The sequence below is a fragment of the Bradyrhizobium valentinum genome (assembly GCF_001440405.1).
In the GTDB taxonomy this organism is placed as follows: domain Bacteria; phylum Pseudomonadota; class Alphaproteobacteria; order Rhizobiales; family Xanthobacteraceae; genus Bradyrhizobium; species Bradyrhizobium valentinum.
In genome coordinates, this window is record NZ_LLXX01000118.1 from 110,590 (window position 1) to 166,199 (window position 55,610).

Annotated in this window: 57 protein-coding genes (1 of these 57 running past the window's edge); 23 read left to right on the forward strand and 34 right to left on the reverse strand. The window is 62.4% G+C overall.

Features of this window, described 5'->3' with window-relative positions; translation table 11 throughout:
* Positions 1-88: 88 nt before the first annotated feature.
* The 8 genes from mltG to CP49_RS17610 all read right to left on the reverse strand — a co-directional run bounded on the left by mltG (position 89) and on the right by CP49_RS17610 (position 7,661).
* Positions 89-1,360: an endolytic transglycosylase MltG gene (mltG, locus tag CP49_RS17575; protein WP_057851453.1), complete on the reverse strand. Its 1,272-nt coding sequence runs from the start codon at positions 1,358-1,360 to the stop codon at positions 89-91.
* A 127-nt stretch (positions 1,361-1,487) separates the two neighbouring features.
* Positions 1,488-2,753 (reverse strand): beta-ketoacyl-ACP synthase II, encoded by a 1,266-nt coding sequence (gene fabF, locus CP49_RS17580; protein ID WP_057851454.1) that lies wholly within the window; start codon positions 2,751-2,753, stop codon positions 1,488-1,490.
* A gap of 96 nt (positions 2,754-2,849) precedes the next feature.
* Positions 2,850-3,089, reverse strand: coding sequence for an acyl carrier protein (locus CP49_RS17585; RefSeq protein ID WP_008969609.1), 240 nt, complete (start codon positions 3,087-3,089; stop codon positions 2,850-2,852).
* Between the two features lie 305 nt (positions 3,090-3,394).
* Positions 3,395-4,132, reverse strand: coding sequence for a 3-oxoacyl-[acyl-carrier-protein] reductase (gene fabG, locus CP49_RS17590; RefSeq protein ID WP_057851455.1), 738 nt, complete (start codon positions 4,130-4,132; stop codon positions 3,395-3,397).
* 21 nt (positions 4,133-4,153) lie between these two features.
* Complete coding sequence (gene fabD / locus CP49_RS17595) at positions 4,154-5,107, reverse strand: ACP S-malonyltransferase (RefSeq protein ID WP_057851456.1); 954 nt, start codon at positions 5,105-5,107, stop codon at positions 4,154-4,156.
* A 112-nt stretch (positions 5,108-5,219) separates the two neighbouring features.
* Complete coding sequence (locus CP49_RS17600) at positions 5,220-5,846, reverse strand: LysE family translocator (protein ID WP_057851457.1); 627 nt, start codon at positions 5,844-5,846, stop codon at positions 5,220-5,222.
* Positions 5,847-5,913: 67 nt separating this feature from the next.
* Positions 5,914-6,939 carry a fatty acid desaturase family protein gene (locus CP49_RS17605; protein WP_057851458.1) on the reverse strand — a complete coding sequence of 342 codons (1,026 nt, stop codon included), beginning with the start codon at positions 6,937-6,939 and terminating at the stop codon, positions 5,914-5,916.
* A complete protein-coding gene (locus tag CP49_RS17610; RefSeq protein ID WP_057851459.1) occupies positions 6,936-7,661 on the reverse strand; it encodes a TetR/AcrR family transcriptional regulator C-terminal domain-containing protein in 726 nt (241 codons plus the stop codon). Before CP49_RS17610 ends, CP49_RS17605 begins: the two co-directional genes overlap by 4 nt.
* A 327-nt stretch (positions 7,662-7,988) precedes the next feature.
* Here CP49_RS17610 and rpsF point away from each other — a divergent pair, with 327 nt between their 5' ends.
* From rpsF to rplI, 6 genes are all read left to right on the forward strand, one after another.
* Complete coding sequence (rpsF, locus tag CP49_RS17615; protein WP_057851460.1) at positions 7,989-8,465, forward strand: 30S ribosomal protein S6; 477 nt, start codon at positions 7,989-7,991, stop codon at positions 8,463-8,465.
* Between the two features lie 5 nt (positions 8,466-8,470).
* Positions 8,471-8,710, forward strand: a complete 240-nt coding sequence (gene rpsR / locus CP49_RS17620; RefSeq protein ID WP_002711478.1) for a 30S ribosomal protein S18 — start codon at positions 8,471-8,473, stop codon at positions 8,708-8,710.
* A 399-nt stretch (positions 8,711-9,109) separates the two neighbouring features.
* On the forward strand, positions 9,110-10,099 hold the full coding sequence (locus tag CP49_RS17625; protein ID WP_082646074.1) for a TAXI family TRAP transporter solute-binding subunit: 990 nt from the start codon (positions 9,110-9,112) through the stop codon (positions 10,097-10,099).
* A gap of 10 nt (positions 10,100-10,109) precedes the next feature.
* Positions 10,110-11,996, forward strand: coding sequence for a TRAP transporter permease (locus CP49_RS17630; protein ID WP_082646075.1), 1,887 nt, complete (start codon positions 10,110-10,112; stop codon positions 11,994-11,996).
* A gap of 366 nt (positions 11,997-12,362) precedes the next feature.
* Positions 12,363-13,331 (forward strand): DUF2232 domain-containing protein, encoded by a 969-nt coding sequence (locus CP49_RS17635; protein ID WP_057851462.1) that lies wholly within the window; start codon positions 12,363-12,365, stop codon positions 13,329-13,331.
* A 52-nt stretch (positions 13,332-13,383) separates the two neighbouring features.
* Positions 13,384-13,983: a 50S ribosomal protein L9 gene (gene rplI, locus CP49_RS17640; protein ID WP_057851463.1), complete on the forward strand. Its 600-nt coding sequence runs from the start codon at positions 13,384-13,386 to the stop codon at positions 13,981-13,983.
* A gap of 47 nt (positions 13,984-14,030) precedes the next feature.
* Here rplI and CP49_RS17645 read toward each other — a convergent pair whose 3' ends face one another.
* The 3 genes from CP49_RS17645 to CP49_RS17655 all read right to left on the reverse strand — a co-directional run bounded on the left by CP49_RS17645 (position 14,031) and on the right by CP49_RS17655 (position 16,267).
* Positions 14,031-14,495 carry a PaaI family thioesterase gene (locus CP49_RS17645; protein ID WP_057851464.1) on the reverse strand — a complete coding sequence of 155 codons (465 nt, stop codon included), beginning with the start codon at positions 14,493-14,495 and terminating at the stop codon, positions 14,031-14,033.
* Positions 14,492-15,097 carry a TetR/AcrR family transcriptional regulator gene (locus CP49_RS17650; RefSeq protein WP_057851465.1) on the reverse strand — a complete coding sequence of 202 codons (606 nt, stop codon included), beginning with the start codon at positions 15,095-15,097 and terminating at the stop codon, positions 14,492-14,494. The genes CP49_RS17645 and CP49_RS17650 overlap by 4 nt, the downstream gene beginning before the upstream one ends.
* A gap of 117 nt (positions 15,098-15,214) precedes the next feature.
* The gene (locus tag CP49_RS17655; RefSeq protein ID WP_057851466.1) at positions 15,215-16,267 is read right to left on the reverse strand and encodes a hypothetical protein; all 1,053 of its coding nucleotides are present in this window, start codon (positions 16,265-16,267) and stop codon (positions 15,215-15,217) included.
* 249 nt (positions 16,268-16,516) lie between these two features.
* Here CP49_RS17655 and CP49_RS17660 point away from each other — a divergent pair, with 249 nt between their 5' ends.
* The gene (locus CP49_RS17660) at positions 16,517-17,767 is read left to right on the forward strand and encodes an SAM-dependent methyltransferase (RefSeq protein ID WP_057851467.1); all 1,251 of its coding nucleotides are present in this window, start codon (positions 16,517-16,519) and stop codon (positions 17,765-17,767) included.
* A 15-nt stretch (positions 17,768-17,782) separates the two neighbouring features.
* Here the strand turns inward: CP49_RS17660 and CP49_RS44740 are convergent, their stop codons facing one another.
* The gene (locus CP49_RS44740) at positions 17,783-17,989 is read right to left on the reverse strand and encodes a transcriptional regulator (RefSeq protein WP_156438496.1); all 207 of its coding nucleotides are present in this window, start codon (positions 17,987-17,989) and stop codon (positions 17,783-17,785) included.
* A gap of 101 nt (positions 17,990-18,090) precedes the next feature.
* Between CP49_RS44740 and CP49_RS44745 the strand changes: the two genes are divergently transcribed.
* From CP49_RS44745 to alr, 3 genes are all read left to right on the forward strand, one after another.
* A complete protein-coding gene (locus CP49_RS44745) occupies positions 18,091-18,255 on the forward strand; it encodes a hypothetical protein (RefSeq protein WP_156438497.1) in 165 nt (54 codons plus the stop codon).
* Positions 18,256-18,576: 321 nt separating this feature from the next.
* Positions 18,577-20,076, forward strand: coding sequence for a replicative DNA helicase (locus tag CP49_RS17665; protein WP_057851468.1), 1,500 nt, complete (start codon positions 18,577-18,579; stop codon positions 20,074-20,076).
* Positions 20,077-20,117: 41 nt separating this feature from the next.
* Positions 20,118-21,353 carry an alanine racemase gene (gene alr, locus CP49_RS17670; RefSeq protein WP_156438498.1) on the forward strand — a complete coding sequence of 412 codons (1,236 nt, stop codon included), beginning with the start codon at positions 20,118-20,120 and terminating at the stop codon, positions 21,351-21,353.
* Positions 21,354-21,401: 48 nt separating this feature from the next.
* On the opposite strand, the gene CP49_RS17675 is transcribed toward alr, so the two are convergent.
* The gene (locus tag CP49_RS17675; RefSeq protein WP_057851469.1) at positions 21,402-21,623 is read right to left on the reverse strand and encodes a cysteine rich repeat-containing protein; all 222 of its coding nucleotides are present in this window, start codon (positions 21,621-21,623) and stop codon (positions 21,402-21,404) included.
* A 48-nt stretch (positions 21,624-21,671) separates the two neighbouring features.
* Between CP49_RS17675 and CP49_RS17680 the strand changes: the two genes are divergently transcribed.
* Complete coding sequence (locus CP49_RS17680; RefSeq protein WP_057851470.1) at positions 21,672-22,442, forward strand: exodeoxyribonuclease III; 771 nt, start codon at positions 21,672-21,674, stop codon at positions 22,440-22,442.
* Positions 22,443-22,657: 215 nt separating this feature from the next.
* Here the strand turns inward: CP49_RS17680 and CP49_RS17685 are convergent, their stop codons facing one another.
* Positions 22,658-23,107 (reverse strand): cupin domain-containing protein, encoded by a 450-nt coding sequence (locus tag CP49_RS17685; RefSeq protein WP_057851471.1) that lies wholly within the window; start codon positions 23,105-23,107, stop codon positions 22,658-22,660.
* Positions 23,108-23,271: 164 nt separating this feature from the next.
* Here CP49_RS17685 and CP49_RS17690 point away from each other — a divergent pair, with 164 nt between their 5' ends.
* The 3 genes from CP49_RS17690 (at position 23,272) to CP49_RS17700 (ending at position 26,397) form a co-directional block, all read left to right on the forward strand.
* Positions 23,272-24,000: an adenylate/guanylate cyclase domain-containing protein gene (locus CP49_RS17690; protein WP_197423151.1), complete on the forward strand. Its 729-nt coding sequence runs from the start codon at positions 23,272-23,274 to the stop codon at positions 23,998-24,000.
* A gap of 123 nt (positions 24,001-24,123) precedes the next feature.
* The gene (locus tag CP49_RS17695; RefSeq protein WP_057851473.1) at positions 24,124-24,846 is read left to right on the forward strand and encodes a sulfite exporter TauE/SafE family protein; all 723 of its coding nucleotides are present in this window, start codon (positions 24,124-24,126) and stop codon (positions 24,844-24,846) included.
* 156 nt (positions 24,847-25,002) lie between these two features.
* The gene (locus CP49_RS17700) at positions 25,003-26,397 is read left to right on the forward strand and encodes an adenylate/guanylate cyclase domain-containing protein (protein WP_057851474.1); all 1,395 of its coding nucleotides are present in this window, start codon (positions 25,003-25,005) and stop codon (positions 26,395-26,397) included.
* 40 nt (positions 26,398-26,437) lie between these two features.
* Here CP49_RS17700 and CP49_RS17705 read toward each other — a convergent pair whose 3' ends face one another.
* The gene (locus tag CP49_RS17705) at positions 26,438-27,694 is read right to left on the reverse strand and encodes a three-Cys-motif partner protein TcmP (RefSeq protein ID WP_057851475.1); all 1,257 of its coding nucleotides are present in this window, start codon (positions 27,692-27,694) and stop codon (positions 26,438-26,440) included.
* 40 nt (positions 27,695-27,734) lie between these two features.
* Complete coding sequence (locus CP49_RS17710; protein WP_057851476.1) at positions 27,735-28,514, reverse strand: DUF5131 family protein; 780 nt, start codon at positions 28,512-28,514, stop codon at positions 27,735-27,737.
* Between the two features lie 216 nt (positions 28,515-28,730).
* Between CP49_RS17710 and radA the strand changes: the two genes are divergently transcribed.
* The 5 genes from radA (at position 28,731) to CP49_RS17735 (ending at position 35,004) form a co-directional block, all read left to right on the forward strand.
* Entirely contained in the window at positions 28,731-30,194 is a 1,464-nt protein-coding gene (radA, locus tag CP49_RS17715) for a DNA repair protein RadA (RefSeq protein WP_057851477.1), read from the forward strand.
* A gap of 165 nt (positions 30,195-30,359) precedes the next feature.
* Positions 30,360-30,989, forward strand: coding sequence for a CvpA family protein (locus CP49_RS17720; RefSeq protein ID WP_057851478.1), 630 nt, complete (start codon positions 30,360-30,362; stop codon positions 30,987-30,989).
* A gap of 31 nt (positions 30,990-31,020) precedes the next feature.
* Complete coding sequence (gene purF, locus CP49_RS17725) at positions 31,021-32,526, forward strand: amidophosphoribosyltransferase (protein ID WP_057851562.1); 1,506 nt, start codon at positions 31,021-31,023, stop codon at positions 32,524-32,526.
* A 157-nt stretch (positions 32,527-32,683) separates the two neighbouring features.
* Positions 32,684-33,424, forward strand: coding sequence for an SDR family NAD(P)-dependent oxidoreductase (locus CP49_RS17730; protein ID WP_057851479.1), 741 nt, complete (start codon positions 32,684-32,686; stop codon positions 33,422-33,424).
* A gap of 341 nt (positions 33,425-33,765) precedes the next feature.
* Positions 33,766-35,004: an ABC transporter substrate-binding protein gene (locus CP49_RS17735; protein WP_057851480.1), complete on the forward strand. Its 1,239-nt coding sequence runs from the start codon at positions 33,766-33,768 to the stop codon at positions 35,002-35,004.
* 77 nt (positions 35,005-35,081) lie between these two features.
* Here the strand turns inward: CP49_RS17735 and CP49_RS17740 are convergent, their stop codons facing one another.
* From CP49_RS17740 to CP49_RS17755, 4 genes are all read right to left on the reverse strand, one after another.
* Positions 35,082-36,323: a TCR/Tet family MFS transporter gene (locus CP49_RS17740; protein ID WP_057851481.1), complete on the reverse strand. Its 1,242-nt coding sequence runs from the start codon at positions 36,321-36,323 to the stop codon at positions 35,082-35,084.
* On the reverse strand, positions 36,320-37,705 hold the full coding sequence (der, locus tag CP49_RS17745; protein WP_057851482.1) for a ribosome biogenesis GTPase Der: 1,386 nt from the start codon (positions 37,703-37,705) through the stop codon (positions 36,320-36,322). The genes CP49_RS17740 and der overlap by 4 nt, the downstream gene beginning before the upstream one ends.
* 161 nt (positions 37,706-37,866) lie before the next feature.
* Entirely contained in the window at positions 37,867-38,388 is a 522-nt protein-coding gene (locus tag CP49_RS17750) for a hypothetical protein (protein WP_057851483.1), read from the reverse strand.
* 29 nt (positions 38,389-38,417) lie between these two features.
* Positions 38,418-39,071, reverse strand: a complete 654-nt coding sequence (locus tag CP49_RS17755; RefSeq protein WP_057851484.1) for a tetratricopeptide repeat protein — start codon at positions 39,069-39,071, stop codon at positions 38,418-38,420.
* A gap of 276 nt (positions 39,072-39,347) precedes the next feature.
* Between CP49_RS17755 and CP49_RS17760 the strand changes: the two genes are divergently transcribed.
* Complete coding sequence (locus CP49_RS17760) at positions 39,348-40,178, forward strand: hypothetical protein (protein ID WP_156438500.1); 831 nt, start codon at positions 39,348-39,350, stop codon at positions 40,176-40,178.
* 30 nt (positions 40,179-40,208) lie between these two features.
* On the opposite strand, the gene CP49_RS17765 is transcribed toward CP49_RS17760, so the two are convergent.
* From CP49_RS17765 to CP49_RS17795, 7 genes are all read right to left on the reverse strand, one after another.
* A complete protein-coding gene (locus CP49_RS17765; RefSeq protein ID WP_057851486.1) occupies positions 40,209-41,804 on the reverse strand; it encodes a class I adenylate-forming enzyme family protein in 1,596 nt (531 codons plus the stop codon).
* A gap of 11 nt (positions 41,805-41,815) precedes the next feature.
* On the reverse strand, positions 41,816-42,637 hold the full coding sequence (panB, locus tag CP49_RS17770; RefSeq protein WP_057851487.1) for a 3-methyl-2-oxobutanoate hydroxymethyltransferase: 822 nt from the start codon (positions 42,635-42,637) through the stop codon (positions 41,816-41,818).
* A gap of 1 nt (position 42,638) precedes the next feature.
* Complete coding sequence (locus CP49_RS17775) at positions 42,639-43,223, reverse strand: NnrU family protein (protein WP_057851488.1); 585 nt, start codon at positions 43,221-43,223, stop codon at positions 42,639-42,641.
* A gap of 86 nt (positions 43,224-43,309) precedes the next feature.
* Entirely contained in the window at positions 43,310-43,912 is a 603-nt protein-coding gene (locus CP49_RS17780; protein WP_057851489.1) for a hypothetical protein, read from the reverse strand.
* A 70-nt stretch (positions 43,913-43,982) separates the two neighbouring features.
* Entirely contained in the window at positions 43,983-44,540 is a 558-nt protein-coding gene (locus CP49_RS17785) for a TetR/AcrR family transcriptional regulator (protein ID WP_197423146.1), read from the reverse strand.
* A 58-nt stretch (positions 44,541-44,598) separates the two neighbouring features.
* Entirely contained in the window at positions 44,599-45,324 is a 726-nt protein-coding gene (locus CP49_RS17790; RefSeq protein ID WP_057851491.1) for a crotonase/enoyl-CoA hydratase family protein, read from the reverse strand.
* A gap of 273 nt (positions 45,325-45,597) precedes the next feature.
* Complete coding sequence (locus CP49_RS17795) at positions 45,598-47,214, reverse strand: peptide chain release factor 3 (protein WP_057851492.1); 1,617 nt, start codon at positions 47,212-47,214, stop codon at positions 45,598-45,600.
* 154 nt (positions 47,215-47,368) lie between these two features.
* Here CP49_RS17795 and sugE point away from each other — a divergent pair, with 154 nt between their 5' ends.
* Positions 47,369-47,692 carry a quaternary ammonium compound efflux SMR transporter SugE gene (gene sugE / locus CP49_RS17800; RefSeq protein WP_057851493.1) on the forward strand — a complete coding sequence of 108 codons (324 nt, stop codon included), beginning with the start codon at positions 47,369-47,371 and terminating at the stop codon, positions 47,690-47,692.
* Here the strand turns inward: sugE and CP49_RS17805 are convergent.
* The 7 genes from CP49_RS17805 to CP49_RS17835 form a co-directional block, all read right to left on the reverse strand.
* Complete coding sequence (locus CP49_RS17805) at positions 47,684-48,688, reverse strand: inorganic phosphate transporter (RefSeq protein WP_057851494.1); 1,005 nt, start codon at positions 48,686-48,688, stop codon at positions 47,684-47,686. The genes sugE and CP49_RS17805 overlap by 9 nt on opposite strands.
* A 15-nt stretch (positions 48,689-48,703) precedes the next feature.
* Positions 48,704-49,348 (reverse strand): DUF47 domain-containing protein, encoded by a 645-nt coding sequence (locus CP49_RS17810; protein WP_057851495.1) that lies wholly within the window; start codon positions 49,346-49,348, stop codon positions 48,704-48,706.
* 151 nt (positions 49,349-49,499) lie between these two features.
* A complete protein-coding gene (locus CP49_RS17815) occupies positions 49,500-50,468 on the reverse strand; it encodes a branched-chain amino acid ABC transporter permease (RefSeq protein ID WP_057851496.1) in 969 nt (322 codons plus the stop codon).
* Position 50,469: 1 nt separating this feature from the next.
* On the reverse strand, positions 50,470-51,357 hold the full coding sequence (locus CP49_RS17820) for a branched-chain amino acid ABC transporter permease (RefSeq protein WP_057851497.1): 888 nt from the start codon (positions 51,355-51,357) through the stop codon (positions 50,470-50,472).
* A gap of 70 nt (positions 51,358-51,427) precedes the next feature.
* A complete protein-coding gene (locus CP49_RS17825; RefSeq protein WP_057851498.1) occupies positions 51,428-52,645 on the reverse strand; it encodes an ABC transporter substrate-binding protein in 1,218 nt (405 codons plus the stop codon).
* A gap of 38 nt (positions 52,646-52,683) precedes the next feature.
* Positions 52,684-53,427 (reverse strand): ABC transporter ATP-binding protein, encoded by a 744-nt coding sequence (locus CP49_RS17830; RefSeq protein ID WP_057851499.1) that lies wholly within the window; start codon positions 53,425-53,427, stop codon positions 52,684-52,686.
* Positions 53,420-54,175, reverse strand: coding sequence for an ABC transporter ATP-binding protein (locus tag CP49_RS17835; RefSeq protein ID WP_057851500.1), 756 nt, complete (start codon positions 54,173-54,175; stop codon positions 53,420-53,422). Before CP49_RS17835 ends, CP49_RS17830 begins: the two co-directional genes overlap by 8 nt.
* Positions 54,176-54,548: 373 nt before the next feature.
* Here CP49_RS17835 and CP49_RS17840 point away from each other — a divergent pair, with 373 nt between their 5' ends.
* Together CP49_RS17840 and CP49_RS17845 are read left to right on the forward strand one after the other, a co-directional pair.
* Positions 54,549-55,151 carry a PAS domain-containing protein gene (locus CP49_RS17840; protein ID WP_057851563.1) on the forward strand — a complete coding sequence of 201 codons (603 nt, stop codon included), beginning with the start codon at positions 54,549-54,551 and terminating at the stop codon, positions 55,149-55,151.
* A 6-nt stretch (positions 55,152-55,157) separates the two neighbouring features.
* Positions 55,158-55,610: the 5' portion of a PAS domain-containing protein gene (locus CP49_RS17845; RefSeq protein ID WP_057851501.1), read on the forward strand. It continues 177 nt past the right edge of the window; the window shows 453 of its 630 coding nt (coding positions 1-453); its start codon is at positions 55,158-55,160; its stop codon lies beyond the right edge, outside the window.

Here is a 55,610-nt window from a genome sequence, read left to right on the forward strand (position 1 = left end):
AAAGGAACGGCGAGACCTTAAGCCGATTTCCGCCAAAGTGGAATTACGTTCCGGCGATGGCGGGAACGCCGACTGAGCCGGCCGGGGGTCAGCGCTGAACCACCGGCGGCGTCGTGGTCGACTGCTCAGCACCCTGGCGGGCCGGTGCCGCCGCAGGACGGGGCGGCTTTTTCGCTGGCGCCGCTGGCCGTGGCGTCGTCGCGGTTGGATTGGTGTCGGCCGGTGCTCCCCCCGCAGTTGGCGGCGGTGCATCCTCTGATGGTTCGACGGTATCGTTCTGAATCTGTTTTTCGAGCGCCCGCAGCTTGACGACGTTCTTCTGGTGCTGGTCGTAGGTTTCGGTGAAGGCGTGCCCGCCGGTCCCGTCGGCCACGAAGAACAGGTCGCGCGTGCGCGCCGGGTTGGCCGCCGCTTCGAGCGAGGCGCGGCCCGGATTGGCGATCGGCCCAGGCGGTAGACCCTCGATCACATAGGTGTTGTAGGGCGATGGCTGCGTGATCTCGGAGCGCTTGATCGGCCGGCCCAGCGTCCCCTTGCCGCCGACCAGCCCGTAGATGATGGTCGGGTCGGACTGCAGCTTGATCCTCTGCCGCAGGCGATTGGTGAATACGGCGGCCACGCGGCTGCGCTCGTCGGCCCGGCCGGTTTCCTTCTCGATGATCGAGGCCAGCGTGATGAGCTGCTCTGGCGACCTGACCGGAACGTCCGGATTACGGCGCTCCCAGATTTCGGCGAGCACCCGCTTCTGGGTCTGCTGCATGCGCTGGATCACCTGCTCGCGCATAGTGCCGCGCGGGAATTTGTAGGTTTCCGGCAGCAGCGTGCCTTCGCGCGGCAATTCCCGCACCGAGCCAGCGAAGATGTCGTTGTCGGTGAGTCGCGCCACGATCTGCTCGGACGTCAGGCCTTCGGGAATGGTGACGGCGTGCTGCACCACCTTGCCCTCGACGATGGTGGCGATGACTTCGCGCAGACTTGCATTCTTCTGGAAGGAATATTCGCCCGGCTTGAGGTCGGAACTCGCCTTCAGCGCAAACACGCCGCCGATGAATACCCAGGGATTGACGTTGATCACGCCTTCGCGCAGCAGCGCATCGGCGATATCGCGCTTGCCGGCGCGCGAGGGAATGTTGACGATCTTGTCTTCCTGAAGCGGGCCCGGCGTTTCCAGAATTTGTCTGCCGTAATAGTACACTGTTCCCGCCCCGATCATCAGAATGATCAGGATGGTGAAGATGGCATTGCCAACCACGACGAACGGATTGCGGGCGCGCTCCGACCGTTTCGGCGGCGGCGGCACCTGCTCGGGCTCCAGCGCAGCGCGCGGGCTTCGTGGTGAAATGGGCGGCCTCTCACTCATCGATGCAACCTGAATCCTGTCGGTTCAATCGCGGCCGGGCAATCCTCTGCCCAGCCGATAGCATACGCCCGCAATGTAGAAGTCATCGCCGAATACGGCAAAACGGTGGAGTAGTTCTAAACACTTGTTAGTCAGCCACGCGCTGCAGGATCACGGACGCGTTGGTCCCCCCGAAACCGAAGGAATTCGACAGCGCGACGTCAATGTCGCGCTTGCGCGCCGTCTGCGGCACCAGGTCGATCGCCGTTACCACCGACGGATTTTCCAGATTGATGGTGGGCGGAGCGATGTTGTCGCGAATCGCAAGGATGCTGAAAATGGCCTCGATCGCACCGGCAGCACCGAGCAGGTGCCCGGTCGACGATTTCGTCGACGACATCGACACTTTGGAGGCGGCGTTGCCGAGCAGCCGCTCGACGGCGCCGAGTTCGATTTCGTCGCCGATCTGCGTCGAGGTTCCGTGCGCATTGATGTAGTCGATGTCGGACGCTGAGATTCCGGCACGCTTCAGCGCGGCGGTCATGCTGCGGAAGCCGCCATCGCCATCCGGCGCTGGCGAAGTGATGTGATAGGCATCGCCCGACAGGCCATAGCCCAGCACTTCCGCATAGATCTTCGCACCGCGCTTTTTCGCGTGCTCATATTCCTCGAGCACCACGATGCCGGCGCCCTCGCCCATCACGAATCCATCGCGATCCTTGTCATAGGGTCGCGAGGCTTTTTGCGGTGCGTCGTTGTAGCCGGTCGAGAGCGCGCGCGCGGCGCAAAAACCCGCCATCGCCAGCCGGCAGATCGGCGATTCCGTTCCGCCCGCGACCATCACGTCGGCGTCGCCGAGTGCAATGAGGCGGGCACCGTCGCCGATCGCATGCGCGCCGGTCGAACACGCCGTCACGACGGAATGATTGGGACCCTTGAGGCCGTGCTCGATCGAGACATAGCCGGAAGCGAGATTGATCAGTCGCCCCGGAATGAAGAATGGCGAAACCCTGCGCGGCCCGCGCTCCTTCAGCAGCAGCGAGGTTTCGGCGATGCCGGACAGGCCGCCGATCCCCGAGCCGATCAGGGTGCCGCTGGCGCATTTGTCTTCCTCGGTCGAGGGATGCCAGTCGGCGTCGTCGAGCGCCTGGCGCGCCGCAGCCATCGCATAGATGATGAAGTCATCGACCTTGCGCTGTTCCTTCGGCTCCATCCACTGGTCGGGATTGAAGGTGCCATTGCTGCCGTCGCCGCGCGGAATCACACAGGCGATCTGGCTGGCGAGATCGGCGACTTCGAACGTATCGATCTTCTTGGCGCCGCTCTGGCCGCTCAGGATACGCGTCCACGTTGCGTCAACGCCGCAGCCGAGTGGCGTAACCATGCCCAGCCCCGTGACGACAACCCGCCTCATATCAAAACTCCAACCCGAAAACGGCGGCCCAAAACAAGAAACCGGGGGACCGTTCGACAACGGCCCGTCCGGCTCTGTCTCTACCCGCCCGGGACGTCAGCTCTTCGCGTTCTTCTCGAGAAACTTCGTGGCGTCGCCGACAGTCAAAATCGTCTCGGCGGCGTCATCGGGAATTTCGCAACCGAACTCTTCTTCAAATGCCATCACAAGCTCGACGGTGTCGAGGCTGTCGGCGCCGAGGTCGTCGATGAAACTTGCGTTGTCGACAACCTTATCGGGTTCAACACCGAGGTGTTCGACCACAATCTTCTTAACCCGCTCGCCAATCTCACTCATCGTTCAACCTCGTGCTTGTTCCAATGGACCCGACCCCAAGACGCTACAGAGACGCTACGAGCTATCGTGGTCGTTAAACTTCCTTCGCTATCGCGCATAGTCTTGATTCGGCCCGGTGGTAGCCGACAAAGCCCCGGCGAACGGCAGGCGTCGCCACGCCAATATACAGGGTTTCAAAATCCTGCAATGGCCTTGTTTGCCCATCCGTCGAGGGTTCGGTTATCATACTTCCCAAGCCTTGACTACAAGCCTCGCCCGCCCCGGAAAACGGCCTTTTGGCCGCATCGATCGGGGCAATAACTCGCTCAAATCATGGCCATTCCGCCGTTGACGTGAATCGTCTGGCCGGTGACATAGGCCGCTTCGTTCGAGGCGAGATAGACCGCTGCCGCCGCGATGTCCTCCGGCGTCCCCAGCCGCGCCGCAGGAACCTTCGTCAGGATCGTCTCGCGCTGCTTGTCATTGAGCGCGTCGGTCATCGGCGTCTTGATAAATCCCGGCGCGATGCAATTGGCGGTCACGTTGCGCTTGGCGTATTCCGCGCCCAGTGTCTTGATCAGGCCGATGATTCCGGCCTTCGACGCGGTGTAGTTGGCCTGGCCGGGGTTGCCGGTCACGCCGACGATCGAGGTGATCGCAATGATCCGGCCGAAGCGTTTGCGCATCATCAGCTTGGTTGCCGCGCGGGCGAGACGGAAGGTCGCGGTCAAATTGACCTGGATGACGTCGTCCCAGTCCTCGTCACGCAATTGCACGAAAAGATTGTCGCGCGTGATGCCGGCATTGGCGATCAGAATATCGACCTGCCCCATCGCGGCTTCCGCCGCCGGCACCAGCGCCTCGACATCTGCGCTGTCGGAGAGGTTGCACGGCAGCACGTGGACGCGATCGCCAAGCTTGCCGGCAAACGAATCCAGCACCTCGCGGCGCGTTCCGGAAATCGCCACCGTCGCGCCCTGCCCATGCAGCGCTTGCGCGATCGCCCCGCCAATGCCGCCCGTCGCGCCGGTCACCAGCGCCGTTCTACCCGTCAAATCGAACATCAATGTCTCCTTCCGGGAGCTTTAGGCTGAAGCCGCCAATGCGTCCTTGGCGGCGGCAATGTCGTTGGGTCCCCCGACCGGCACGCCGACCGCGCCGTCGGCGATGCGTTTGACCAGACCGCTCAGCACCTTGCCGGCGCCGATTTCGAAGAACCGCGTGACACCATGCGCGGCCATGTAGGCCACCGACTCGCGCCAGCGGACGGTGCCGGTGACCTGCTCGATCAGGCGGCGGCGAATCTCGTCGGGATCAGTGATCGGCGCAGCCAACACGTTCGACACCAGCGGCGAGGCCGGCGCCTTGATCGTCACCCCGGCCAGCGCCTCCGCCATCGCATCGGCCGCGGGCTGCATCAGCTTGCAATGAAACGGCGCGGACACCGGCAGCAACATCGCGCGCTTGGCGCCCTTGGCCTTGGCGATTTCCACCGCACGGTCGACGGCCGCCTTGTCACCGGATACCACCACCTGCCCGCCGCCATTGTCGTTGGCGGCCTGGCAGACTTGCCCCTGCGCGGCTTCGTCGGCAACCGCCATCGCCGCCTCATAGTCGAGCCCGAGAAGTGCCGCCATGGCGCCGACGCCAACCGGCACCGCCTTTTGCATCGCAAGGCCGCGGGTACGCAGCAGGCGCGCGGTATCGCTGACGCTGAGGCTGCCGGCCGCAGCCAGCGCGGAATATTCGCCAAGCGAATGGCCGGCGACGAAGGCCGCATCCCGCCCGACGGAAAAGCCCGCCTCGGTCTCCAGCACCCGCAGTGTGGCGATCGAGACGGCCATCAGGGCCGGCTGGGCATTTTCGGTGAGCTGGAGGGTTTCGGCCGGGCCGTCCCAGATAATGGCGGTCAGCTTCTCGCCGAGCGCCGAATCAACCTCGTCGAACACCGCCCGCGCGGCCGGAAAGGCTTCCGCCAGGGCCGTGCCCATACCGACCGCCTGGGAACCCTGCCCCGGAAAAGTAAATGCAGCCGTCATCGGCGCTCCCTCATTCGAATGGGGCCGTAAGACACTGACCAAGGCGGGGATGTCAAGCCGCGGTGCGGGATGACATGCCGTGGGGAAGGTTGGGAATCGGGGGCGGCCAGGTTTAGCGTTCTTGCAGCGCTAATCGGACGCCTAGAGCGCAATAGATGCCGCCAACTACCTTGCCCTGCCATTTTAGCACGGCGGGATTTCGACGGAGAAAATTTCCCAGTCCTCCCGCGCACACCGCAAACACCACAGTACTGCCGAGCCCCAACAGGACAAAAAGGATCCCCAGCATCGTCAATTGAAGCATGACCGATCCGTTTTCGGGCACCACAAACTGGGGGAGGAACGCGAGAAAAAAGAGCGCGGTTTTTGGGTTTAGCACCTCTGCCAGAATAGCCTGCCTGAATGCCTTGCCGGCCGAGATTGGTAGCGCGCCGGCCGTCAGATTTGCCGGCGTTCTCTCAAGGATTGCGCGAATGCCGAGGTAAACGAGATACGCTGCGCCAATGTATTTGATGATGCTGAACAGCAAAGCCGACGTGGCAATGATCGCCGAGATGCCGACGATCGCCATAAAGGTATGAATCACGTCGCCAGCGGCGATCCCGACGCCGGTAGCTATGCCCACCTTGGTGCCCGAACTCGTTGCCCGTGCAATGGTGAGGAGCGTGGCGGGACCCGGAATGAATACAAAGCCGAGCACAACCGCCGCATAAGCAGCCAAGGTGGTCAGATCGATCATACGCTCGCTCCTTCACGGCTATTGTCGCCCAGGGAAGCACCCTATGGGCGAAAGGAGATGTCCACCTCTAGAAGCCACCTGCGGCCTGATCACCGCCGACCTCCTTCCCGGCTCGTGCGCGGCGTGCACCGCTCACCAGCTTGCCCGGGCGGTCCTCGTGGTCTGGCTTGGCGGTCGCGAGCCGCAGCACGGCGGCGTAGTTCGGCTGCACCTCCATGCTAACAGCATACCGGCTTTCACTGAGTATGCGGTGGACGCGTGGCAGGTTGTAGCAGGGCACGTAGAACAACAGATGATGTTCGAGGTGATAGTTGACGTAATAGGGTGCGATGAACAGCCGCTCGAGGAAATTCGCGCGCGTAGTGCGGGTGTTGCGCAAGGGATCGCTGGAATCCGGAACAACCGCATGCTCGGCAATGTTGCGGATGCGCGTGATCACCATCTGCCAGGTGAGCAACGGCAACAGCCATAGCAGCGGATAGGCCCACCACACGCCGGCGGCGGCGAGACCTGCAAACAGCAGGCCGTTGACGACAAGCTGCGGGCCAAGTTTTTCCCAGAAATGCGCGGCGCGCTGCGCGTGTGGCCATTCCTTAGGACCGAGCGCATTCAAGAATTGCGCCTTGCGCTGCTGATAGCCGGTCTGGCCGGTAATATCGCGCACGAACTTGCGGCGATAGCTCATTCCTGTGATCGGAAACGGCGCCGACAGCACCAGATCGGGATCGTCTTCCTGCTGCGTGCGCGCGTGATGCTGCAGGTGATAGCGCCGATAGGCGCGGGTCTCGGCGAAGATCGGATAGGCGCAGAACCATTGGCTGAGCGTGAGGTTGACCTTCTCGTCCGCCGACAGACATCCATGCGCGCCGTCATGCATCAGGATCGCGAGCCCGAGCTGGCGCGAGCCGATGATGCCCACCGCCAGCAGAAAGGTGAGAGGGTTGGGCCACCATGCGACAAGAGCGATCGATCCCAATATCAGCGCCCACGCATGCGCGATCAGGGCAACCCCCTTCCACGTCACGCGCTGGCGGACGGCAATCAGTTGATCCTCGTTCAGAAAGTCGCGGGCACGCATCCGGAGCGCGGTCATGATGAGTTCTCCCCGTCGGGTGAAACTGAATCGGAAGCGTCGCCGTCGCCGACAAGGCGCAGTCGCGTATTGTCGTCGGCGATCTTTGTCGTCGCCTGATCGCCCAGCACGCGCAGCATCTCGCTGCACATTTCTTCCGCCGAACGGCCCATGGCATGGCCCTCGACCATCACGCCGATCGCAAGCGCCCAGAACCGACGTGAGCTGGCGTCGGGATCGCGCAAGCTTTTCCAGCCGTGCCGCTCGATCTGGCCGGCATAGGCGCGCATCCCCTCGCCGTGCAGCCGCTCGATGGTGCGCTCCACCAAAGGCGCGAGGTCCTGGCGGCGGCGCGTGAGCGTCAGCGCTTCTGTAAAGAAGGCGACCGAATCCGTTGCCGTTACGGTCTCGACCAGTGCGCGGGTGTATGCCCGCGGCGTTTGCGCCTGCAGCGCCGCCTGTTCGGCCGCGCGCGCCAGATACAGCATGTCGCGGCAGGCAGCTTCGACGAACAGGGCTTCCTTGGTGCGGAAGTAATAGGTGATCTGGCTTGGGAAGGCGTCCGCGGCCGCAGCGATGTCCGAGATCGAGGCTCCGGCGAGGCCCCGCTCCTTGAACAGCCGGCTGGCGCCGTCGAGCAGCCGGGAGCGCATCTGGCGCCCGGCCGAGCGCGTCGCACGGGCGGCGTGCTTGGGATCGCCGGTCGGCGTTTCAGAAGCAGTCTGGACGGACTTGTCGGCCATTTTGCCCTCTCGTCCATTGTTTGTATGATATACAAACAAATAAGTCAACGAGTCCTTCGGACCCGTGGCGAGGCCAAGAACCCCGGCAAGCGTGCAAGAAGCCTTGCCAGCGCGCTGAAAATCCTTATAAACCGCGCCATCCGTGGATCCCGGCCGGGAGCTGAACGGACGGTCTCAGCAATCTCACCTTTCCAGGCGTTATTGATGTGGCAGGGCCAGTCGGCCCGTCGTCCCGTGCTTCCGCCTTCTGAGCTTATCCCGAGTCCTTTCCGAAGGCCTCGAAGGGCTTGCCGCCGGGAAACGCGCCAACACCAGGAAAGGACACCCATGCCTCTTTACGAGCATGTTTTTCTCGCGCGTCAGGATGCGAGCACCCAGCAGGTCGAAGAACTGACCACCCAGATGACGGGCATCGTCGAAGGGCTCGGCGGCAAGGTCACCAAGACCGAGAACTGGGGCGTACGCTCCCTCACCTACCGCATGAACAAGAATCGCAAAGCGCATTTCGTGCTGATGAATATCGAAGCGCCCTCCGCTGCGGTCACCGAGATCGAGCGCCAGGAGCGGATCTCTGAAGACGTCATTCGTTACCTCACCGTCCGCGTCGAAGAGCACGAGGAAGGTCCCTCGGCGATGATGCGCAAGGCCGATCGTGACCGCGAGCGCGACGATCGCGGCGGCGGTTTCCGCGGCGACCGCGAAGGCGGCTTCCGTGGCGATCGTGAAGGCGGTGGCTTCCGCGGCGACCGTGGTCCGCGCCGTCCGCGCGAAGACGCCGCTGTTGAAGCGGCGGAAGAGGAGTAAGAATCATGGCTGAAGCTGGTGCACGCCGTCCGTTTTTCCGTCGCCGCAAGACCTGCCCGTTCACGGGTCCGAACGCGCCGAAGATCGACTACAAGGATTCCAAGCTGCTGATGCGTTACGTCTCCGAGCGCGGCAAGATCGTGCCGAGCCGCATCACGGCCGTGTCCGCCAAGAAGCAGCGCGAACTCGCGCGCGCCATCAAGCGCTCGCGTTTCCTCGGTCTGCTGCCCTACGTCATTCGCTAAGACATCTTCGACCGGCGGCGTCCGCGCCGCCGGTCGTTATTATTCGTTTCCGGGTGGGATGGTTGGCCGAAGCGACCTCTGACCGCTCGTTGGCCCCGCAAGTCTCCTCCCTGCTTTTCAATGCATCCGATGCCGCCTATTGGCATCCTCTGTCCCGGGCTCACCTCTTCCAATGATTGGTGAGCCGTCATCGCTATGACTGATCGCGTGATGCCCGCGCTGCGGTAGCCGGGAACGCGCGTCGTTGACAATCGCTGCGGCGAGCACGTACGCTGCCGGCAGCAGGACGGATGTCAAATTCCCGCATGCTACGGGTGTCGAAGTCGCCGCCGATCACGTGCGGACACGAGCCCCAATAAGCGGCGCCAACGAGCGCAACCGCCAAAGGGAGTGCAAACGATGCCAGTCCACATCCGTGGTCTACGGCAAGTCGTACGCCTGGCCGCCATTGCAGCGTTGTCCGTCGCCGCAGCAGGCGCTGCCCATGCCCAACAGAAGACCGATGTCATCTTCAGCGCCGGCCCGACCGGTGGCAGCTGGACGCCGATGGCCGCGGCAGCGTCGCAGGTCGTCAACAAGCGATATCCCGAGCTAAACGTGCAGGTTGAGCCGGGCGCGGCCCTCGTCAACATGGAGAAGATCCGCAACGACAAGGCCGATATCGGCTGGTCCATGACGACCGTCATGTCCGATGCGCAGAAGGGCGAGGGTCAGTTCGCCGGCAAGCAGACTGACAAGGGCCTTTTCGTGGCCAACTTCTACCCCAACGTCTGGCAGTTGGTGGTTCCTGCGAACAGCGACATCAAGAGTGTCAAGGATTTGAAGGGTCAGCCGGTGGCGCTGCCGTCACGCGGCAACACGAGCCTGGCGGCCGGCTGGGAGTACCTGCTCAAGGTCAACGGCATGACGCTGAACGACCTGGGCGCAAAGAGTTACGGGCCGGTATCCTCCAATGCCGAGGCTGTGAAGAACCGGCAAGCGATGGCGGTCGGATGGTTCACGGTGGTGCCAGCGTCCTTCATCATGGACATGGGCTCGGCGATGCAGGTGCGGGTGCTTGGGGTCACCGACGAGGAGCTCGCCGCACTGCGCAAGCTCAATCCGGGCTTTGTGCCCTACACCCTCAAGGCCGGAATCTACAAGGATCAGGGCGTGACCGAGGCAGTTCAGACCTTCCAGTCGCCCACTGTGCTTATTGCATCCTCCAAGACGTCTCCCGACGTGATCTACAAGATCACCAAGGCCATCGTCGAAGAGCGCGAGGAGTTCGGCAACGTCACCAGTGTCATGAAAGGCGTGACGGCGTCGGACATGGCAGAGAACTTCGACATGCCTATTCATCCCGGCGCGGAGAAATACTACCGCGAAGCGGGATTGCTCAAGAAGTAGGGAGCGCGCCGTGCGCAAGCTCACCGGCTACGCGGGCCTGGTCGTCGGCGTGGTGGCGGTCGCAATGTCCGTGTACCACGTCTACGCCCGGCTGACGGTATACGCTCCCGATCAGCAAGCCCTGCTCTATATCACGCTCGCCTTCAGCCTGGTGCTGTCGTTCCTGTTGTGGCCTCGCAGCAAGGACGCGACACTCGGCGGCGTGCCGTGGGAGGATCTCGCTTTGGCGGGTCTTTCGCTGGCGTGCATCGGCTACATGTTTGTGAATTACGACTACATCGTAAACCGTTTCCCCACTGCCGATGCGCTGACCCGAATGGACATGGCGGTGGGAATTACCGCCACCGTGCTGGTGCTGGAGGCGACGCGACGCACGATCGGCGCGGCGCTGCCGATCGTGGCGCTTGTCTTCCTCTTCTACGGGTTCGCCGGCCCCTGGCTGTACGGTTGGCTTTACCATAGAGGTCTCACGCTCGAGATCGCGGTCGACCAGACCTATTTCACCACCGAGGGCATTTTCGGCGTGCCGATGACGGTGGCCGCTACCTACGTCATTCTTTTCATTATCTTCGGCACGTTTCTGGAGAAATCCGGAGCAGGTCAGTTCTTCATGAACTTCGCCAACGCGATCGCGGGCGGCGCGCGCGGCGGTCCCGGCAAGGTGGCGGTCGTTTCCTCAAGCCTGTTCGGTACGATCTCCGGCTCCGCGGTCGCCAATGTCATGGTCGACGGCTGGCTGACGATTCCGATGATGAAGAAGACCGGCTTCAAGCCGGAGGCGGCAGCCGCCATCGAGGCGGTGGCTTCCACCGGCGGGCAGATCATGCCCCCGATCATGGGGGCGGCGGCCTTCGTCATGGCCGAGTTTCAGGGCGTCAGCTACACGCAGGTGATGATCGCCGCGGCGATCCCCGCGTTCTTCTATTACGGCGCGCTGTTCGCCGCGATCCACTTCAACGCCGTGCGTTCGGGGCTCAAGGGCTTGCCGCGCGAGGAGCTGCCGATCTTCGGTTACATCATGCTGCGCCAAGGCCACCTGTTCCTGCCGGTCATCGTGCTGCTGGCGCTGCTGCTCTACGGATTCACGCCGACCTATGGCGCGATCATCGCGACCGTCGCGCTGGTTGGCATTTCATGGCTGCGGCCTTCGACCGGGCTTACCTGGCGCGCGTGCCTTGAAGGCCTGCGCGACGGGGCGGTGCAGACCGTGCCGGTGGCGATGGCGTGCGCATCCGCCGGCATCGTGATCGGCATCGTGCTGCAAACCGGGCTGGCGCTGCGGTTCACGGCGTTTCTGATCGACTTCACCTACGGCTCGCTGCTGCCCGCCCTGCTCATCACCATGGTCGCCGGGGTCATTCTCGGCATGGGCATGCCGACCACGCCCGCCTACATCATGCAGGCGGCGCTGTTGGTGCCCGCAATCATGAAGCTCGGCGTGGAGCCGATGGCGGCGCACATGTTCGCGTTCTACTTCTCATGCCTGTCGGCGGTAACGCCGCCGGTGGCACTTGCCGTGTATGCTGCTGCATCGATCGGTGGGGCCGGCCTGTGGGCCTCGGGCGTGCAGGCGATGAAATTCGCCGCCGCCGGCTTCATCGTTCCGTTCTTCTTCGTCTACAACCCCGCGCTGCTATTCCAGGGGCCATGGCCCGATATCCTGCGCGCCGTGCTGACCGGCACGATGGGAGTGATTGCGCTTGCAGCCAGTCTTGAAGGCTATTTCCTGCGTAGAACAACGTGGTTCGAGCGGATACTTTTCTTTGCGGCCGCAATGCTGCTGATCGATCCCAATGCCGTCACCGATGTCATCGGCGCGGGCCTGCTTGCCATCATCCTGCTGTTGCAGAAGCTGTGGACTCCACAATCCACCATAACGCGGAAAGCGAGCACGTGACCCGCGCACAGTCCATCGCCCTGACGCTGATCGCAGCAGCCCTCATAGTTGGCACTGTGCTCTACGGTGTTCTGCGCATATACGCCTCCTGAGCCGCGACATCTCGCAGGAATGGGAATTTCCATTGTGCCCGCCGGTCGCCGGCTAAACGCCGGGAACCTTTTCTGAAATCGTCTCGGCTGACACTCTTGATCGGCTGGGGCTACTGCTCTAAAAGGCGCACCAAGTCATCTCGGCCCCCCGGTGGGGCCGTGAATGTTTAAGGGGTACCGCGGTACAGACGTCTCCCTTAACTCTCTAACTAGTTGGTAAGGCGGCATAATTTGCTGACCTCTATCTAACCGCTCGAAAGGAGCGGGACAGCTTATGATCGCGATTGTCCTCATTGGTCTTGCAGCCGGCTGCGCGTCGGCGCTGATGTTCGCCTCGATCATCTCGGGCGCGCTCATCTCATTGCTGCTGTTCTATCTGGCGCCGCTGCCGCTGATGGTGGCGGCACTCGGGTGGGGTCCGCTCGCGGCAACGATCGGCGGCATTGCCGCCGCCTCCGGCCTCGGCGCGATCTTCGGCCTGCCCTATTGCATCGCCTTTGCGATCACCGTGGCGGTGCCGGCGTGGTGGCTCGGCCATCTCGCCCTGTTGGGACGGCCGCTGCCCGCCACCGCTCCCGAAGACGGTTCAGCACCCGCTACAGTTCAGCTCGAATGGTATCCGATCGGCCGCGTCCTGCTCTGGATCGCCGGCTTTGCCGCACTGACCACGATCGCGGCCATGCTGACGCTTGGCGGCGACGCCGATGCCATCACCGGTGTGCTGCGCCGAGGCCTTACGCGAATTCTGGCGCGTGAGGCCGCGCCGTCGGCAGATGTCGAGCGCGTGGTAGCCGCTCTCGCCATCATCGCTCCTGCGGCCGCAACGATCATCGCCATGATGACGCTGACACTCAATCTCTGGCTTGCCGGGAAGATCACGGCGACCTCGGGCCGGTTGCAGCGGCCGTGGCCTGACCTGAAGAGCGCGGAATTGCCGCCGATGACGCTGGTGGCGCTGTCGGTCGCGCTGGCCTTTTGCTTTATCGGCGGGCTCGTCGCGATGTTCGCGCAGATCATCACGACCGCGCTGATGATGGCCTATGCCCTCACCGGCTTTGCCGTGCTGCACACGCTGACACTGGCGTTCAAGAGCCGTGTCTTCTGGCTCTGCTGCACCTACGCGATCGTCGTCACGTTCGGCTGGCCGGTGCTCGCGATGATCGCGCTCGGTCTCGCCGATGCCGTCTTCGGACTTCGCCAACGCTATCTGCGCGGCAAGCCTCCACCACTGCCCGCATCCTGAACCCTCACCATTCACGTCAACCGCATATCGAACACTCAAAAGGAGAATTAGAATGGAAGTCATCTTGCTGGAACGTGTCGTCAAGCTCGGTCAGATGGGCGAAGTCGTCCGCGTCAAGGACGGGTTTGCCCGCAACTTTCTGCTCAAGCGCGGCAAGGCGCTGCGCGCCACCGCCGACAATCGCGCCAAGTTCGACAGCATGAAGGCCGAGCTCGAGGCCAACAACCTCAAGGCCAAGGGCGAGGCGACCAAGGTCGCGGAGAAGATCGACGGCCGCAACGTGATCGTGCTGCGTCAAGCCTCCGAATCCGGCCAGTTGTTCGGATCGGTGAGCATACGCGACATCGTCGCCTCGTTCGAGGCCGATGGCGTCACCATCGACCGCAGCCAAGTGCTGCTGGATGCGCCGATCAAGAACATCGGCAAGCACCAGGTCGCAATTGCCGTGCATCCGGAAGTCGAAGTCAACGTCAGCGTCACCGTGGCGCGCAGCGCCGATGAAGCCGAGCGCATCAACCGCGGTGAAGACATCTCGACCCGTCAGGAAGACCAGGACGCTGCCGCCGAGGCGCTGGCCGCCGCCGGCGAGTTCTTCGATCCGGAAGCCCAGCACGACGAGGTCGCGCCGGCACCCGCTTCGACCGAGAAGTAACGCGCTTCCGGCTCAAACTTCTCCATGACGACCTCAAGCCCGGCCCCTCAGGCCGGGCTTGGGATTCTAGCTGCTGCTTTCTCGTCGAGCATGGCAATCGACGCTAACGCGGTCGCAGTGTGCTTCTCGACGCCATCGGTCACGCAGAACACGTCGGCCGCGACCACGGCGACCTGACGTCCGGGCTTGATCACGCGCGCCCGGCAGATCAATCGCTCGCCGGTCGCCGGCGACAGCAGATTCAATTTGTATTCCGCAGTCAGCGCCGGCTGGCCGCGCGAGGTCGCGGCCGCGATCGTGGTCGCATTGTCGACAAGGAACGCGGTCACGCCGCCATGGAACAGACCGTGTTGCTGCAACAGCTCCGGCCGGCGGTCGACCGCGAGCGTGCAGGTACCGCGCGTCAGCTCGGATAATTCGGCGCCGATATGGGTCATAAAGCCCTGGCGGCCGACATTGTCGCGGATGCGGGTCGCGATCGGCGCGAAGTCGGGATCGTTATTCGCACTCATACGGTTTCTCCCGGTGTGCGGATCGCATCAGGTGCGACCACCGCGCGGATGGCACAGGCGATCAGGATTTCGGCTTGCTCTCTTGGATCGGTGCGGTCGCGGCCTGACAGCCATGCGCGGCAGAAGATCTGCGCCGGTCCGATGATCTGGCTGAAGAACACTGACGACGTCATCGGCAGCAATTCGCCGCGCGCAACCAGCGGCGCACGCCAACGCTCCACGGCTTCCGCAAGACGCGAGTTTTGCGCACGCTGCGCGCCGCGGATCTCCTCCATCCATTCGCTGCGGGAAATCTCGAACAGATAGCGGGCCTCGCGCCTGCAGTTGAAGACCCATTCGAGATGTGCGCGGATCAGCCGCGCCACGCCTTCCCGCGCACCGCGGGATTCGTCGACCGCCGCCATGACGGCTGCGTGATAACGGGCAAGGATTTCCAGGAACAGCGTGCCGGCCAGTTCCTTCTTCGATCCAAAGAAATGGAAGAAGCTTCCGTTGGACGCCCGCGCGCGGGTTCTGATGGCGGCCACGGTAGCGCCCTCAAAACCGTCGCGGTCGAATACCGCCAATCCCGCCGCCAGCAGATCCTCGCGTGCCGTACTCACTCGCGCTCGCCTTATGATGCGATTAGATCATCACTCTAGAGTATTACTCTAGAGCCGGTCAAGCAACGCCACCCGCTGACCGGCGTCGGGAAATCTGAAAATTGAAATCTGAAAATCTTAGCGCGAGATGGGCGGCTCAGGCTGGCCGGCGGGCGGAACCGGCGGCAATGCGGGCGCCGTAGCCTCTACCGGCGGAGGCGCCGCGGGTGCTGGCGCTGCTGCGGAGGAACTCGCGGCCTGCTCAGGCGCGGTCGTTGCGGAAGCTGGCGGCACTGGCGTGACCGGCGGCACCGGATCGGGCCGGAGCGGCGTCGGCTCGCTGGGGGCGCTCTCCTTGGGAGCATCGACCTTGGCGGTGTCGGATCTGCCCTCGCGTTCCGGCTTTTCCGACTCGCCGGCGGGCTTCGCTGCCTCGCCGGCCTGCTTGTCGTCCTCGCCCTTGATGGCGTCGGTCTTGACCGGATCGGCCTTGACTGGATCGGCCTTGGCAGAATCGCTCGCGGCCGTTTCAGCCTTGGCGGCATCCCGAGATGCATCTTCCTTCGCGGCGTCGTCGCGCGCCGCCGGCTCGGTTTTCGGCGGCTCTTCGGCGGCAGGCCTGCTACGCCTGCCCTGCTTCTGCCTAACGCCCGATTTGCTGTCGGTAGCGGCCTGCACCGGCGCCTGCCCATCCGCAGGTTTAGCGGCTTCGGGCGCCGGCTGCGGCCGTGCGAGCCGCTTCGCGTCTCGGCCAGGACGCACTCCCTCGCCTTGCGGCGTAGCTCCGTCGGCGCCCGGCCGGGAAACCTCCTGAGCAGGTGCTGCAGATGGCTGCCGGCGACCGAGCCGGTCAGGTTGATCCGACCTTCCGTCCTGCTTGGCATCCTTCTTCGCCTGATCCTTGCCCTGATACCGGGGATCGGCAGCGCCGTTGGATAGCAGGTAGGAAGAAAGCACCGAGGCCATGTCGGTACCGGTCGTATAGTGCTGGCGCAGGAACCCCGGCAACGACGAAGCCGACGTGTTCTTCAACAGGCCACGGGGGCTCCTGTGGCACGCGCTGCAGGTGCTTGAGAATATCTGGGAGGGGCTCTTGCCGGCGTCGAGATTTTCCACCGCCTGCGTCACCCCTGCGGTGAGGCAGCCGATCAGGAGCGTCACCGTCGCCAAACTGAGCGCTCGGCTCAACATTCCCTGCTTCTCCAGACGTCGAATCGCTGCCCGCGACGAGTAATGTTGCCGGCGGCGGGGTCACCTTTTAGCCGATTATGACGCGAATGGAAGCGTGCATCTGCGTGATCGCCGCATTCGGGAATATCCACTTTCACTCCAACGGATTAGGACTAGGGCATTCGTACTTGTGACAATATTGATCCATCCCTGGAACCAACCTTTCCGTGGCGCGTCGGTATAAGGGTAGCTCGTTCCATTGGTGCTTCGATGGACCGGTTGTTGCGTTATTTTTTGAGCCAGTTCATTCGCCGCGGCACGATGATATTTACGGCCGCGAATGGGGCCAGATTTACCTGCGGTGACGGAACCGGCCGCCCAGTGTCAGCGCGATTCCTGAGCGAGCGGACGCAGCTCCGGATCCTTCTCAATCCCGAACTGGCGCTTGGCGAAGCCTATATGGACGGCACGTTCGTGGTCGAGGACGGCTCGATCGCGGACGCGCTGGAGATCCTGCTCGGCCAGCCCGAAATGCTCCCACGTTGGGCCAAGCTGCAATGGTGGCTGCGCTATTTCAGCCGGCACGCCAGGCAATTCAATTGGCGCGGCCGGGCGAAAAACAACGTCGCTCATCACTACGATCTCGACGGGCGGCTCTATTCCCTCTTCCTCGATGCCGACAAGCAATACAGTTGCGCCTATTTCGAAACGCCGGATACGACGCTCGACGATGCCCAGCTTGCCAAGAAACGCCACCTAGCCGCCAAGCTCCTGATCGGACGCGGCAACCGCGTGCTCGATATCGGCTCGGGCTGGGGCGGCCTTGGCCTTTATCTCGCCGAAATGACCGGCGCCGACGTCACCGGCATCACGCTGTCGTCGGAGCAGTTGCGGGCCTCGAATGCCCGCGCCGCCGAGAAGAACCTGACGGGATCGGCAAGATTCCTGCCGAGTGATTACCGCGATATTGCGGGCCCGTTCGACCGTATCGTGTCGGTCGGGATGTTCGAACATGTCGGCATCGACTTCTATGAAACTTACTTCCGGCGCTGCGCCGAACTTCTCAGCGACGACGGCGTCATGGTGCTGCACTCGATCGGCCGCTCTACCGGGCCCGATGTGACAAGCCCATGGATTACGAAATACATCTTCCCGGGCGGCTATATTCCCGCCCTTTCCGAAGTCATCCCCGCGATCGAGAAGGCGGGCCTTCTGGTCTGCGACATCGAAATCCTGCGGCTGCATTATGCGGAAACGCTGAAGGCCTGGCGCGACCGCTTTATGGCCCGGCGCGAAGAGGCAGTACGCCTCTATGACGAGCGTTTTGCCCGCATGTGGGAATTTTATCTGGCGGCGTCGGAAATGTCGTTCCGGAAGCAAAACCTGATGAATTTCCAGATCCAGCTCACCAAGCGCCAGGGAATCGTGCCGATGACGCGCGATTACATCACGCGGGAAGAAGCGAGACTGCGCGGGGTGGAACTCGGAAGGCAGCCGCGGCTGCAGTTGGCGGGCGAATAGGCAATGGCGGCGCCGTCAGTTTCGCAGGCTGTAGGAGGAGGCATAGGGCGCGCGAGCCGAAGCCGGACGGGCGAGCTGGGCTCGCAACGCAGCAAGCGCTTGACCATCGCAGGGCACGGCACGCCGTTCCGGGCGCGAAATCTCTTCCATGGTGTCGATCAGCATCGACAGCCACAAACGCTGGGCGCTTGCCGTTCGCCATCCCTTGAGTTGCTGACCCATCGTCCGTCCTTTGATCCGATACGGCTGGCAACCCGAAAATCGCCGGTCCGTTCCCGATTTCGTAACCAATCCGTTCTGCCGCGAAGAAAATCGCACGCGATGTGATCTACTTCACAGAAGCCCGCGGCGGTCCGTCGTACATCACCGCCATGAACCGGCAGACCTACCCAGCCCCGTTCGATTCCGACATCCGGATCGACTACGCCTTGATCGCAATCGGGGTGGCTGCTGCCCTGCTCGCGTTCATCTACCTGGTCCTGGTTTGATCAACGCTTAAGATCGCGGCTCGAAAACACCTCTCGCCTTCGGATACGTCTGTCGAAGTCGCGACAAGGTTCAGGCTCTCCTAAGATTTTGCTTGGCATTTTCGCGGAAAACGCTCCCGCACCGCCTGGTTTTGGCTGAAAGCCCGTCAAGCGGAATGCGCCACGCGATCCGGATTCACACCCCGCATGTGGGAATCGTGCATAAGGCACCTTCGTGCTTTCACCGGACGCGTGAGTGGCGCTTTATCGCCGCCCGCTTTCGGGAATTCCGACTATCCCGGAATCCAAACAACGCCAAGAATCTGAGCATAATCCGACCCCATGGCACTGACTGATTCGAACGTCCTCAAGCTTGCTCCCGACGCGGGAACTCCGGTCTACCGGAGCGCGCCGCACAATATCGAGGCGGAACAGAGCCTGCTGGGCGCGATCCTGGTCAACAACGACGCGTTCTACCGGGTTTCGGACTTTCTGGAGCCGAAGCACTTCTTCGAGCCGCTCCACCAGACTATTTTCGAGACCGCCAGCAGCCTGATCCGGATGGGCAAGGTTGCTACCCCCGTCACGCTGAAGACGTTCCTGCCCGCCGACACCGATATCGGCGGCATGACGGTTGGCCAATACCTCGCTCGCGTGGCGGCCGAAGCCACCACGATCATCAACGCGCAGGATTACGGCCGTACGATCTACGATATGTCGCTGCGCCGCGACCTGATTCGGATCGGCGAGGACATGGTCAACGTCGCCTTCGACGCACCAGTGGATTTTGCGCCGCGCGCCCAGATCGAGGATGCCGAGCGCCAGCTTTATGAGCTCGCCGAGTCCGGCCGCTATGAAGGCGGCTTCCAGCGCTTCTCGCAGGCGCTGACCACCGCCGTCGACATGGCGGCCAAGGCTTTCCAGCGTGACGGAAGCCTGTCGGGCGTCGCTACCGGCTTGCGCGACCTCGACACCAAGATGGGCGGGCTGCAGGCTTCCGACTTGATCATCGTCGCCGGCCGCCCCGGCATGGGCAAGACGGCGCTCGCCACCAACATCGCCTACAACATCGCCAAGGCGCATCGCGCCGAGGTGCAAGCCGATGGCACCATGAAGACCGTCAATGGCGGCATCGTCGGCTTCTTCTCTTGCGAAATGTCGGCCGAACAGCTCGCCACCCGTATTCTGGCCGAACAGACCAGCATCGCCTCCAGCATGATCCGCCGCGGCGGTATCAGCGAGGCCGATTTCGAGAAGATCCGCGACTACTCGATCGAATTGCAGTCGCTGCCGCTTTATGTCGACGAAACCGGCGGCCTGTCGATCTCGCAGCTCACGGCGCGTGCGCGCCGGCTGAAGCGGCAGAAGGGCCTCGACCTCATCGTGATCGACTACATCCAGCTTCTGCAAGGCTCGGGCAAGAAGTCTGATAATCGCGTACAGGAAGTGACTGAAATTACCACCAACCTCAAGGCGCTCGCCAAGGAACTCAACGTTCCGATCATCGCCTTGTCCCAGCTCTCGCGTCAGGTCGAAAACCGCGACGACAAGCGCCCGCAACTGGCCGACTTGCGTGAATCCGGTTCGATCGAGCAGGACGCCGACGTCGTGATCTTCGTGTACCGCGAGGAATACTACCTCGCCAACAAGGAGCCGCGTATCGGCACCCCCGAATACGAAAAATGGCAGCTCGACATGTCGCTGGTGCACGGCAAGGCCGAAATCATCATCGGCAAGCAGCGCCACGGCCCCACCGGAACGGTGGAGGTGCAGTTCGAGGGTCAGTTCACCCGGTTCAGCGATCTTGCGCAGGACGGCAATCTGCCGGATCGGGGCTATTGAGCGCAGTTGAACCGCCGCGTTCCGCCGCGTAAAACTATGGCATGAACGTGGCCCCCGATCCCAAGTCCATCCCGCAAGGCACCCTGCTGTCGCCCGAGGCGAACCAGGCTGCCTCGCTCGCAACCGCAACCGGCGTGCTGACGGTCGATCTCGACGCTATCGTCGCCAACTGGCGCAAGCTCGAGAAGACGGCGGTGCCGGCCGAATGCGCAGGCGTCGTCAAGGCGAACGCCTATGGCTGCGGCGCCGAGCAGGTCGCGCGCGCCCTCTCTGCCGCCGGCTGCAAGACGTTTTTCGTCGCCACCCTCGATGAGGCCCGCGTGGTTCGCGCCGCGGCACCTGCGGCCGCGATCTACGTGCTCGACGGCTTCTTTCAGAACACCGGCGACGCCTACGCCAAGTTCGACTGCAAGCCCGTGATCGGCGACCTCAATGAACTGGCCGAATGGGACGTGTTCTGCCGCCGCTCGGGTTGGTCGGGCGGCGCGGCCATACACATCGATACCGGCATGAACCGGCTCGGCCTGACCGTCACCGAGGCGCAGGGCATCATCCCGCGTATCAACGCCGGAGACCACGGCATTACGCTTGTGATGAGCCACCTCGCCTCCGCCGAACTGCTCAACAATCCCGCCAACGCCAGGCAGCTCACGGCCTTTCGCGAAATCGCGAGTCTGTTTTCCGGTGTGCCGGCGTCGCTTGCTAATTCCTCCGGCATTTTCTTGGGCGCCCAATTCCAGTTCGACCTGGCCCGCCCGGGCTGTGCCCTTTACGGCATCAATCCGACGCCCGAAACCGACAATCCGATGCGGCCGGTCGTCGAATTGAAGGCGCGCATCGTGCAGATCCGCAACGTCGAACGCGGCGATACCGTCGGCTATGGCGGGACCTGGACGGCGCGGCGTCCGACCCGAATAGCGATCGTCTCCGCGGGCTATGCCGACGGATATTTCCGCGCGGCCAGCGCCAATGACGGCACCCGTGGCGCCGAGGTGGTGGTCGCCGGCAAGCGCTGCCCGATCGCGGGGCGGATTTCGATGGACCTGACAGCGGTCGACGTCACCGATCTCGACAAGACTGCGGTGCGGCGCGGCCATATGGTGACGTTGATCGGCGAAGGCATTACGGTTGACGAACTCGCCCACCATTTCGGTACTATCGGCTACGAAGTGCTGACCAGCCTCGGCAAGCGCTATACACGGATCTACAAGGGCGGAAATGCCACTGTAGAACCCCCTGCTCCACCGCCAGTGGAGCCGGCAGCCGCTTCCACCTAGTTCTTCGTTCCAAGGCTTCCTTCGCGGCACCTCATGGCGAGGTGTGTCTTACTGCGCCTTCCGGCTGGCCAACACTTTCTTGCAGGCGTCGCTGAGCTGGGGAAGCTGCTTGTTCAGACATGCGACGACACGGCCGCCGCCGGGCAGCGTACCGGCGCAATATTTGTCATAGTCCGCCTTGCAGGCACCGCGCTGGTCGGCGACTTGAGCAACCGCGGATCCGGAGCATCCGATTGCGAGCACGAGAACGGCGAAGCGCAGTTTCGACATGGAATCTCCAAGCGTCAGGCGAAGCACAGTGATGCCAGTTAGCTCTACATGAAGATCGCGACCTTCAACATTAATAATGTCAATCGCCGCCTGCCTAACCTGTTGCGCTGGCTGCATGCGGCGAAGCCCGACGTCGTCGCTTTGCAGGAACTGAAATCGACCGATGCGGAGTTCCCGATTCTGGCGATCAACAAGGCCGGCTACGGCGCGGTGTGGCGCGGACAAAAAACCTGGAACGGCGTTGCCATCCTGGCGCGGAACGCCGAGCCGGTATTGACCCGGACCGCGCTTCCCGGCGATCGCAATGATGACGACGCGCGGTATATCGAAGCCGCCGTCAACGGTGTCATCGTGACCAGCCTCTATCTGCCGAACGGCAATCCGCAGCCCGGACCGAAATTCGACTACAAGCTCGACTGGTTCAGACGGCTCCGGTCGCATGCCGGCAAGCTGCTCAAGCAGGACATTCCGGTCGTGCTGGCCGGCGACTACAACGTCGCGCCAACGGTGTCGGATATCTATCCGACGAAATCCTGGGACAAGGACGCGCTGGTCCAGCCGAAGAGCCGCGCTGCGTTCAAGGCGCTGGTGGACCAGGGCTGGACGGACGCGATCCGGACACTTCATCCGTCGAAACCGATGTTCACGTTCTGGGACTACAAGCGCAACCGCTGGCCACGCGATGCCGGGCTACGGCTCGATCATTTGTTGCTGAGCCCGGCAGTAGCGCCGCGCCTGATCAAGGCCGACGTCGATCGCGAGATACGCGGCGAGGAAGGGGCCAGCGACCATGCGCCAGCCTGGATCGTGCTGAGCTAATCAGCGCCGAATGGTTGGGTCGAATAGCCGCTTGCGAAGCAGCAACGCCCTTTTCCGCAGCACAAGTAGGACCGAGATACAAATCGCGAAAACAACCCCATGCAAAGTAGAAATGGGCTCGGCTCGCAACACTCACGCCCAGCGTCCGCCGGCACGACGTAATCAGTCCCGTCCAGTCTGATCAGATCCCAAGCCGGCGGGAGACCTGACGGCAGTCAACCCTTTCGCGTATGCCCCCACGCAGCGTCCCAGTCCTCGCCTGCGGCGTCGATGACGCGGCCATCGGCCTCGAAGAACTTGTTCGGGACCTGGAAAATCGCGAGCATCAGCCCGCCCTCGGGGCACCAGGCGACATGACGGCTGCCTTCCTCGCGCCAGATGAATTCACCGGCCTTGCATTCGATGCCCTTCGCCGGACCTTCCTTGTCGACGAGCGATCCTTCGAGCACGTAGGTCTGCTCGATGTTGACGTGCTCGTGGTCGGGCAGCACCGCGCCCGGTTCGAACCGCATCAGCGCGGTCATCAAGCCGGTCTTGCGATCGAACAGCAGCGTCTTGGCTTCGCAACCGGGGAAACGCGTCTGCTGCCATTCCATGCTGTCGGGGCGAACCAGATGGGAATGCGTGTCTGCGGTCTCCGCGCCCTTCAGCGTTACGGCGTCCATGGCGATCCTCCGTTCTGCTTGTTTTGGGGCGATCCTAGCAGCTTTGCCTTGGGCCGCCAGCCGGCTGGTGTGCGCTGCGGTGGCGCTGTCTTGCTCGCGCCTGTTCCGGACTGTAGGATCAACCGATCTGCCGCTCGCGTGGATCAAGGTCGAAAATGGCGGCTTTGCAACATTCGCTTATCTGCAAGGGGTGCTGGGAGCAGATGCATGTGCCGGTGCTGATTCGCGGCGTGGCATCGGCGCCGTTTCGTGCATTCGGCATTCGTCCGAGCCGGATGAATCCCAACACCTGCACCATCTGCGAACTGATGTTCACGAAGGTGATGCGGGCCCGCAAGATCACCATCGACGCGACCATCATGTTTGCCGATCTGCGCGGCTATACCAGCCTGTCGCAGTCGCAATCGCCGGATGCGGTCTCGGGCCTGCTGGACGCGTTCTACGATGAATGCGCCAACGCGATCTGGGAGCACGACGGGCTCCTCAACAAGACCATCGGCGACGCCGTGATGGCGGTCTTCAATTTTCCCCTGAAGCGGGAAGCCCACGCCAGAAACGCCGTGCTCGCTGCGCGCGAAATCCAGGCGAACTGGCGCGACCGGCGCGAAGGCCTTGTCGAAGCGCACGGCCTCACCGCAGACGAATTGGGGATCGGCATCGGCATCCATACGGGCGAACTCAGCTTTGGCGAGTTCGGTCGCTCGCACCGGGATCTGACGGCGATCGGCACCGTCGTCAACACCGCCTCGCGGGCCCAGTCGGTCGCCGAAGCCGACCAGATCCTCGTGACGAAGGCCGTGTTCGACCGCGCCCAACCTGATTTGAAGGACAGCCCTTCGAAGGCATTTCAGCTCAAGGGATTCGACGTCCCGATCGAGCTTTACACGGCCTGACGCAAGCCACCGCCTCTCTTCCCTTGATTGGCACGATCAGCTCCTTTCCCAGTAGTATTTAGACCTCGTAACCTGAGCCTGCTGCCACCATGATGTCAGCATCAGGGAATCGCGAAAGACTGCATGGGCTTCCTCTTTGTCCTCATCGTCGGCCTGCTCGCCGGCACCATCTCAGGCATTGTCGGCACGGGCTCGTCGATCATGCTGATGCCGGTATTGGTTTATCAATACGGTCCGAAGGAGGCCGTGCCGATCATGGCGGTGGCGGCCGTGATGGCGAACTTCTCGCGCATTCTCGCCTGGTGGCGCGAGGTCGACTGGCGCGCCTGCCTTGCCTATTCGGCAACTGGGATTCCGGCCGCCGCGCTTGGCGCGCGGACGCTGCTGGCGCTGCCCTCGCACGCCGTCGATGTCGCGATCGGCCTGTTTCTGATCGCGATGGTGCCGGTGCGGCACTGGCTCGCCCGTCACCAGCTCAAGGCGCAACTTTGGCACCTTGCGGTGGGTGGCGCCGTCATCGGCTATCTCACGGGCATCGTGGTTTCGACCGGGCCGCTCAGCGTGCCGCTGTTTCTGTTCTACGGGTTGACCAAAGGCGCCTTCCTCGCCACGGAAGCCGCAAGCTCGCTCGGGCTCTATCTGAGCAAGTCGGTCACGTTCGAACGCTTCGGCGCGCTGACGCCTGATATCGCGTTGAAAGGCCTGATTGCCGGCTCTTCGCTGATGTTAGGCGCCTTCATCGCCAAACGCTTCGTGCTCCGTCTCAAGCCCGACGTCTTTCGGCTGTTAATGGATGGCATCATGCTGGCCGCCGGTCTCACCCTGCTGTGGACGGCATTTTCTTAAGGATTCGGCGGAACCCGTCATTCCCCAACGCAGCGTTAATCAAATATGACGCCGTCGATCGGTGGTAGCAGGTTCTCAGACGTGCCATCTTGATCGACGATACCGTGCAAGTTGCACGGCCTGACTATCGACTGGGGAGAATGTGTCTTGAGCGTGATGGCGGAAGCGGCTGACGTCCCGTATCTGGGCGACCAGCGAACCGGACGAACCGACGCCCGGCAGGATGCGCTGAAATTCGCGGAAGCTGCCCTTGTCGACAGCAAGCGTGAAGGACTGCTGCTCGCCGTCCGGGCCCGCTGGGTCGCGCTGGCAATCACTGCCGTTACCCTGCCGATCATCAACCCGAACTGGGACGTGATCTATTACGTCCTGATGCTTGGCTTCTTTGCTCTGATCGGCTGGGCCCAACTCAAGGTCGGCAAGGTCGGCCGTTCGCCGCTCGAGGTTTTCCTGATCATTTGCGACCTTGCGCTGCTGACCTTCCTCAGCGTCGTACCCAATCCATGGAGCGATGTTCACTGGCCAATCGGAATGCAGTTCCGGTTCGACAGTTTCATCTATTTCTTCATCTTCCTTTCGACCGCCACCCTCGCCTATTCGTGGCGAACGGTTGTCGCTATGGGCGGATGGACTGCTGCCCTGTGGGCCATTGCCGTCGGTTGGGCGTACCTGCAGCCCGAAAGCCATGCCGCGCTGTCGGAGCGCGTCAGGGAAGCGGTCGGCGCTGATATTCGCCTGTTCGAGATCATCGACCCCTCGTCGATCGGCTTCGGCGCACGCTTCCAGCAAGTCATCGTATTCATCATCGTCGCCGCGATCCTGGCGCTGGCGGTGCGCCGTTCGAATGCGCTTCTGATCAGCCACGCCGGAATCGAACGTGAGCGCGCCAACCTGGCGCGTTATTTTTCGCCCAATGTCGTCAATGAATTGTCTGGCAATGACGAGCCGCTGACGCGGGTTCGCACGCAGGACGTCGCGGTATTGTTTGCCGATATCGTGGGATTCACCGCCTACGCCGACGGACGAGACCCGAAAGAGGTCATCGATACGCTGCGACAATTCCATGAACGAATGGAAAGAGAAGTGTTCCGGCACGGCGGAACGCTCGACAAGTATCTCGGCGATGGCCTGATGGCGACGTTCGGCACGCCGTTCGCCGGCGATTCCGACGCGCTGAACGCCTTACGTTGCGCGAGGGGCATGATCGGCTCGATCGCCGAGTTGAACAGAGAACGCAGCGGTCGCAACGAGCCGCCGATCCAGGTCAGCGTCGGATTGCACTATGGCCAGGTCGTGCTGGGAGATATCGGCCTTAACCGGCTCGAATTTGCTGTGATCGGCACCACCGTGAATGCGGCGAGCCGGCTTGAGTCACTTACCCGCGAATTCGGATGCGCCATCGTGGTCAGCGACGCGCTAGTGCGGCAGGCCCAGACGGAGTCGAACCATTCGAGCGCCGACTTCGCGTTGCTCGTCGAGCAGCCGGCACAGATCATTCGCGGTCTCGAGCAACCGGTCGGCATCTGGACATGTGCCAATGTCGCTTCCTGATGCTCTGAAGCGCGCGATGGATGCATCCGTAAGGTTCGGGCTACTTTTTCTTGGCTTGATCGTTGAAAAACATCGGAAAGAAGCTCCGCTGGTTCTTCATGCGCAGTGTATCACTAATCCTAATCGTGCTGGCCTTGCGACGCTCCCCGCCATCTTCAGTGATAACCTCCAAGTCTGGGTTATCAATAATTGCCGAATTGATGTCGAGCATGTGCGCAGGCGTCGCGTTGTAGATGCCCGCGTAGAAATCACCAACCCCGATCGTATCGCCGTAATTTGCAATAAACCGTGGAATGTCGTCGTGGAGCTGCGCCTTCGCTTCAGCGCGTCCCGCCTCATCGAAGACATATAACATACTATCCGCTTCGCTCGGATCGTAGGCTAGCATGTGAAGTCCAGAGCGACCGAAGTGCGCCTGAGAGCTGCTATTTTGATGGAGTATATTGTTATACTCTTGGCGAGCGCGTACCGAATTAGCGAAATGAATAAGCCAATACCGCCAACCCTGTGGATTGTGAATTGAGAAAGGGCTGACATAGTCCGCGCATCCGCGGAATGCATCGAATACAATTTTCTCTGCTGCGCCTAGCCAAGCATGCTTACTCATCAAGCCGTCTAGTTCCGCAAGCTCTGTGGCTGTAACACCAAACGGCGCGAGTTTCTTGGCCAAAGCTTGAGGGTCAGATTTGTTTAAGAATGTTACAAGCGTCTCAATACCAAAGGTATAAAAGATTTCTGCTGACGTGAAGGAGGCAATGACGTCTCCAATCGTGTCGATATCAACTTTGCTCGTGCCACACTGATCTAAATTGAACAGCACATTTTGGTAATTTCCGCTCTCAATCAACGTCTTGATTTCAGGATAAACAACCTCAAACTTCTTTTTGAAGTATTCAACGCGCACGTGCAACCTCGGCACGCTTTGCGAAATATGCGCAATGAGCGGAGCGACATTATATTTGAGTAGCTCGACCGTCTCAGGGTCGTAGTCATTGAGAATGAGTAAGCACTCGATGTCTATGGGGGACATCCCTTCGGCCGAACGCTTTACGTTGAAGGCCTCGGCGGCTGCGCGAAGCTCCTCTAAAAAGATCAAGGGCGAGCCAGGGCTGCCACACTTGTACCTACCACCACCTGCAAAACCATCTACAATCGCGAGCCTAAAGCGAGATTGCTGAGGAAGTTGGCAACGGACAGCCAGATACTGTGCGATATACTCGCCTACGACCTTGTGCTTTCGCTTCGAATGCTCTTCGAGCGCTGCGCCAGTCGTCCACGAGATTGGCTTTAGTGACATTCGCCCCTACCCTCATCTGAATGCAGGTTAGACAACATGATCAGAGAGCCAAACCGCTAATCGGCATCTGGTCCCAAACCTGGTCGCGATAAACACGGCCGTTGGCTTTTTTGGAACGCCGCTTGTTGTCTTTCCCCCACGTCCCCCATTGCTTAAAGAAGAACGCCGTGCGCTGCCGCACGCATTGATCAAAGATTTCGTCAATCCACACTTCGCGTATTGGACGAGCTGACCTGCCGCTCTCTCCTCCAACTATAGCCCAATGAATATTGCTCAAGTTGACCTTGCCGACGGCGCCAATCAACGGCTCAAATGAAATGAAGCGTATCGCAGCAGGAACGACGCGCAGATGGTCCGCGCGTTCAACAACCTCTTCATTTTCGATGCTCGTTCCGAGCCAGACATTGGGAAGCACGTCTGCGATCTTTTTTTTAACGAGCGCGCCCATTCGCTCCGGGCGCTTCGTCAGAATTTGATAGTGATGATGGGGCGTTGAACGCATGACATCCCATACTTTGAGAATGAATGCATCACTGACGCGCTCGTGGAAAAGGTCGCTCATCGAATTAACGAAGATCTTTTTCGGCTTTTTCCATCGCAATGGGATGTCGAGTGCACTCTGGTCTTCGCGAACCATACCGTTCCAAATTGTGCGCTTGCCGCTGCGACGAGTGAGACCTTTGTATTTTTCGACGTCCATAGCCTGCAATCGTCTCGCCATCTCCATGGCGTAACAATTGGTGCAACCGGCGCTCACAATCGTGCATCCCGCAACGGGATTCCAGGTGGCATCAGTCCATTCGATCTGTGTTTCGGCCATTGGAGTCTCCGCCTAAGCCTCGTTACGCTGGCGCACAAAATAGCGAAAAGTCCTTACAAAGGATTCAGATCGACTTCCTTGCCTTTGACGCGGTCGCCAAGAAACGCTATAGAACAAAGTAGGAACACTAAAGTCAAGCCGCCACTCTACTTAAAGATGCATGATTTGAGTCGGCCAACTATCCGATATCAGATCGCCCTCAGTGACCGAATCTCCATGGCCAAATCCCCCCTCTCCTTCGTCTGCCAAAACTGCGGTGCGGCTTATAATCGTTGGCAGGGGAAGTGCGATTCCTGCGGCGAATGGAACACGCTCAGCGAGGAAGACACGACCGGCGCGACCTCGATGCCGGTCTCGATTCGCTCCCGCCGCAGGGGCCGGACGTTTGCCCTGGAGAGCCTCACCGGCAAGAGCAACGACGCCCCGCGCCTGTCCTCCGGCATGACCGAGCTCGATCGCGTCACCGGCGGCGGCTTTGTTCGTGGCTCGGTGCTGTTGGTCGGCGGCGACCCTGGCATCGGCAAGTCGACGCTGCTGACACAGGCCACCAGCATGCTGGCCCGTGCCGGGCATCGCGCGGTCTATATTTCGGGCGAAGAGGCCGTGGCGCAGGTGCGGCTGCGCGCCGAACGGCTGGGATTGGCGGATGCACCGGTACAGCTCGCCGCTGAAACCTCGGTCGAGGACATCGTCTCGACCCTGTCGGAGGGCGCGGTGCCGCGCCTGATCGTGATCGATTCGATCCAGACCATGTGGACCGACACGGTGGAATCGGCGCCGGGAACGGTGACGCAGGTCCGTGCCTCGGCGCAGGCGCTCATCCGTTTCGCCAAGAAATCCGGTGCCGCGATCATTCTGGTCGGGCACGTGACAAAGGACGGCCAGATCGCGGGTCCTCGCGTCGTCGAGCATATGGTCGACGCTGTGCTGTCGTTCGAGGGCGAAGGCTCGCAGCAATTCCGCATTCTGCGCGCGGTCAAGAATCGCTTCGGCCCGACCGATGAAATCGGCGTGTTCGAGATGACGGGCCTTGGCCTTCGCGAGGTCTCCAACCCTTCCGAATTGTTCCTTTCTGAACGAGACCTGGGTAGCCCGGGCACCGCGGTTTTTGCCGGGATCGAAGGCACCCGCCCCGTTCTGGTGGAATTGCAGGCGTTGGTGGCGCCGACCACGCTCGGCACCCCGAGGCGGGCCGTGGTGGGCTGGGACCCTAGCCGGCTGTCGATGGTGCTGGCGGTGCTGGAGGCCCATTGTGGGGTCAAACTGTCCGGCTACGACGTCTATCTGAACGTGGCGGGAGGCTTGCGGATCCAGGAGCCCGCGGCCGACCTTGCGGCTGCCGCCGCCCTGGTCTCCTCGTTGGTAAATGCTCCGTTACCGACAGATGCGGTCTATTTCGGCGAGATTTCGCTATCGGGCGCGGTCCGGCCAGTGGCGCAGACCTCGGCGCGGCTCAAAGAGGCCGCCAAACTCGGGTTTGGCCGTGCAGTTCTGCCCGAATCGGCCCGTGGCGAGGTCGGCGGCGATGGCGGCCTCGTGCTCAACAGCGTCGGCGGGCTTACCAGCCTGGTCGCCGAAATCGCGGCGCGCGGCAGTCCCAGAGGCAACCGGGACACCAATCGCGAGGGTGCGCCGGAGAAAAATGCCACACCGGCGCGATTCCGTCGTGAAAACAGCTAAAGCGGCGTGACGCGCCCCGCCCTCGCCGCTATACAACGCGCGCGAAAGGCGGGCGGGATGGCGCGATATCCGGCCTTGCGGGATACGCCGTCTGGCCCTCACTTGGGGTGACCCTGACCCGCCGATTCGCTGCTTGAGAACTTACGAGCGGACCCTGACCAGCCGATGCCGATAACGATACTCGATCTCGTCCTGCTCTCGGTGATGCTGATTTCGGGCCTGCTCGCCATGGTGCGCGGCTTCATGCGCGAAATCCTGTCGATCGCAGCATGGGGCGCGGCGGCGCTGGTGACGCTTTATGCTTTCTCCAAGCTGCTGCCGACCGCCAAGACTTATTTCAATAACGACACGGTCGCGGCCGTGGTGGTGGTGGCCGGCACGTTCATCGGTACCTTGGTCGTGGTGTCCGTCATCACGGTGCGGATTTCCGACATGATCCTGGATTCCCGGATCGGCGCGCTGGATCGCACGCTCGGCTTCCTGTTTGGCCTCGGCCGCGGCCTCCTGATCGTGGTGGTCGCCTTCCTGTTCTTTAGCTGGCTTGTCCCTGACAAGCAGCGGCCGGACTGGATCACCGGCGCGAAGTCCCGGGTGGTGCTGCAGGGAACCGGGGATTGGTTAATGTCGCTCTTGCCGGATGACCCCGAGAACACCATCTTAAAGAGATTCAAGAAGAATAAACCGGAAGACGAGCAAACTGACGCCGAGCAGGCAGCTCCTGCGTCCGGCGATGGCTACAGCAAACCTGCCCGCGACAGCCTTAAAAAGCTGATCGAGAAACCCGCGGGCCGCTAATTCTGGCCAAAGAAGAGAGGCGATGGACGCGATGCAAAACCCTTCCGATCCCGCCGGCAATCTCGACCCAAACTCCGGCATCGAGTTGCAGGACGATCTAGAAGGCGACACGCTACGCGAGGAATGCGGCGTGTTCGGCATTTTCGGCCATCCCGAGGCCGCCGCCATCACCGCGCTCGGACTACACGCCCTCCAGCATCGCGGCCAGGAAGCCGCCGGCATCGTCTCCTTTGACGGTAGCCGCTTCCATTCCGAACGCCGCCTCGGCCTCGTCGGCGATACTTTCTCCCGCCGCGAAGTGATCGAGCGCCTGCCCGGCAGCATGGCGGTCGGCCATGTGCGCTATTCCACCACCGGCGCGACCATCCTGCGCAACGTGCAGCCGCTGTTCGCCGAGCTCAATGCCGGCGGTTTCGCAGTCGGCCATAACGGCAACCTCACCAACGGGCTCACGCTCCGCCGCGAACTGGTGAAGGGCGGCGCCATGATGCAGTCGACCACCGACACCGAGGTCATCCTGCACCTGGTCGCGCAGTCCAAGCGTGGCCGTTTCATCGACCGGTTCATCGAGGCGCTGCGCGCGATCGAGGGCGCCTATTCGCTGGTGTCCCTGACCAACAAGAAGCTGATCGGCGCCCGCGATCCGCTCGGCATCCGCCCGCTGGTGCTCGGCGACCTCGACGGCCATCCGATCCTGACCTCGGAGACCTGCGCGCTCGACATGATCGGCGCCAAATATGTTCGCGACGTCGAGCCCGGCGAGATCATCGTGTTCGACGAGAAAGGCGCCAACAGCCACAAGCCGTTCCCGCCAAAGCCGCCGCGGCCCTGCATCTTCGAGTACATCTATTTCTCGCGGCCGGACTCCATCGTCGGCGGCCGCTCGGTTTACGAGGTTCGAAAAGCCTTTGGCGCGCAGCTCGCGCGTGAAAGCCATGTCGAAGTCGACGTCGTGGTGCCGGTGCCGGATTCCGGCGTGCCTGCCGCCGTCGGTTACAGCCAGCATTCCGGCGTGCCGTTCGAACTCGGCATCATCCGGAACCACTACGTCGGCCGCACCTTCATACAGCCGACGCAGAGCGTGCGCGAACTCGGCGTGCGCATGAAGCATTCGGCCAACCGCGCCGCGATCGAAGGCAAGCGCATCATCCTGATCGACGACTCGCTGGTGCGCGGCACCACGTCGAAAAAGATCGTGCGCATGATGCGCGACGCCGGCGCCCGCGAAGTGCATTTCCGCCTTGCCTCGCCGCCGATCCTGTATCCCGACTATTACGGCATCGACCTGCCGGACCGCGGCGGACTTCTCGCTGCCACCCATTCGCTGGAAGAGATGCGCGACATCATCGGCGCGGATTCGCTGGCGTTCCTGTCGATCGACGGCTTGTACCGCGCGATGGGCGAACCGGGGCGAGATCCCGCCAATCCGAAATTCTCCGACCACTGCTTCACCGGCGCCTATCCGACCCATCTCACCGACCAGACCCAGGTCGAACCGCAGCCCCGGCAATTGTCGCTGCTGGCCGAAGCGAGCTGACAACACCTAACGGTGTCGTCCCTGCGAAAGCAGGGACCCATAACCACAGGCCTTCGTTTTTCCGGATGCCATCAGTTATTGACACCTCCTCACCTCATGAGCGCCGCGGCGTATGGGTCCCTGCTTTCGCAGGGACGACGATGATCGAGCTAGTTCAATGACCAAACTCCTCGCCTCCCGCATCGCCCTCGTCACCGGCGCCTCGCGCGGCATCGGCTACGCCACCGCCCGCGCGCTTGCCCGTGCAGGTGCGCATGTTGTGGCCGTCGCTCGCACGCAAGGCGGTCTTGAGGAACTCGACGACGAGATCCGGAAAGATGGCGGCAGCGCCACGCTGGTGCCGCTGAACCTCACCGATTTCGACGGCATCGCGCGGCTCGGCGCGGCGCTGCATGAACGACACGGCAAGATCGACATTCTCGTCGGCAATGCCGGTATCGCCGGTCCTTCCTCGCCGCTAGGGCATATCGAATTGAAGTCGTGGAACGACGTGATGGCGCTCAACGTCACCGCGAACTTCCAGCTCATCCGCTGCATGGACCCGCTGCTACGAGTCTCCGATGCCGGCCGCGCCGTGTTCGTAACCTCGGGCGCAGCCAGCAAAGCGAACGCCTATCAGGGTCCCTACGCAGCCTCGAAGGCCGCGCTGGACACGCTGGTGCGTTCCTGGGCCAACGAGACCGTGAGCACCAAACTGCGTGTCAACCTGTTCAGCCCCGGCCCGATCCGCACCCGCATGCGCGCCAGCGTATTTCCCGGCGAAGATCCGATGACGTTGGATACGCCGGAACAGGCAGCGGAATTTATCGTCCCGATGTGCGCGCCCGACTGGAACGAGACCGGCAAGCTCTATGACTACAAGACCCGCACGCTGATGAGCTTCCGCGCGCCGGAGTAAGCGCGCTGGCGGACTTCTCACCGTCATTGCTCTAGATGCGTTCGCTAGATGCGTTCGCTCAACAACCCCGTGCATTGCGCGATGATCGCTAACGACGGGTTGCTCTATGTCCGCGATCACATGAACAACCGCATTCAAGAAAGATGGAACCTTCGCTAAGGAATAGTTTTACGAAAAGGGTAACAATTATACCCCGAAGTAGATACCGGACCAGAAGTTCAAGCTGATCTCGGACGCGCTACGATAAGTGCATTGCCCGTCCCAGCGAGAAGGACTATCGCAGGACCGCTGGCAGGTTCCGAAAAGAGAGCCGGCAGAACAACCATTTCTGGAGGAATACCATGACGACTGGAATTGCGCGGCGCCTCGCCGCCTCCGTGGCACTTGCTGCATTCGGCCTCGCGACGCCAGCATTGGCCCAAGACAAGATCTCGGACAAGACCGTCAAGATCGGCGTGCTAAACGACATGTCGAGCCTCTATGCCGACATCGGCGGACCCAATTCGGTGGCTGCAGCGAAGATGGCGATTGACGATTCCGGCCTCGCCGCCAAGGGTTGGAAGATCGATCTGGTCAGTGGCGATCACCAGAACAAGCCCGACGTCGGCGTCAACATCGCCAGGCAGTGGATCGACAACGACAAAGTCGACGTCATCGCCGACACACCAAACTCCGGCGTCGCGCTCGCGGTGAGCAACCTCGTCAAGGACAAAAATGTCGTCCTGCTCAATTCGGGCGCAGCCACAGCCGATCTCACCGGCAAGGCCTGCACGCCGAACACGATTTCCTTCACCTACGACACCTACATGCTAGCCAACGGAACCGGCAAGGCGCTGACCAAGGCCGGTGGCGATAGCTGGTACTTCCTGACCGCAGACTACGCGTTCGGACATGCGCTGGAACGCGACACCTCGGCGGTCGTCACCACCAGCGGCGGCAAGGTGCTGGGCGGCGTCAGGCACCCGCTGAATACGTCGGACTTCTCGTCGTTCCTGTTGCAAGCGCAGTCCTCGAAGGCAAAGGTGGTTGGCCTTGCCAACGCTGGCGGCGACACCACCAATGCGATCAAGCAGGCGTCCGAATTTGGCATCGTTGCGGGCGGTCAGAAGCTTGCGGCGCTCCTGCTCTTCATTAACGACGTTCACTCGTTGGGCTTGAAGACCGCGCAAGGTCTGACGTTCACGGAATCGTTTTACTGGGACCTGAACGACAAGACGCGCGAATGGTCCAAGCGCTTCCAGAAAGTATCACCGAAAGGCACGATGCCCTCGATGACGGTGGCCGGGGTTTATGCAGTGGTGCTGCACTATCTCAGGACGCTCGACACGATGGGCGGCAATCCGCATGACGGCGCCAAGGTCGTCGCCAAGATGAAGGAATTGCCGACCGACGATCCGCTGTTCGGCAAGGGCCCGCTGCGCGCCGACGGCCGCCGTCTCATTCCGGCCTATCTGTTCGAAGTGAAGAAGCCGGAAGAGTCGAAGGGCCCGTGGGATTACTACAAGCAGATCGCCACGATCTCGGCGGAAGACGCCGCCAAGCCGCTCGAAGCCAGCGAGTGTCCGCTGGTGAAGAAATAAGAATTGTGGGTTAGCGAAGCGTAACCCACCTCTTTTCACGCAAGCGATCGGTGGGTTACGCCTTCGGCTAACCCACCCTACTTTTTGAGCGTGCGCCAGGCGATCACCAGCGCCGCTCCCAACAGTGCCGCCGCCAGCAGGAACGGCGCCCCCGGCATTTTGAACGGCGCCTGGTCGCTGATGGAATAGGCAAATGTCAGCGTAAACAGAAACGGTCCCGCCATCTGCGCGATGCTGTTGACGCTGTTGGTCGCGCCCTGCAACTGGCCCTGCTGATCGGGTGCGACCAGTTGCGTGGTCAGCGCCTGGATCGCCGCCCCTGCCACGCCCCATAGCGCCATCACGGGAATGCCGATCCAGAACAGCGGTCCGGTCGGGGCTGCACCATAGATGAAAAATCCCAGCGCACCGCAGGCGAGTCCGAGTAACAGCGCCCGGCGCTCGCCGAGGCGCTTGACAATCGGCCCGACACCCGCGCCCTGCACCACCATCGCGCAGACGCCGACCAAGGCCAGCGTGAGCCCTACCGTCGTCGTGTCCCAGCCGTAGCGGTAAGTGGCGTAGAGCACGAAGGTCGACGGCAGCACCACATGCGCGACCTGCCCGAAGAAATTTGCCAGCGACAGGCCGGCGAGAATCCGGTTCGAGCGCAACAGATGCAGCGCACCGATCGGGCTGGCGCTTTTCCAGTGGAACGGTGCGCGGCGTTGCAGCGGCAGCGACTCGGGGAGGATCAGCCAGCCGTAGAGCGTATTCGCAAAGCTCAAGCCTGCCGCAACCCAGAACGGCAGGCGCGGGTCCATGCCGCCGAGCAGGCCGCCGATCGCGGGGCCGAGAATGAAGCCGGCACCGAAGGCCGCGCCGATCTTGCCGAACACCGCGGCTCGCCGTTCCGGCGGCGTCACGTCGGCGATATAGGCAAAAGCGGTCGAGATACTCGCCGAGGTGATGCCTGAGATCACCCGCCCGATAAACAGCCAGGTCAGCGACGGCGCCAGCGCCATCAACACGTAATCCAGCGCCAGCCCGAAATTCGACAACAGCACCACCGGCCGCCGGCCGAAGCGGTCCGAGAGCGCGCCGAGGATCGGCGAGAACAGGAACTGCATCAGCGCCCAGGCGGTGCCGAACAGGCCGAAGATGCGTGCGGCGGTCGCCGTGTCGTTGTCGACAAAACTTTCCACGAGCTTGGGCAGGATCGGCAGGATCAGACCGAGCGCAAGCATGTCGAGCAGGATGGTGACGAAGATGAAGGCCGCCGCGCCGCTGCGCACCGGCGGCTTGTCGTCGGCAACAGCGGTGGACGCCTGTTCGCTCATGACGGCCGCCTGCGCTTGTGGGCGAACGGATTGGCCTTTTCGCGGAGCGTGATTCGGATCGGCGTGCCCGGCAGGTCGAAGGCCTCGCGCAGGCTGTTGGTGAGATAGCGCAGATAGGATTGCGGCACGGCATCCGCGCGCGAGCAGAACAGCACGAAACTCGGCGGACGCCCCTTGGTTTGCGTGATGTAGTTCAGCTTCAGCCGGCGGCCCGACACCGCGGGCGGCGGGTTGGCATCGACCGCCTGCTCGAACCAGCGATTGAGCGCGGCCGTAGGCACGCGCTTATTCCACACGGCATAGGCGTCCTGGATCGCGGTCATCAGGCGGTCGATGCCCTCGCCCATCAGGCCGGACACCGCGACGATGGGGGCGCCCTTGACCTGCGGCAGCCAGTGATCGGCATCGCTGCGCAGCGCTGAAATCAGGTGGGGCTTGCGCTCCATCAGATCCCACTTATTGACGGCGAGCACGATCGCCCGCCCTTCGCGCTCGATCAGATCGGCGATACGCAGATCCTGCTCCTCAAACCGGTTCTGCGCATCCATCATCATCACGACGACTTCGGCAAAACGTATCGCGCGCAGCGCGTCCGCCACCGACAGCTTCTCCAGCTTCTCCTCGATCCGCGAGCGCCGACGCAGGCCTGCGGTGTCGAACACGCGGAAATCGCGTCCCTGCCAAGTGATCTCAACCGAAATGGAATCGCGCGTCGTGCCGGCCTCGGCGCTGGTCAGCAGTCGTTCCTCGCCGAGCAGATGATTGATCAGCGTCGATTTTCCCGCATTGGGACGGCCGACGATGGCGACGCGAATCGGACGTTGCGCGAGTTCCTCGTCGGACACGATGACGTCGTCATCGTCGAACTCTTCGGGCTCTTCGACCGGCTCCGGCATCAGCACCCGTAGCGCGTCGTAGAGATCGCTCATGCCCTCGCCGTGCTCAGCCGAAATCTGGATGGGGTCGCCGAGGCCCAGCGCGTAGGATTCCATCGCGCCGATTTCGCCGTGCTTGCCCTCGCTCTTGTTTGCGACCAGCACCACCGGCTTGTTGGCGCGGCGCGCGAAATCGGCAAAGGCGCGATCGTTCGGCGTTAGCCCAGCGCGCGCGTCAATCACGAACATCAGCGCATCGGCCAGGCCGATCGCGGTTTCGGTCTGCTCCTGCATCCGCGCCGTGAGCGAGCCCTTGGCGCCCTCGTCGAGGCCGGCGGTGTCGATCACGGTGAATTCTAGATCGCCGAGACGCGCATTGCCCTCACGGCGATCGCGGGTGACGCCGGGCTCGTCATCCACCAGCGCGAGCTTCTGCCCGACCAGCCGGTTGAACAGCGTCGACTTACCGACATTGGGGCGGCCGATGATGGCGATCGTAAAGGACATAAATGATCCAAACGCCCTTTTTGAAGGGCGTGTCAATCGAACGAAAAGTTGAGCGCCTCTGTTCAGTTCTGATGAATCAGAATTGAAGTGAGGCTTTGATCTCTTTTTGACGCGTTTTCTTCACGCGAACCGGCTTCCACTTCGCTTGAAAACGCTATGGATCAACGCGTGAAAGTGCCGCTCGGCACCGGCGCCGGGAACGGCGAGGCCGATTGCTGCGAAGATTGCGCCGGCGCCGACGATTGATCCGGTGGCGGCGCTGTAGTGCGCTTGCGCACGATCTTGGCCGGCTTGGGCGCCGGCGGCGCAGCGGCGGTGCTGCCGTCTTCCTCGGGTGCGGCGTCGGGGTCTGCAGCGGCGGGGGCAGCGGCCTGTTTTCCCTTGGCTTTCGTGCCACGCTTCGATTTCGGCTCTTCCGGCGGAGGCGCTGCAGCGGCAGCCTGCGCGTTCGGATCATCGACCTGCTGACGAGAGCCCTTATAGAGATCCTTTGGCACGCCCTGCTCGAGGCCCGGCACGCCTTCGGGGAACACCGGCTTGCGCTCACCGGGCAGCTTCTTCTTGGTATCGAGGAAGTCGAGCAGGTCGGTCGGATCGAAACCGCCCGTGCTGCCACAGCCTGCCAGCGCGCCCGAAAGCGCGATGAGGACGGTAGCGGCGATCAAACGTTGCGGGCGGCGCATGGTCGGTTTTCCACTCAGCTCGTTTTGCGTCAGCTCTTGGCGACCGGCGGCAGCAAGGCTTCCAGCGCTTCGGCACGCGAGCGCAGGCTCGGCGGCGTTGCGCCGTCATTGGCGATCAGGTCCAGCCATTGCCGCGTCGCCGCAGCGTCGTTGGCGCGCCAGGCCGACAGTGCCAGCAACTCGCGCGCGGTATGGCGAAAGGTGGCGCCCGGCGCAGCGGCGGCTTCGAGGCGCTCTTTCATGTTGGGATAGCTGGTGCTTTCCAACAGCAACTGGGCGGCGCGAATCCGCGCCAGGTCCTGCTGGGCAACGCCGACGCTGCGGTCGGCGGCGATCTCATCGAACATTTTTGCGGCGGCCTGCACATCGCGATGGGCGACCTCCGCCGCCAGACGCAACCGCGACAGCACGCGATATCCGAACGGTGCCTTCGCGGCCAGATCGGCAAAGGCCGCTTCGGCCTCCGTATGCTTGCTCGCTTCCGCAAGCTCCACGGCCCTGTCGAACGCAGCGCCCGCCTCGGCCGCCTTCTTGGCCTCCAGATACTGGTAGCCGCGCCAGCCGCCCACGGCGGCGATGATCAAAATCACGCCGGCAATGATGTAGAGCGAATATCGGTCCCACAGCTTTCTGAGCTGATCGCGACGGACCTCCTCGTCTACTTCATCAAATAATTCAGACACTTAAAGATATCCCATCCCCGAGGAACCGCGGCTTGGACGGCAGTATCGCACGCCCGATCCCCGCATGGCGCGACGTAGCCTATCGATATGGCGGTGGCAAGGCAAAGCGAGGTGGATCAAAGCGTTAACAGCGGCTCCAACCCACCTCCGAAACCGGCTGACAATGTTGACATCGCGGTTCAAAGTTTGGCGTAATCCGCCCGCTGCTATTGACCTGCTCTTACCCGATTTTTCAGGTGTTTCATGCCTCGCCATGCGCTTGTTTTGATGCTCGCCATGGGACTGGCATCCCTGTCCACAGCAGCGTCGCTGGCCGACGACATCAAGCCGAAGGCGCCCGAGACGGCATTTTCGGGAAAGCTGCGCCCGGACATTCTGGGTATCTCGACCGAATCGAACGCCGAATCCGCGCGCGCCATTTTTGATTCCCTGTTCAAGAGCCGTACCGACACCAAGACCGACATCCAGCAGCAGAAATTCGGCAACGGCGGCGCCAGCTACGTCGCTGCGCTGAATTTCAGCCTCCCTGCCGGTTCGAAACAGAACGGCGAGATGCTCTCGACCAGCTTCTCCTCGCCGGCGAGCGCCAACCGCGCCTATTTCGTGGCGCGCAACCTCACCTTCGCGCCGGACCAACAGCCGTCGAAGGCGGACATGATCAGGGAAGTCATGGGCAAATACGGCGTGCCCACCATCGTCGGCGACCAGCACCTGTATTACATCTACCGCAAGGGCTCGATCATGTCCGTCGGCGGCAAGTACAAGGAAACGACCGCGCTGGAAGCCATCGACAAGCCGCTTGACCCGAGGGCCGCGGTCAAGCTCAACGGCGACACCGTCCGCGGCAGTTGCGTGGCTGTCGTCAAGCGCGCGCAGTCCAAAGCCAAGGAACCGAGCGCTATGCTGACCGAGGCCAAGGGCGCGAATTGCGATGGCGTGTTGAGCGTGCAGCTCGTTCCGGGCACGGCGGCCGACCGCGTCGGCATCGCGCAATTCACTCTGCTGGACGTCAAGCAACTCGTCAGCGCCGCCGCGATCGACAGTGCGGCGCTCGTCTCCGGGCAGAACGAGGGCGCGATGCCGAAGGGCAGCGCTCCGAAGCTCTAGCTGCCGCTTGGCGCAAGCCTGCGCGGCCGCTCAGGCCGCTGCGAAAGCCTCGCGGAGCTGCCGTTTCATCACCTTGCCATTGGCGTTGCGCGGCAACGGGTCCGTCCGTACGTCCATGGTTTCCGGCACCTTGTAATCGGACAGCCGCTCGGCGCACCAGGCGCGCAGCACCTCACCGCCGACGGCATTCCGCGTCACGACGACCGCGTGCACGCGCTCGCCCAGCACCGGACACGGCTTGGCGATGATCGCGCTCTCCACCACATCGGGATGGCTCGCCAGCACCGACTCGACCTCGGCTGAATAGATCTTCAAGCCCCCGCGGTTGATCATGTCTTTCTGCCTGTCGAACACGCGAACGAAATTCTCTTGGTCGATCGAGCCGAGATCACCGGAATGCCAGAAGCCGGCCGTAAAGCTCTCCGCCGTCGCCTTCGGATTGTTCCAATAGCCCTTGATGACGGATCCGCCATGGATCCAGATTTCGCCGATCTCGCCCCGCGGCAGTTCGCGCCCTTCGGGATCCACCACGACGATCTGCGCGCCGGGACAGGGCAAGCCGACACTGTCGATATGGCTGGCGGTCAATTCGCCGGGCATCATGGTCGATGGCGACGTGGTCTCGGTCGCGCCGTAGCAGTTCATCAGCTTCAGACCGGGAATCTTGGCATCCAGCCGTTCGATCGTGGCGATCGGCATCGGCGCGCCGCCAAAGCCGCCGATCCGCCAACTCGACAGATCGTAGCTGTCGAAATCCGGCTGCAGCAGGCAGAGATTGTACATCGCCGGCACCATCACGGTGTAGGTGACCCGCTCGCGCGCCGCCATCTTCAAATATTCCGCCGCCTTGAACTCCGCCATGATGATCAGCGCGCCGGCGCAACGGACCATGGTCATGATGTTGGCGACCACGCCGGTGACATGCCCGAGCGGCACTGCTGCAATCGATCGATCCGCGGCGGTGAGCTTCAGGCACGACACGAATACCATGGCCGAATGAATGATGGTGCAATGGGCCAGCATCGCGCCTTTCGGCCGCCCCGTGGTGCCCGAGGTGTAGAGGATCATAGCGGTGTCTTCTTCGCCGACCTCGACCGGCGCTGCCAGCGGCGCGTTATCGGCCAGATCGGAAAAGCGCGAGAGCCGCGGATCATCATCGATGGCGATCCGGTGCGTGACTTCAGGAATGTCAGCCGCATCGGGCACGCGGTCGGCCAGCGTGGCCTCGTGGATCAGGAGCCGCGCGCCGCAATCGGTCAGCACATAGGCGATCTCAGGCTTCTGCTGGCGGGTCGAAAGCAGCACCGTCACCAGCCCGGCATGCGCCGCGCCCAGCATCGTCAGTACGAATTCGATCCGGTTGCCGAGCAGCAGCGCGACGCGGTCGCCGCGCTGCAGGCCGAGTTTTTGAAGCCCCGCTGCGATTTGCGCCGATTGCTGCGCGACTTCGCGCCATGTCATTCGGGTGGTGCCGCAGACCAGCGCCTCGCCGTCGCCGTTTCGTTCCACGGCTTCGGCCACCATGGCCGGGATACTTGTGGGCCGTTCGCAAAAAGCCGGAACGATACGATCGCCGAAGCGCGGTTCGAGCCGCATCGCCGGAATGGAGTGCTGCGACCAGTCCATGGCGCGCCTCGTCAGCTCTTCTTCATCTCGTAGACGTGTTCTGGTCCGGGGAAAGCGCGCGAGCGCACGTCGCTGGCGTAGCCCTCAATCGCCGCTTCGATCGCGGGGCCGAGATTTCCGTAGCGACGAACGAATTTCGGCGTCCGCGGCGACAGGCCCAGCATGTCCTCCAGCACCAGCACCTGCCCGTCACAGGCCGCACTGGCGCCGATGCCGATAGTCGGAATGGAGATGGTCTCGGTGATCTTTCGCGCCAGCGGCTCGGCAACCGCCTCGATCACGACCGAGAACGCTCCGGCATCCGAAATCGCCTGGGCATCCTTCAGAATCGGATCCCAACTGCCCTCGTCGCGGCCCTGCGCGCGGAACGAGCCGAGCGTATTGATCGATTGCGGCGTCAACCCGATATGACCCATGACCGGCACGCCGCGCTCGGACAGGAACGCGACGGTCTCCGCCATCCGCGCACCGCCCTCGAGCTTCACCGCGCCGCAATGGGTTTCTTTCAATATCCGCACCGCGGAATGAAACGCCTGCTCCTTCGAGGCCTCATAGGAGCCGAACGGCATATCCACCACGACCAGGGCGTGCTTCGAACCCCGCATCACCGCATGTCCCTGCAGGATCATCATGTCGAGCGTTACCGGCACGGTGGTCTCGAAACCATGCATGACATTGCCGAGGGAATCGCCGACCAGGATGACGTCGCAGTAACGGTCCACCAGCGCGGCGGTGTGCGCATGGTAGGACGTCAGCATCACGATCGGCTCGCCGTTCTTGCGCGCGCGGATATCCGGCGCGGTTTTGCGCTTGATGGCAGACTGAACCGACATGCTAGGCTCCAACCACGGGGACGCCGATCACGACCGGATGGAACGCGAATGCAAGCGCCAGATAGGCGACGAGACCGACCGCGATCGCGATCAGATCGTTGCCGGGACCACCGACGGGAATCGGCGGCGCGCCGGCGTCGGAACGATATTTCAGCGAAATGCGGTCATATACCGCCCATGCGAGAAACGAGCCGAACAGGATGATCGAGCCGAGATCGCCGTTGGCGAGCAGGTGCGTCGCAGCCCACAGCTTGATGCCCGCCAGCATCGGATGCTTCAGCGTCGTATAGATCCGGCCCCGGATGTAGGAGGCGACGACCATGATCACCGCGGGCAGCATCAGGGCGACCGCGATGTGCTTGAGGGAGGTCGGTGGATCCCAAATTGGCCGCATCCCCGTCGCACGATATTGGGCAAAGCCCCAGATGATCAGGGCAAGCCCAATGAACGAGGCCAGCGCATAGCCGATCTTGTAGCCGCCCTCGCCCGTCGCCGCGATCACCTGCGCGCGCAGCTTGCGCTGAGTGGTGAGCGTGTGCACGCCGAGGAATAGGATCAGGCCCAGGATCAACACCAGCAGTCCCATGATGTTCTCCCGTTCCGCGGCTGGTCTTCCGGATTATCCGCGTAACATTTTAGGGGCTCGGAGTGCAATGCGCCACACGGCCGCCGTTACGGCTTCTCCGCCTGCTTTCCCAAATCGCGGTTGTCGACATAACGGATCGCAATCGGTCGCCCGGCGAGTGCGCCGCCCAATCCGGACGTGAACTTGAGCGGCGTGCAGCCGGCAAGCGACGCGTTGATGGCCTTGAGATAGGTGGCGCGGGTGTCGGCCGGGACGCCGGCCGTGGCATACGTCACACGCGGCGTAGCAATGATCTCGCCCGATCGCTTGAAGCTGAAACGAACCGACATCTGCATGCCCGCGCGCGCGATATCGGAAGGCGGCGGCGACCAGCAGGACCGCAGCGCGGCAAACAGGTCGCCGATCGTATCGAGATCATGGTCGGGCTTGCGGTATTTCGCGGTCTGACCCTGCGGCGGCGCGCTTTCGATCGTGAGTTGCAGGTTTTGGCCGTACGGATAATCGATCTCGGGAATGCAGGGGCCGTCGTTGAACACGCTGCAAAACGACGGCGTGCACGGCTGGCCGTCGAGCACGCTGCAGGGCGCATGTGAAAACGGCGTGGCATCGATCTGACGCCGCCGCTGGGCATCGGCAGCGCCTATCCCGACGAGCAGGCCGATCAGGCAGACAACGGCAAGTCGAAACATGCAGCGGGGTCCTCACGGGCGACCCCACTAAGCTGATGCGTGCTGCAGGCGCTATCAAGGCCGATAGCGTTCACATCCCTGCGTTCATGGCGGACAGTTCCGCAATCAGGGCCTTCTCGCTGGGCTGGTCGAGGACGCCGGCCGTATAGAGCGAGATGCCGCCATACAGCGTGATGTAGACCTTCATCACCGCGCGGCGACGTTCGACCGGGCTCTCGATATCCTGGCAGAATATCCGCATGGCCTGAGCGATGACCTTATGAACCGCAACCTGCAGCGGCGGATTGAGTTTCATGGTGGCGTGCGGGCGGCTGGTCATCAGCGCATAGAGCGCGCGATTGGCGAGCGCGAAGCGGACATATTTCGCGGTGTAATCCTGCGGCGTCTCCGCCTTGACCAGGATGGCGGCAAGCCGCGTGTAGGCCTCGGTCGCGACCGCATCCAAGAGCGCCTCCCGGTCGGCGAAATGATTGTACAGCGAGCGATGCGCGACGCCGACGGCATCGGCGACCTCCCGCAGGCTCAACTGCTCATGGCCGGCCGTGGCCACCAGACGGGTGGCGGCCTTCAGCGCTGCGGATTTCAGATTGCCATGGCGATAGGTCGCCCGGCGCGGCTTTGCGGTCATGTCTCCTTCATACAAAGGCATGCGACGCAACGCTACTCCGGGCCGCCGAAGTTTTCAGTCAGGCAGACGCCCGCCTGACAACACGGTCCTCGCCATATTGCGGCGTAATGTCCTCGTCGATCATGTCGCGGATCATCCTGATCACCGCCCCGCGCGCTCGCGCCTTGGTGGCGGCGTGGGCGGCCATGTTGAGGGTGGCGAGCGCCTGCGCGGCCTCCTCGGCGCTGCGCTCCAGCGCGTCGGGCGGAACGACGCGGTCAAAGAAGCCGGCGGTGACCGCTTCGGTGGGACCGAACATTTCCGCCGTCATGACCACCCTGCTGAAATAGGCCGGCGTCAGCCGCTGCCGCGCGATCTCGATCGCAAAGCGCGGTACGGTGAGCCCGATCGCGACCTCGTTCATGCCGATCCGGTAATCGCCCTCCGCGGCAATGCGATGGTCGCTGGACATGATGAGGAAGGCGCCCATCGGATAGGCGTTGCCCTGGCAGGCCGCCACGACCGGCGTCGGGAACGAGAGGATACGTAGCGCCAGCTCCGCGCCCGCCTTCACCATCAGATATTGGTCCTCGGCGCTTCCCTTGGCGAAGACACCGAGATCGAAGCCGCCGGAAAAATGCTTGCCGCGGGCCTTCAGGATCACGACGGCCTTGTCTTTCTCCGCCTGATCGAACGCCGCATGCAGGGCATTCAGCATGGCAAGCGACATCACATTGGCCTTGCCGTCGTCGATCACGATGGTGCCGACGGGGCCGGAACGGGAATAGGTCGCGAGATCAGTCATGGTCGGTCTCCCTTTTGTTGAAAGCATCCGGTGGATACTTTAACGGAAGCCCGTGAGGCGCAAGGACTTTATCCCAGTCCAGAATGCATGCATGCATCCAATGGATGCATAAGTGGTGAGCGACCAACCTCAGCCCCAACTGTCATCGTCCGGCTCGACCGGACGATCCAGTATTCCAGAGACGTCAGTGATTTACGGATAAGCCGCGGCGTACTGGGTCCCCCGCCTTCGCGGGGGACGACAATGGGAGGCTGGGCGGCGGCCGATCGCCCCTTACACCTTCTTCACGTCCTTGACGTTGGAAAAATTGATGCCCTCGGCCCGTTCGCGGGTATAGCCGAGGTAAAACTCGTTCTTGGCCATGAATACTGGATCGCCGTCGACATCGTCGGCGATGCCGGAGCCGTTGGCAGCGATGAAGGCGTCCAGTTTCTTGCGGTCGTCGGACGAGACCCAGCGCGCGAGCTGGAATTCCGAGACTTCGAATTCCACCGGCAGCGAATATTCGGCATCGAGCCGCGCCTTCAACACGTCGAGCTGCAGCGGACCGACGACGCCGACGAGCGCCGGCGCGCCGTCGCGCGGCCGGAACACCTGCACCACGCCTTCTTCCGACATCTGCTGCAGCGCCTCTTTCAGCTTCTTCGCCTTCATCGCGTCCGTCAGGCGCACGCGGCGGACAATTTCCGGCGCGAAGCTGGGAACGCCGACGAAGGTAATGTCCTCGCCTTCCGTCAGCGTATCGCCGATCCGAAGCGTACCGTGGTTCGGAATGCCGACGACATCGCCGGCAAAGGCTTCGTCCGCCACCGAACGGTCCTGGGCGAAGAAGAACTGCGGCGACGACAACGACATGTTCTTGCCGGTGCGCACCAGTTTTGCCTTCATGCCGCGGCTGAGTTTGCCTGAACACAGCCGCGCGAAGGCGATGCGGTCGCGGTGGTTCGGATCCATGTTGGCCTGGATCTTGAACACGAAGGCGCTCATGCGCGGCTCGGCGGCCTCGACCTTGCGAAGGTTCGAGTCCTGCGCGCGCGGCGCAGGCGCAAACTTGCCGAGGCCTTCCAGCAAGTCGCCGACGCCGAAATTGCGTAGCGCGCTGCCGAAATAGACCGGCGTCAGATGTCCTTCGCGAAACGCCTCCAGCTCGAACGGCTTGCAGGCCTCAGATACCAGCGCGAGCTCATCCTTGATCTCGGCGACGTCGAGATTGGCATTGCGCCCGGCGAGATCGGCAATATCGATCTGCTCGGTCGCACCGGTCTTGGCGCCGCCGCCCTCGAGCAGGCGCACGCCGCCATTGACGACGTCGTAGGTGCCGAGGAAGTCGCGGCCGCGGCCAACCGGCCAGGTCATCGGCGTGGTATCGAGCGCCAGCGTCTTTTCGATCTCGTCCAGCAGTTCGAACGTATCGCGGCTCTCGCGATCCATCTTGTTGATGAAGGTGATGATCGGAATGTCGCGCAGCCGGCACACCTCGAACAGCTTTCGCGTCCGCGCCTCGATGCCTTTGGCGGCGTCGATCACCATCACGGCGGAATCGACCGCGGTCAGCGTGCGGTAGGTATCTTCGGAAAAGTCCTCGTGGCCTGGCGTATCCAAGAGGTTGAAGACCAGGTCCTGGAATTCGAACGTCATCACCGAGGTCACGACCGAGATGCCGCGCTCGCGCTCGATCTTCATCCAGTCGGACCGGGTATTGCGCCGCTCGCCCTTGGCCTTGACCTGTCCCGCCAGATTGATGGCGCCGCCGAACAGCAAGAGCTTTTCGGTCAGCGTGGTCTTGCCGGCGTCCGGGTGGGAGATGATCGCAAACGTGCGCCGCCGTGCCACTTCATCTGCAAGCGGCGAGCGGGAGGGCGATTCGGTTGTAGCGGCAATGTCGGACATGAGGATCGAGCGTTTGGCAGGGAAAACCGGGCTAATCAAGCCTCATTTGGTGGTTGCGGAGGCCGCTGGCCAGTCCCATATCGGCAGCGGAAGGACGGCCTTCCATCTCACAGCTCATCCGCGGGGACGACCCTGCTTGGTTCGGAGGGTTGTCATGGCCTGGATCGTGTTGTTCGTCGCCGGCCTCATGGAAGTTGGCTGGGCGATCGGCCTCAAATATACCGAGGGCTTCACGCGGCTCGTTCCATCCGTCCTGACGCTCGCCTGCATGGCAGGCAGCATCCTCCTGCTCGGTCTTGCCTTGAAAGTGCTGCCGATCGGAACCGCCTACGCGGTATGGACCGGCATTGGCGCAGTCGGAACCGCAATCCTGGGCATCGCACTGTTCGGCGAGCCTGCGACCGCCGCCCGCCTCGCCTGCATCGGCCTGATCGTGGCCGGCATTGTCGGGCTCAAACTCGTCACTGGATCAGCGTAGCAACAGCACGGCCCAATAGGTCAGCGCCGCGATAATCGCCGACGCCGGAATGGTGATCACCCAGGCATAGACGATCGAACTCGCCACGTTCCAGCGCACCGCCGAGACCCGCCGCGCCGCGCCGACCCCGACGATGGAGCCGGTAATGGTGTGGGTGGTGGATACCGGAACCCCGAGATAGGTCGCCATGAAGAGGGTCGCAGCGCCGCCGGTTTCAGCGCAAAAGCCCTGCATCGGCGTGAGCTTCGTGATCCGTAGCCCCATGGTGCGAACGATCCGCCAGCCCCCCATCAGCGTGCCGAGGCCCATGGCCGCCTGGCAGGAAATCACGACCCAGAACGGGATTGCGAAATCCGCCCCGAGGTAACCCTGCGAATACAAAAGCACTGCAATGATGCCCATGGTCTTTTGCGCATCATTGCCGCCATGGCCGAGCGAGTAGAACGATGCCGAGACGAATTGCAGGATGCGGAAGGCGCGGTCGACCGCAAACGGCGTCGAGCGCACTGACAGCCAGGACACGATCGCGACCAGTACCAGCGCCAGCAGAAATCCGACCAGCGGCGACAACACGATCGCCAGTAGCGTTTTTGACAGGCCGCTCCAGACCGCCGCGGAAATCCCGGCCTTGGCCATGCCCGCACCGACTAGTCCTCCGATCAGCGCGTGCGAACTCGATGATGGAATGCCGAGCCCCCAGGTAATCAGGTTCCAGACAATGGCGCCGACCAGCGCGGCGAAGATCACGGCCGCATCGACGACGTCAGGCTCGATGATTCCCTTGCCGATCGTGTTGGCGACGTGCAGCCCGAACACGAGGAAGGCGATGAAATTGAAGAAAGCCGCCCAGAACACCGCATAATGCGGGCGCAGCACGCGGGTCGAGACGATCGTGGCGATCGAATTGGCGGCGTCGTGCAATCCGTTGAGGAAGTCGAACAGCAGCGCGACCGCGATCAAAAAGATCAGAATCGGAAGACCAAGCGTGGCGTCCACTGAATTGGCCCTGTCCTATACCTGTTCGATCACGATCGAGTTGATTTCGTTGGCGACGTCGTCGAAGCGGTCGGACACTTTTTCGAGATGCTTGTAGATCTCGGCGCCGACGACGAAATCCATCGAGTTGCCGTTGCGGTGCTTGAGGAACAATTCCTTCAACCCGATGTCGTGGAGATCGTCGATGCGGCCCTCCAACTTGCCGATTTCCTCGGTGATGGCGGTCAGCAGCGCGACGTTGCTCCCGATCGACTGCATCAAGGGAAGCGCGCGGCTGACAAGATTGGCGCATTCGACCAGAAGCGTTGCTATTTCGCGCATCGGGGGTTCGAACGTCCGCACTTCGAACAGCACGACCGCCTTCGCGGTCTGCTGCATCTGGTCGATGGCGTCGTCCATCGCCGTGATCAGGTTCTTGATGTCACCGCGGTCGAACGGGGTGATGAAGGTGCGGCGGACCGCGGTCAGCACCTCGCGGGTGATGCCATCGGCATCGTTCTCGAACTGATTGACGCGCTGGCAGAATACCGGCGTCTCATCGCCGCCGCGCAGCATGTCCTGCAACGCCAGCGCCCCCTGCTCGACCGTCTGGGCATGCCGGGCAAAGAGGTCAAAAAACCGCTCCTCCTTGGGCAAAAAGGCACGAAACCAGCGCAGCATGGGCATTTTTCCGTCTTCAGAAACGGCCGCCCGGGCGGCCTGTCACAAAACTGTCATAGAGCATTCGAGGGAAAAGCGCGCCGTGGCTCGACCCGGGAACGGGGTCATCCACCGCTTTGTGTAGCCGAAAACTGCGCCAAAACCGGCGGTTTTACAGGGATCGGCGGAAATAATGCGCGATCTCACCGATCACGCCGCGTCGGAACGTCAGCACGCAGGCGACGAAGATGACGCCCTGGATCACCGTCACCCACTGGCCGAACCCGGCCAGATATTGCTGCATGGCGATGATGACGAAGGCGCCAACCACCGGGCCAAATATGGTGCCGAGGCCGCCGACCAGCGTCATCAGCACGATTTCACCCGACATCGTCCAGTGCACATCGGTGAGCGAGGCGTTTTGCGCCACGAACACTTTCAGCGAACCGGCAAAGCCTGCAATGGTCCCCGAGAGGATGAAGGCGAGCAGCTTGTACTGATCGGTTTTGTAGCCCAGCGAGATCGCGCGCGGCTCGTTCTCGCGGATCGCCTTCAGCACCTCGCCGAACGGCGAATTGATGGTGCGGTAGATCAAAAGGAAGCCGCCGAGGAAGCCGGCCAGCACGACGTAGTAAAGCACCGTGGGCTTGGCAAGGTTGAAAATCCCGAACAGATAGCCCTGTGGAATACCCTGGATGCCGTCTTCACCATGGGTAAACGGCGCCTGCAGATAGATGAAATAAAGCAGTTGCGAGAGCGCCAGCGTAATCATCGAGAAGTAGATGCCCTGCCGGCGGATAGAGATGAAGCCGGTGACGACCGAAAGCGCGGCGGCGCCAGCGACGCCGACCACAATTCCGATTTCCGGCGACACGCCCCACACCTTGAGTGCGTGCGCGGAGCAGTAGCCTGCCGTCCCTAAGAACATCGCGTGCCCGAACGACAGCAGGCCGCCATAGCCGATCAGCAGGTTGAACGCGCAGGCGAGCAGCGCGAAGCACAGGGCCTGCATCACGAAGAATGGATAGATGCCGGTCAGCGGCACGAGCCCCAGCAGCACCGCCATCGCGGCGAATACGATCATCTCGTCGCGCATTGCGCGCGGCGTTACGGGGATTGAATCGTCAGTTAATGCGCTCATGTCAGGCCGCCCGTCCCGTCAGTCCCGTTGGCTTCACCAGCAACACCAGCACCATCAGGACGAACACCACGGTGTTGGAGGCCTCGGGATAAAAATACTTCGTCAGCCCCTCGATCACGCCGAGCGCAAAGCCGGTGATGATCGATCCCAAGATCGATCCCATGCCGCCGATCACCACCACCGCGAACACGACGATGATCAGGTCGGCGCCCATCAGCGGCCGCACCTGGTTGATCGGGGCGGACAACACGCCGGCCAGCGCGGCGAGACCAACGCCGAGCCCGTAGGTCAACGTGATCATCCTGGGCACGTTGATGCCGAAAGCGCGCACCAGCGTCGGATTTTCGGTCGCAGCCCTCAGATAGGCCCCGAGCCGCGTCTTTTCGATCAGGAACCAGGTGGCGAGGCAGACGACGAGCGAGAAAATGACCACCCAGCCGCGATAGACCGGCAGGAACATGAAGCCGAGATTCATGCCGCCCTGCAGCCCGCGCCATTCGCCGATCTGTGGGTAATCGGGAATCGCGTAGGGCAGCCCGGACGAGCCAAAATAATTCTGGAAAACGCCCTGCACGATCAGCGCAATGCCGAAGGTAAGCAGCAGGCCGTAGAGATGGTCGAGGCCGGCCAGCCATTGCAGCATGGTCCGCTCCAGGATCATGCCGAAGATGCCGACCACGATCGGGGCGATGAGCAGCGCCCACCAATATCCGATGCCGGTCAGGTGCAGGAGGAAATACGCGGTGAACGCCCCCATCATGTAGAGCGCGCCATGGGCGAAATTGATGATGTTGAGCATGCCGAAGATCACGGCGAGCCCGAGACTGAGCAGCGCGTAGAACGATCCGTTGATCAATCCCACCAAAAGCTGTGCGTAAAGAGCTTGCATCGGTCTCGCACTCAATCTCGTTGTGACACGGAAGTTCGCCCGCCGGCGTGTTGCCGGCGGGCGATCTTGTTTACTTCTTTACCAGCGGACAGGCGCTCTCCGAAAGCGGCCGGAATGCCTGATCGCCCGGGGTGGTCCCGACCAGCTTGTAATAGTCCCACGGCCCCTTCGATTCGGCGGGCTTTTTCACCTCAAACAGGTAGGCCGGATGAAGCTTGCGGCCGTCGGCGCGGATCGTGCCTTTGCCGAACAACGGATCGTCGGTCGGCGCTTCCTTCATCTTCGCCACCACCTTGACGCCGTCATGCGGATTGCCGCCCATCGCATCGATCGTCTTGAAATAGTGGATCAGGCCTGAATACACGCCGGCCTGCACCATTGACGGCATCGCCTTGTTCTTCATGCGCTCGGAGAAGCGCTTCGAAAACGCACGGGTACCGTCGTTCAGGTCCCAGTAGAAGGTTTCGGTGAAGTTCAGGCCTTGCGCCACCTTCAGCCCGAGCGAGTGAACGTCGTTGATGAACAGCAGCAGACCCGCAAGCTTCTGGCCGCCCGAGACGATGCCGAACTCCGCGGCCTGCTTGATGGTGTTGGTGGTGTCGCCGCCGGCGTTCGCCATGCCGACGATCTTGGCCTTGGAAGCCTGCGCCTGCAGCAGGAACGAGGAGAAGTCCGACGAATTCAGGGGGTGCCTGACGGTGCCGATAACCTTGCCGCCCGACTTGACCACGACCGCGGCGGTATCGCGCTCCAGCGCGTGGCCGAAGGCGTAGTCCGCGGTCAGGAAGTACCAGGTGTCGCCGCCGGCTTTCACCAGCGCCTGTCCGGTGCTGTTGGCGAGCATGTAAGTGTCGTAGACCCAGTGAATCGTGTTGGGCGAGCACTGGGTATTGGTGAGGTCCGACGTCGCCGCGCCGGTATTGATCATGACGGCGTTCTTTTCCTTCACCAGATTGTTGACCGCCAGCGCGACGCCGGAGTTCAACACGTCCACGAAGATGTCGACCTTCTCGACGTCGATCCACTGACGCGCGATGGTGGTGCCGATGTCGGGCTTGTTCTGGTGATCGGCGGAGACGATGTCGATCTTCCAGCCCTTGGCCGCGAGGCCCGAATCCTCGACCGCCATCTGAGCGGCAAGCGTGGAGCCCGCGCCGCCGAGGTCCGAGTAAAGTCCGGAGTTGTCGGTAAGTACGCCGATCTTGACGGTCTTGTCCTGCGCCATGGCGCCGCCCGCGGCAAGCGCCAGGGCGGTACCGAGCAAGAGAGCTGAAATGCGCTGTTTCATAGTATCTCCATTAATCCAGAGTGAAGCCAAAGTGCCGATTAAACGCCGAGATAGGTGTGGAGCTTGTCCATATTGGCCGACAGCTCCGAATTCGCGAACCCGTCGATGACCTTACCGTGCTCGACGATGTAGTAGCGGTCGGCCACCGTGGAAGCGAAGCGGAAATTCTGCTCGACCAGCAGGATGGTGAAGCCTTCCGACTTCAGCCGCGCGATGGTGTGGCCAATCTGCTGGATGATGACCGGCGCGAGGCCCTCGGTCGGTTCGTCCAGCATCAGGAAGCGCGCGCCGGTGCGCAGGATTCTGGCGATCGCCAGCATCTGCTGCTCGCCGCCGGAAAGCTTAGTGCCCTGGCTGTTGAGGCGCTCCTTCAGGTTCGGAAACAATTCGAAGATCTGATCGAGCGACAGGCCACCGGGTCGGACGATCGGCGGCAGCAGCAGGTTTTCGCGCACGTCGAGGCTTGCGAAGATCCCCCGCTCCTCGGGACAGAACGCGACGCCCAGCCGCGCGATCCTGTCGGAGGAGGCGCGTATGATGTCTTCGTTGTTGAAGCGGATCGAGCCGGTGCGCTTGCCGATAATTCCCATCACCGACTTCAGCGTCGTGGTCTTGCCGGCGCCGTTGCGGCCGAGCAGCGTGACGACTTCGCCGGCCTTCACATTGAAGTTGATGCCGTGAAGGATGTGGGACTCGCCGTACCACGCCTGCAGGTCCGAAACGGAAAGAACCTCCGCGCCGGCCGGTTTGGTGGCGGCTTCGGCCATTTTCGGATCAGGCATGACCGGCCCCCAGATAGGCTTCCTTGACGCGCTCGTCCCTGGAAAGCTCGGCATAATCGCCTTGCGCCAGCACCTGACCGCGCGTCAGCACCGTAATGATATCGGACAGGTTGGCCACGACCGACAGATTATGTTCGACCATCAGGATGGTGTGCTTGGCCGAGATGCGCTTGATCAGCGCCGCGATCTTGTCGATGTCTTCATGGCCCATGCCGGCCATCGGCTCGTCGAGCAGCATCATTTCCGGGTCGAGCGCCAGCGTCGTCGCTATCTCGAGGGCGCGCTTGCGCCCGTAGGGCATCTCGACCGCCGGCGTCTCGGCGAACTCGCTCAAGCCGACGTCGTTCAGCAGTTCATGGGCGCGGCTGTTGAAGCGGTCGAGCACGCTCTTGGAGCGCCAGAAATCGAACGAGCTTCCATGCTGGCGCTGTAACGCGACACGGACGTTCTCCAGCGCCGTCAGGTGCGGAAACACCGCCGAGATCTGGAACGAGCGCACCAGGCCAAGACGGGCCACATCGGCCGGCGCCATCGCGGTGATGTCCTGTCCCTTGTACAGGATCTGGCCTGCCGAAGGGCTCAAGAACTTGGTCAACAGGTTGAAGCATGTCGTCTTGCCGGCACCGTTAGGCCCGATCAGCGCATGAATGCTGCCACGGCGCACCTTGAGGGCGACATCGCGAACGGCGAAGAAACCCGCGAATTCCTTGGTCAATCCGTGGGTTTCGAGAATGAACTCATCAGCCAAACAAATTCCCCCGTCAGCCGTCTGCGCGAAGTCGCTCGCGCGCGGCCATTTTTTCCCTTTTTCGGGCGGGCTCTGCCGGACGTCCTGGAAATCGTCCCGAGCCCACCGCCTCCGGGTCGGAATATGCCGTCAACGGGATGGATTAGGCAAGGCGGAAAGCTATCGAAGGTAAAGCACGCGCGGCGGTTCCAAATGCGCCATAAGTCGAATGGCGCCGCCCGCCAAGCTCGGCCGGCTCATGTTTGCGCTCCGCCGCGACCTTCGCGCCGGCAAGCCATCATTAACGGTGTTTTGCGGGAATTTAGCTTTTTCACACAATATTTCCGCCGAGAGCGCATCGTCACGCAATTTAGATCGCCAGGAATGCCGCCCTTTGGAATTTAATAGCGCCCAACCGTCCGTCGTCAAATCGATCAAGCAGCGCGACCTGCTCAATACTTGGCTGCGACTATACGCCCGCGACCAATCGATCCCGCTTATATCGGAGTACCAGCCGGCGCGGATCGAAGATGAACTGCCGGACCTGGTATTCTACAACGTCGATGCCCATGCGCAGCCGCCACGCCTGACGATCGACAGCGACGGCACGCGGATGTCGCGCGCCTATGGGCATACCGGCAAGGGCCGCTATCTTGACGAGTATCTTGGCGCAAGGCTCGCTCCGATCGTGATGCCGGTCTACTATGAATGCATCGCACGCCGACTTCCCGCCTACACCATCGCCAATATCGACGACGTCTACGGACGAATCGTCGCTTACGAGCGGCTGTTGTTGCCGTTCTCGGACGGCGGCAGCGTTACCCACATCATCGCTTCGCTGAAGACCATCAGCGAGGATGGTGGCTTCGAGATCAAGAACCTGATACGTGGAAACGACAAGCTGCCGGTGCCGAAGCTGCGCACCATCATCGACCGCGATCTCTTCCACCGCGCGCCCGGCCGCATTCCGTCTGGCGACGTCCTGGAATTCGGTTAGGCCGCAATGGAATTCGCAAGTGCCGATCCCTCGGTCGTCAAATCGATCAGGCAGCGCTATCTCCTGAATGAATGGCTGCGCGCGGCCGGCAGGCAGCGAACCATGCCTCCGCCTGGCGATTTTCAGCCGGAGCAGGTCGCCGACGAACTGGTCGACATGATGCACTATGAAGTCGTCGGCCAGGGTGATGGCGCGCGCTTTCTGATCACGCATGAGGGCGCCAGGCTCGCCACCACTTATGGCAGCGACCATATCGAGCCCGCGCAGCGAACCAACCGCTATCTCGACGATGCAATCGGCCCCGAACGATATGCCAACGTCGTTACCTCGTACCGGACTTGTGTGGTCCGTCAGCGGCCGACCTATTCCATTTCGACGGTGCAGGATGCCGACGGCAAGGACGTATCCTACGAACGGCTGCTGATGCCGCTCGGCGACGGCAATGTGGTCCGGCAGATC

Bases quoted from the DNA above. Each gene is read 5' to 3' on its own strand.
- CP49_RS17585 (WP_008969609.1), bottom strand. From the start codon at position 3,089: ATGAGTGAGATTGGCGAGCGGGTTAAGAAGATTGTGGTCGAACACCTC.
- rplI (WP_057851463.1), top strand. From the start codon at position 13,384: ATGGAAGTCATCTTGCTGGAACGTGTCGTCAAGCTCGGTCAGATGGGC.
- fabF (WP_057851454.1), bottom strand. From the start codon at position 2,753: ATGAGGCGGGTTGTCGTCACGGGGCTGGGCATGGTTACGCCACTCGGC.
- CP49_RS17660 (WP_057851467.1), top strand. From the start codon at position 16,517: ATGGACCGGTTGTTGCGTTATTTTTTGAGCCAGTTCATTCGCCGCGGC.
- CP49_RS17605 (WP_057851458.1), bottom strand. From the start codon at position 6,939: ATGACCGCGCTCCGGATGCGTGCCCGCGACTTTCTGAACGAGGATCAA.
- CP49_RS17695 (WP_057851473.1), top strand. From the start codon at position 24,124: ATGGGCTTCCTCTTTGTCCTCATCGTCGGCCTGCTCGCCGGCACCATC.
- panB (WP_057851487.1), bottom strand. From the start codon at position 42,637: ATGTCGGTTCAGTCTGCCATCAAGCGCAAAACCGCGCCGGATATCCGC.
- CP49_RS17710 (WP_057851476.1), bottom strand. From the start codon at position 28,514: ATGGCCGAAACACAGATCGAATGGACTGATGCCACCTGGAATCCCGTT.
- fabG (WP_057851455.1), bottom strand. From the start codon at position 4,132: ATGTTCGATTTGACGGGTAGAACGGCGCTGGTGACCGGCGCGACGGGC.
- CP49_RS17780 (WP_057851489.1), bottom strand. From the start codon at position 43,912: ATGTTTCGACTTGCCGTTGTCTGCCTGATCGGCCTGCTCGTCGGGATA.
- CP49_RS44740 (WP_156438496.1), bottom strand. From the start codon at position 17,989: ATGGGTCAGCAACTCAAGGGATGGCGAACGGCAAGCGCCCAGCGTTTG.
- CP49_RS17720 (WP_057851478.1), top strand. From the start codon at position 30,360: ATGCCGATAACGATACTCGATCTCGTCCTGCTCTCGGTGATGCTGATT.
- rpsR (WP_002711478.1), top strand. From the start codon at position 8,471: ATGGCTGAAGCTGGTGCACGCCGTCCGTTTTTCCGTCGCCGCAAGACC.
- der (WP_057851482.1), bottom strand. From the start codon at position 37,705: ATGTCCTTTACGATCGCCATCATCGGCCGCCCCAATGTCGGTAAGTCG.
- CP49_RS17785 (WP_197423146.1), bottom strand. From the start codon at position 44,540: ATGACCGCAAAGCCGCGCCGGGCGACCTATCGCCATGGCAATCTGAAA.
- CP49_RS17810 (WP_057851495.1), bottom strand. From the start codon at position 49,348: ATGCTGCGCTGGTTTCGTGCCTTTTTGCCCAAGGAGGAGCGGTTTTTT.
- mltG (WP_057851453.1), bottom strand. From the start codon at position 1,360: ATGAGTGAGAGGCCGCCCATTTCACCACGAAGCCCGCGCGCTGCGCTG.
- CP49_RS17655 (WP_057851466.1), bottom strand. From the start codon at position 16,267: ATGTTGAGCCGAGCGCTCAGTTTGGCGACGGTGACGCTCCTGATCGGC.
- CP49_RS17700 (WP_057851474.1), top strand. From the start codon at position 25,003: ATGGCGGAAGCGGCTGACGTCCCGTATCTGGGCGACCAGCGAACCGGA.
- CP49_RS17730 (WP_057851479.1), top strand. From the start codon at position 32,684: ATGACCAAACTCCTCGCCTCCCGCATCGCCCTCGTCACCGGCGCCTCG.
- CP49_RS17815 (WP_057851496.1), bottom strand. From the start codon at position 50,468: ATGAGCGCATTAACTGACGATTCAATCCCCGTAACGCCGCGCGCAATG.
- radA (WP_057851477.1), top strand. From the start codon at position 28,731: ATGGCCAAATCCCCCCTCTCCTTCGTCTGCCAAAACTGCGGTGCGGCT.
- CP49_RS17635 (WP_057851462.1), top strand. From the start codon at position 12,363: ATGATCGCGATTGTCCTCATTGGTCTTGCAGCCGGCTGCGCGTCGGCG.
- CP49_RS17680 (WP_057851470.1), top strand. From the start codon at position 21,672: ATGAAGATCGCGACCTTCAACATTAATAATGTCAATCGCCGCCTGCCT.
- CP49_RS17625 (WP_082646074.1), top strand. From the start codon at position 9,110: ATGCCAGTCCACATCCGTGGTCTACGGCAAGTCGTACGCCTGGCCGCC.
- CP49_RS17735 (WP_057851480.1), top strand. From the start codon at position 33,766: ATGACGACTGGAATTGCGCGGCGCCTCGCCGCCTCCGTGGCACTTGCT.
- CP49_RS17685 (WP_057851471.1), bottom strand. From the start codon at position 23,107: ATGGACGCCGTAACGCTGAAGGGCGCGGAGACCGCAGACACGCATTCC.
- alr (WP_156438498.1), top strand. From the start codon at position 20,118: ATGAACGTGGCCCCCGATCCCAAGTCCATCCCGCAAGGCACCCTGCTG.
- CP49_RS17825 (WP_057851498.1), bottom strand. From the start codon at position 52,645: ATGAAACAGCGCATTTCAGCTCTCTTGCTCGGTACCGCCCTGGCGCTT.
- CP49_RS17830 (WP_057851499.1), bottom strand. From the start codon at position 53,427: ATGCCTGATCCGAAAATGGCCGAAGCCGCCACCAAACCGGCCGGCGCG.
- CP49_RS17740 (WP_057851481.1), bottom strand. From the start codon at position 36,323: ATGAGCGAACAGGCGTCCACCGCTGTTGCCGACGACAAGCCGCCGGTG.
- CP49_RS17775 (WP_057851488.1), bottom strand. From the start codon at position 43,223: ATGGGACTGCTGGTGTTGATCCTGGGCCTGATCCTATTCCTCGGCGTG.
- CP49_RS17645 (WP_057851464.1), bottom strand. From the start codon at position 14,495: ATGAGTGCGAATAACGATCCCGACTTCGCGCCGATCGCGACCCGCATC.
- CP49_RS17600 (WP_057851457.1), bottom strand. From the start codon at position 5,846: ATGATCGATCTGACCACCTTGGCTGCTTATGCGGCGGTTGTGCTCGGC.
- CP49_RS17765 (WP_057851486.1), bottom strand. From the start codon at position 41,804: ATGGACTGGTCGCAGCACTCCATTCCGGCGATGCGGCTCGAACCGCGC.
- sugE (WP_057851493.1), top strand. From the start codon at position 47,369: ATGGCCTGGATCGTGTTGTTCGTCGCCGGCCTCATGGAAGTTGGCTGG.
- CP49_RS17610 (WP_057851459.1), bottom strand. From the start codon at position 7,661: ATGGCCGACAAGTCCGTCCAGACTGCTTCTGAAACGCCGACCGGCGAT.
- CP49_RS17820 (WP_057851497.1), bottom strand. From the start codon at position 51,357: ATGCAAGCTCTTTACGCACAGCTTTTGGTGGGATTGATCAACGGATCG.
- fabD (WP_057851456.1), bottom strand. From the start codon at position 5,107: ATGACGGCTGCATTTACTTTTCCGGGGCAGGGTTCCCAGGCGGTCGGT.
- CP49_RS17665 (WP_057851468.1), top strand. From the start codon at position 18,577: ATGGCACTGACTGATTCGAACGTCCTCAAGCTTGCTCCCGACGCGGGA.
- CP49_RS17760 (WP_156438500.1), top strand. From the start codon at position 39,348: ATGGGACTGGCATCCCTGTCCACAGCAGCGTCGCTGGCCGACGACATC.
- purF (WP_057851562.1), top strand. From the start codon at position 31,021: ATGCAAAACCCTTCCGATCCCGCCGGCAATCTCGACCCAAACTCCGGC.
- CP49_RS17750 (WP_057851483.1), bottom strand. From the start codon at position 38,388: ATGCGCCGCCCGCAACGTTTGATCGCCGCTACCGTCCTCATCGCGCTT.
- CP49_RS17705 (WP_057851475.1), bottom strand. From the start codon at position 27,694: ATGTCACTAAAGCCAATCTCGTGGACGACTGGCGCAGCGCTCGAAGAG.
- CP49_RS17675 (WP_057851469.1), bottom strand. From the start codon at position 21,623: ATGTCGAAACTGCGCTTCGCCGTTCTCGTGCTCGCAATCGGATGCTCC.
- rpsF (WP_057851460.1), top strand. From the start codon at position 7,989: ATGCCTCTTTACGAGCATGTTTTTCTCGCGCGTCAGGATGCGAGCACC.
- CP49_RS17790 (WP_057851491.1), bottom strand. From the start codon at position 45,324: ATGACTGATCTCGCGACCTATTCCCGTTCCGGCCCCGTCGGCACCATC.
- CP49_RS17795 (WP_057851492.1), bottom strand. From the start codon at position 47,214: ATGTCCGACATTGCCGCTACAACCGAATCGCCCTCCCGCTCGCCGCTT.